Consider the following 46,152-nt stretch of genomic DNA (forward strand, 5'->3'; position numbering starts at 1 on the left):
ACATAGCGACCCAATTTAGGGTAGATAAGTCGGATGTAGTCAGACATATATACAAGTTGGCAGAAAGCATTTACTGAAATACAAAACATATGAGAATTACATACATTATTATTTTATTATTCTGTTCAATTTTACATTGTAAAGCACAGCAAATGAAAGATTCAGATATAGAAAAGGAATTAAATGATTTACATTTTAAAACCAATGCTGTTCGAGATTCTGTGAACAAATTAATGAAAGTCTGTCAAGGGGAAATTAAGAAAACGAGTGATTTAATAAAATTGGAAAATTTAACTATTTATGAAGATAGTTTATGGAATGTTGCAGATCGAAATGACATAGAAGAACTGAAAATAAATTTGAATTATGCTAAGCAACATCCTTCATCCCTTTATTGTTTAGAATTGGTAAAAGGACGGATTACAAGTCAAGCAGGAAAGAATTTTTATGATGATTTTGAAGCTGTTTACAACAATGCATCTGCTGATGTCAAACAAAGTGAAAGCGGTAAAGAAATGGCAGAGCAACTTTCCTATTTTAAGCAGAGTAAAACAGGAAGTATTGCTCCACTATTTTATGGAAAAGATATGGAAGGTAACGAAATATCGCTTGCAGATTACAAAGGCAAAAAATATGTGTTAATTGATTTTTGGGCGAGTTGGTGTGCTCCATGCCGTGGCGAATTACCATATATTAAAGTTTTATATTCGAAATACAAAGATTTGGGTTTTGAAATAGTAAGCATTTCCAGAGATATGAATTTAGAGAATTGGCGACAGGCAATTTTAAAAGACGGTATTCAAAATTGGGAACATTTCTCAGTAATTGAAAATAATAGCACCGTAGAAAAAGATTATTTTGTAATGGGAATTCCACATAAAGTTTTAATAGATACAAACGGAACAATTATCGGAAAATGGAAAGGTGGTGGAGAACTCAACAAAAAATCTTTAGAAAATCAATTAAAACAGATATTTAACCGATAACCATGCCATCTGCCAACACTTGCTACAATTGATTTGGGCAATTGGCTTAATGGGACAATGGTTTTGTATTTGGGATGTTTCGGTAAATCCGAAGATAAGGCTTAATTTAACGCCAAACCACTTGTAGCAAGAGAACGTTATGCCTTATTTTACAACAGAAACTCCAGAAGAAAGAAAGACAGAATGAAATTTAAATTATCAATATTGGCATTACTGATTTTGACTTCGTGTATGGTAATTAATCACAAGAAATATGTTATTAACCTAGACAAAGTTGGCGACAAGTTAAGACCAATAAGAACAGACGGATATTATTATCAAGAAAGAGAAGAAATGACATTTCCGTATTATAAAAACTCATACGGTGGTTTCAGCAAAGATAGCACAAAACCATATTTACAGAAACAAATTAGACCTTTGACACTTCATAAAGATGGCACTTTGCTGACATTTGGATTTTCAACAGGTTTCCAAGAAAACTACGTGTTTGACTACTCGGCTAATTGTGGACTGTTTGACCTTAACTCAATTGATAATGCTAAAAAGCATTTTGAATGTGACATAAGACATTACAAAGACAGATTCCCAATTTGGGGAAAAGGAGTTTTCAAAACAGAAAAGAATGAAATTATTATTCAGTATTATATAAATTGGATTGGAGCATATCATTTAGTTGAAAAGAAAGGCGTAATATTGAATGGCACTACTTTTGTTTTAAAGAAATTGTTTGATTATAAATTAAACGAAAGTAAAGACATTAACGAGCTATATAAATTTCAACATTTTGATATAAAACCTGACTCTACAAATTATATAATAGAACATAAACGAAAATTTAAAAACAAGGTATAACAGGCACTTCAACGGATTTCGACATTGGGTTTAATGGAAAGATGGTTTTGTATTTGCGATGATTTACTTCGTCTGTTCGCTATAGCTCGGGTGTTTCTTATTGATTTTCGTGGAGTGTCAGGAGCAATCGAACACTTAGTGCCAGTTTTGAAGTTTTTCGAAAATGTAAAGTGAAGTATTTGGTAAAGATGTAGCTGTTAGCGGCTGGCTTTTAGTGTTCATTTTTTTTATAGTAGTTATTCTTGAAAAGGATAATGTATAAAATTGATTCTTTCGACAAAATTCAAATATTTTTTTTAAAAAGAAATATTAACTTTAGTGATGCAAGTAAGTTTGCAGCAATTTATATTATGGAAGAATGATATAAACTAGTAGGCAGTAATGCAAAAAAACGACCTAAAATAAACTTAAATGAACGAAATAAAATTTGATTACAAAATGGATTATATTCTAGAGGACGAAACTTTACTTTTAAGACCTTTGAAATCAGACGACTTTGAATATCTTTTAAACTTCTCAATTAACGAACCCGAAATCTGGGAATTTAACATTGGCGGTGCAAATGGGCGAGAAAATTTATTGAAATATATAAACAACGCTATCAATCTAAGACGAAGCGAAAAACAATATCCATTCATTATTTTTGATAAAAGGATCAATAAATATGTTGGAAGCACGAGATTTTACAATATTGACTTGGAAACGAAAACTATTGAAGTTGGCTATACTTGGTATGGTAAAAAGTATCAAGGAACGGGAATAAACAAAAATTGCAAATACTTAATGTTCGACTTCGCATTTGATAAATTAGGAGTTGAAAGGATTGGACTTGGAGCTAACAGTAAAAATACACAAAGTATAAACGCAATGAAAGGAGTCGGTTGTACAGAAGAGGGAATTTTAAGAAGCCGAAGTTTTGACCAAAATGGAAAGAGAATTGACGCTATAATTTTGAGTATTTTGAAAAATGAATGGGACAAAATATGGAAAAAGAAACTTAAAAATAAAACTATATAATACAAAGCACTACCAGTGGTTTTTTACGTCAGATACCAAGTTTAAGACTTGGAGCAAGTGAAACAAAATAGTATAATACAGTACTTCTTACAACTTAAACATCTCAAGGTGTAAATCTTTATATGATATACTTGTATAATGAAAAAAGTTAATTAAAGAATTTGTGATAATTCAAAAAATATATTTGCGACTTATGAATTTAATAAATATTATGAATATCCGTTGTCTTGTATTTCTTTTGTTTTTTCTGCTGCCCATGCCTGCTTCTCCTCTTTTGACATTTCGAGGTCAAGGGCATATTTTTTATAATTCCATTGTAAAGATTCAGTAACTTCTTCAATTGTAAACTTTAAAGGCAGTATTTGAATTTTTTTGTCCTCAATATAGGTAACCTCACCAATTAATAATACAAAACCTCTAAAATTTAGTTTTTTTGCCCCCGATGGAGTTATGAAAATTTGAGGATTATGTGCCTTAAAACCACAACCCCAGCAATGAAATGGATTTCCAAACACATTATGATGACCTGGATTAAATAAAACATCTCCGTCGAAAATATCCTCATTGTAAATATTATTGCAAATATTTAATTCTGGTACATCATAGTCCTCCTTTAATTTCATTAAACGATATGCTTCTTTAAAGAATTCGTATATATGAAATTCATTGTTTATAAACTTTTCTTCGACTATTTTTTTCTCAGAATTTATTAATAAGGCTCTTACTTTATCCATGAAATAATTATTAAATTACGATAGATTTTTTTCTTTTGTGTTTACCGCTAACAAAAGCACAATCAAATAGTACTGAAAGTAATCGTGAGTATTTCTAAGAGTGTATTGTTACATAAAATTATGCAAATTATTTTTTTTAATCCAATTAAATTTTTATCTAAAACAATTGTTAGCTCCATCTAATATGAGCATCTCGCTCATGCAGCTACTTGCGCCAAATTATTTTATCATCTGTAATTTGTTATCTCTTTCATGTCTTTCCAGCGAAAATTCAATTATTTTAGAAATTAAATCTGGATATGAAATCCCTGTTTGCGCCCATAATTTAGGATACATACTAATTTCTGTAAAACCTGGTAATGTATTAATTTCGTTCAATACAAAAGTATTGTCGTCTCTTAAAAAAAAATCTACCCTAGCTATACCTTCACAGCAAACTGAGGTGAATGCTTTCAATGCCGTTTCGCGCAATTTTTCTGAAATTTGAACACTGATATCAGCTGGAATTTTCGTTTTAGCGCCATCAGCATCCTGGTATTTTGCATCATAGGAATAAAAATCCTTTGTCGGAATTATTTCGCCAATTACTGAGGATTTTGGCTCTTGGTTTCCTAAAATTGCACACTCCACTTCCTTGCCTACAATTGCTTCTTCAACTAATATTTTGTTGTCAAATTTAAACGCCTCCTTAATTGCAGCTTCAAAAGTTACTTTATCAATAACTTTATTTACGCCTACAGACGATCCAGCATTTGATGGTTTAACAAACATTGGTAATCCAAGTTTTTCTTTTATTGCTTCAAAGTCAATCCTAGCCGATTCAAATTTATTAAGTGTCACAAAATCAGCGATAGGAATATTGTTATCTCGTAGTAATCGTTTTGTGACATCTTTATCCATGCAAATTGCTGAACCCAATATATCGGGACCTACAAATGGTATATTTAAAGATTTAAAGAATCCTTGTAGAGTTCCGTCTTCACCAAATGTTCCATGAATAATTGAAAAAACAACATCAAAGGTTTCTAATACTTCAATGTTATTCTTATCTACTATCAATAATTTATCATCAACATTATCAATAAAAACAGGTATGGAGTTTTTGAAATAATCTTCTCTTGTTAAATTTACGTCCGCATTCTGATAATTAGTTTGAAATTTCCATCTACCTTTTTTATCAACTCCTAAAAGAATTACGTCAAATTTATCTTTATTGATTGCAGTAAAAATATTTGTTGCCGATTTTAAGGAAACTTCATGTTCGGTAGATTTTCCGCCAAAGACCAGTGCAATTTTAGTTTTCATATCTAGTAATTGTTTTTATTATAATTCACAAATGCTTTAATTTTAATCAAAAGTTAGTAAAATTAATACATAATGTAATAATTATTTTTTTACTAGAAACAAACATTAAGAATATTTTTAGCCAGATATTTATCTGGAGAAATTGATTCTATTAAAATATGAAGGCGGAATTTGACAATGAAAAGTAAAATTTATAACATAAAAATATTCTTTGCTTTTTTAATCTTTCTTCGAATTCGGTAATGTTTCAAATTAGGCCATGAAAATAAAATGTAATTTAATGGTAAATTGATTCTTTGAGTAAAATAAATCAAAGTCAGTTTAGAATTGTACTTCTTTCCTTTGTATCTTACCTATATCTGGAATCCTTTTTTTTTAAGCAACAAGGGTATAAGATAGTTCAATTATATATGCGGAGTAGATCTCTCATATTTGTTTCTATAGTCAATCAACCCATATTGGTATTGTAATTTTACTGTTCGTACTTATTTTCAGTTCCAAAGGAATGCCACAAAACTTAGAGTGGTGAAATATTCATATAAGTCTTAACTTTTTGTTGCAAAAAAGGTGTCCACTCCAATAGTCATTTAATATAATTTGACCACTAGTTTTAGAATGTGTTGACCACTGTTATTCAATTTAAAGTGATCATCATAATTTGGAATTAATTCTAGTATAAATTATTGTGAGTCAGACTCTATTTTATGATTCTCTTAATATGAAGTTTTATGAATAGACAATAAATTTAGGACCGAATTTAGGTGGTCATTTCATTTTAACATATAATGGTCAATTAAACTGATTTTTCCATTTAGGGTCAAAACGAGTTTCGACACTGAATAAATTATCCTCTTGCTTTGCAATGGTAAATCTGTAGGTTTTAGTAATGGGTGATGTTAGTCTGTATTTGTTACGCTCTAAATTTATACCTCCTACCACTTCGGTATTTTTCTCACTGTTTAGCTGAATGTCAAAGTAATTTGCAAATATTTTTTCCTGGGCATATGTGCTTGCTGCTGCTAAAAATACCAAGTATAATAAGAAGATTATTTTTTTTATTTTATTTAAGGACTAAATTTTATTGTTTATATAAAGACTTAATATATAAGATGATCTTTCATAGCATGTTTTATTTCAATCGACAGTGCTAGAATAGTTTTAATTTATTTGTAAAGTCATGTGATATGTAACTATTCTGATTTTAAATCATAATTTCTATTTAGATAATTTATTTTTTCAAAAAGATTTTAAATACATATACAGGAATTTCATTTTTAGATATATCTGGCACGTTTATCATTAAATCGCCGTTTTGCAAAGTCCATTTTATTTCTTGTCTGCTTCCTAATAATTGTATTTTATCAATGTTTTCAATTTGTCCTAAGACTTTACTGCTAATAATGTCTTGATCCCAACTGCGGGCAAAAACATAAATGTTGTCTCCTTTTTGGTTAAAATAAAGGTCCGAATTAATTTTTTTTGACGTAAAATCATTACTTGATTTACCCATTGCATCCGCTTTTAAATCTATTTCGTTTAGAGCATATTCGCTTACAGTAGAATAAGGTTTAGTGCCGTAAATAGCTTCATCGTTTATTTTCATCCACCTGCCAATTTCCATTAGATTTTGAGTGCTTTGCCCAGGGAATTCACCTAAATTATCTGGCCCAACATTTAAAAGCAGGTTGCCGCCTTTACAAATGATCTCTACCAAATGCCTTACTAATAATTCCGGTGTTTTCCAGTCCTTATCAAATTTACTAAAACCCCATTTTCCGCTCATAGTTATGCAGGATTCCCAAGGTGTTAATTCAACTCCTTTTACAATTTTCTGTTCTGATACGGCATAATCGCCAAATCCATTTCCGATTCGGCTATTTATAATACAATTAGGTTGTAGAGAAAGAATGAGTTCTCTCAGGCTTTTACTTTGAGCAGGCGTTGTTCCTTCAGGAGTATCAAACCAGATTACACCAATTGGTCCATATTGTGTCAGTAATTCTTTTAATTGCGGTTTTACCTTATTTTCAATGTATTTATTGTTGTCTTTAGTTTCTTCATTTGGAAAATCCCAGGTATTTCCAGCTTTGCTGCCTGTTTTTATCCAAGCTGCATCCGGACTAGCCCAATCTCTACCTAAAGAATAATAAAAACAAAGTTTAAGGTCGTATTTTTTACAGGCTGCTGCCAGATCTTTCATAGGATCGTGATGGTATGGTGTTGTTTTAAATATGTTGTAATTATCCCCGGGAGAGTCAAACATAGCAAAACCATCGTGATGTTTTGCTGTAATAACAATGTATTTCATTCCTGCATTTTTTGCAGTTTTCACCCACTTATCGGCATTAAAATTTACAGGATTAAATGTTTCGGCGATTTTGCCATATGCTTTCAAAGGAATTTTTTCTATAAACATAAAGTGTTCATTTCCTTTTTGAGGTTGTCCATTCCATTCCCCAATGGAGTATAACCCCCAATGTATAAAAAAACCAAATTTAGCATCTTTCCACCATTTGAGTTTATCGGTATTTTGTGAATAAGCGCTGTTAAGCGCTGTAACAAGAATTAAAAAGATTAAGAATATTTTTTTGTTCATATTGTAAGATTAAGTAATTTGAAATCTTTCACCGTTTATATCTTTCGCCAGTTTTATTATTGAATATTTTATAATACGAATTTAGACCTTGACTAAAAAAAAGCCTTTCAAATTCTATTACAAATCTTTCGAATTTGTGCAAAAAGACATTCCAAAAGGATTAAGTAATTTATAGAGAAAAGGAAAGAGAAGTAGGCTCTGAAGTCATTTCCGTAATTGCCTGTAATATTAGTTCTGCACAGGCGCCGGATTAAAAAAAGGTTAAAGATTTTTTTTGCATGTATTTTTTTTAAATAAGCACTATCTTTATTCTCCTTTAAGCAATTTAAAACGTGATTTGGAGTTTAAAAAAAAACGCATTTGGTACTTTAGATTGCTATTTGCTCGGTGGAGCTTTTATTTATTACTTAATGTAATTTTATTATGGCTTTAGAAAAACGTAATTCCCAGAGATATATTTTTTTAGCCGATGATGACAGCGATGACAGGGATTTCTTTGCTGATGCGATGATGGAAATCCAGCCTGATATCATTCTAAAACAGGCACGCGACGGGATGTACCTGATGGAGGATTTGCTTAAGCTTTCCGATACAGAGATACCTGAATTTATTTTTCTTGATATCAATATGCCCCGAAAATCAGGCCTGGAGTGTCTTGAAGAAATAAGAAGCCATGAGAATTTAAATCACGTGAGCATTATTATGCTCTCCACAAGCAGTAATCCTGAAAATATTGACAGGTCAATGGAACTCGGCGCTACTTTTTATGCGGTAAAGCCCAGTTCTTTTGAAAAACTCAAATCCTTACTTGAAGCAGTGCTGTCGGTGAATCTTGTTGGGAGTATTGAGGAAAAGAAAAAGTTTCTTTTGGTTTAGTTTGAGGCTGCTCATAAGAATTTTATAAAGATTCGCGATGACATTTTCGCTCTTATTCCCGGTAATCTGGCCTCGTTTGATATGGACATAAAAATCCTTCAGTTGCCACCAGGCACGGCATCTCTCAATCCACCGTTAAGATTGTTAATGCCGAAGTAGCAACTTTTTAGAAAGGTCTGCGTGCCAGTAATTTTTGCCCAGGGTATGCGGCCTGCTTCACTGGGTGGGAGCGTTTGTTCAAAATAGCGTTTTATTTCTTCGGGTGTCACAGGGCATATTACGCCAAAATCCCAGACATGTCATGGGTTAAGGCCAATTGTCCGTGTCCATTCATTCTTAAAAATCTTTTTACTTGTACTACTTCGGTATTTTACCTGCTGAATTTCTATATATTATCTTGATATTTATTGTAGAGCTATAAATATATGTAGTTGACAATTAAATATTAATCTCATAAAGTCGTTTTTTAAATCTTGATTTTTATCTGACATTTTTTTATTTTTTTATTTTTCATTTACTTTCGATTGGTCCTCATGGAAGACTTTACTAACTTAAAAACCACATTTATGAAAAAACAATTATTGCAACTTTTTACCAGGAGGGTGCATTATCATTTATAAGCTTTTTTGTAACCTCAATCTTCAACTCTCAATACTTTGATATTATAAAATAACAATAGACAAAATGAAACAGGGTAAGTATTATTTTCTAATTTTGAAAATACTCTTTATTTCAACTATGAATATAATTAATCTTGTTTTTCAAATAAATCTTATCTAAATCAAGCACCTGTTACTTTATGAAAAGAGGCTTTTTAATCTTACTTGTTATCGTGTTCCATAATACGTTTGCAAAAGATAAATTTAATGAAGTGCAAAAATTAGCTGTAACGGCTAAAATTTGGGGCTTTTTTAAATATTATCATCCTGCCGTTGCAAATGGTACAGTAAACTGGGACAATAAACTTTTTGCTTTACTGCCTATAATCGAAAAGACTCAAACACAGGAAGAGTTTTCTGAAGCAATTGAAAAATTGATTGCTGACTTAGGAGAAATTGAAGTTTATCAAGAAAAAAATAAGGCGAAAAATATCAAATATTTTGATAAAAATTTTAGTCTGAACTGGATTGATCAAAATGATATGATTTCGAAATCATTAGGCAAAAAACTAAGATTTATTGAAAAAAATAGATGGAGAGGCCAGCAATATTATTACAATTCTGATCCTTTTGTTAAAGTTACCAATGAAATAAAATATAATGAATTTGATTGGACAAATAAGCAGTTAAGATTATTAGCTCTTTTTAGATACTGGAATCAAATAGAATATTTTTTTCCTTATAAATATCAAATGGATCAAAAGTGGGATGACGTCCTAACTGAAATGCTTCCCCGATTTATGTATCCTACTTCTGAAAAGGATTTTGTGTTAGCAATGCGCGAGATCTCTATAAAATTAAATGATTCACATTCATCAACGCAGACGGGTAAATTTTATGATTATTTTGGAGATAAGTTTGCTCCATTTGATATAAAAATTATTGAAGAAAAAGCGGTGGTCATCAAACTTAAAAATGATTCTTTAGCAATACTCAACAATATACAGCTTGGTGATGTTATAATAAAAGTTAATGATAAAAGTATCAATGATATTATTAATGAAAATAGAAAATTTGTTGAAGGATCAAATGAAAATGCAGTCTTAAGAAATATTTACTGGACAATTTTTAATGGTAAAAGCGATTCCATAAAAATTCAATTTTTAAGAGATGATATAAAATCAGAGAAATTTATAAAACGTTATAATTATTATGATTTAAAAATTAAGTTTTCCGAAAAGAAAAAATGGAAATTATTGACTAATGATATTGGGTATATTGATATTGAGAAGCTAAAGGTTAGTGAAATTCCTGAAGTAATGCAAGAATTTAAAAATCTCAAAACAATCATTTTTGATGCAAGACGATACCCGCAAGAAGCCAATATTGAAGAAACATTAACAAATTATTTATACCCAGAGCCTAAAGCGTATGCAAAATTTATAGATCCGGATGTTACATATCCGGGGCGATTCATTTGGAGGAAAAATCAAGTAGGAGGGGAAAAAAGCCTGGGTTTATTCAAAGGTAAAATTGTAATACTGGAAAATGAATGGACGCAAAGCCACGGAGAACATGTTGTGATGTCTTTAAAAGGCGCTCCCAGGAGTACTATAGTAGGCAGTCAGACAGCTGGTGCAGATGGAGCTGTATGTAAATATGAGATAATAAAGGGATACTTTACACAATATACGGCTTATGGAGTTTTTTATCCAAACCAAAATGAAACACAGCGAACAGGTATAAAACCTGATATTTTTGTAGAGCCTACAATTAAGGGGATACAGGAAGGCAGAGATGAAATACTAGAAAATGCGCTGGATTATTTAAATAACAGGAAATAAAAAAAGATATGATTAAAAAGATAGTTTTAATAATTGCATTATATACGGGCATTAATGCATTTTCTCAAAGTATGGATTGTACAAAATTTAAAAATATTAAATTTTATGCGCCGGCTTTTCCATCACAGTATGCTATCAGGAAAGATTCTATTCAGGAAAGCTATAACAATGATAAACTGGAAGTTTCCTGGAAAGTAAAGTGGATGTCAGATTGTAAATTTGAAATTGAATGTTTAAAGAATACAGGAGATGAACAGGTAAAAGTTGGTGATAAATTTATTTATACAATTATAGAAATAGAAGATGAATGTTTTAAGGTTGCAATTTGGTACACTAACGATAAGTATCCTGCAGGTGACACATTTGAGAGAGTGTTGTGTATAAAAAAGGATTAAAAAAATTTAAAAAAAAACTTTTTGACATTCTCTCATCTAAAAATTAAAATTTCGAATTCCCTCTTGACCGTATTATCCTTTTCTGGTTCTATGGTCTGAAAGGTGTCGCTTTGAGCCTCATCGCTCCTCTATGTATTCATATCAGTTTCAAACCCCTCCCATGGGTCATTCTCTATAAGGTCCTTTTCTATGTCCTTCCCGGTTATGTCTTTGGGGCCGCTTTGGGGTTCCTTATAAGGGTTCTGCGGGTCATAGGGGCCGGGTGTTTTTGGCTGTCGTTTTTGGGGCTTTGTTTTGGTTTTGGGAATTGCGGTGGTGCTTGTGGTAATTTTTGGTTGTATGGGAAGTTGTAATTTTATTTTTTTGAATTGAATTATTGCTGTTGTTTTTTAAAAGATTCAGTTTTTAGATTTAATATTATTTTTTAGGAGCTATTCCCGCTATCCGTTCCAATCTTTTGTGCCGAACCCCGGCACAAAAGGATTTCCTCTGCTATCGGGGCTAGGGCTGCTGAGGAGCCTGGCTCTTTAGACTAATAAAAATAAGTGAGATTATAAAAAATGGCGCCAATTGTCTTCAATTGGCGCCATTTGGCTTGTTTGTGACAGGAACAGGACAAATTTCCATAAAATTTATGGACGATTTGAAGAGATTGGCTTACTATTGGTAGTGCCTGTCTTTCATTGGCTTTACGTTTTTGGTTTGGATATCCTGTTGGGGATTGATGTAAAAATGTATTAGTATATATGATTTGCACTAAAATGTCATTTGATAATTTTTACTTTATTTAAATTAAAAATTGACAGCCTTAATTTTTACAGGAAGATAGCCATCCTCTCAATTCTTAATTTTTGAATTAATCACGGATTGTTTTTCAGATCGCCTGTGCACAATTCCAGATGAAGATTTTTAGACTGTTTTGGTTGCAAATTGTAATTTGAAACAAGTTTGTTTTCTTCAAAGCAGAGTTAGAACTAAATATTGGTTAATTTAGAATTTAATCGAATTTACAGAATTTAAGCACATTTCATTTGAATTAATAATCTAAAATTACAAACCATGAAAAAGGGTGTAGTATTAATTTTCGCATGTTTATTATGTAATAATCTTATTGCGCAGCAAAATTACTTTAATCCAACTCAAAAAGTAAAGGATTATCTCGAGCCTGCAATTCCACATTCGGATCAGGATAAGGAAGCAAAAGGTAAATTAGCCAAACTTTCTAAAAAACCGAATATCCTGATAATTCTCGTTGATGATATGGGTTACGGAGATATTGGTGTTTATGGGGGAGGCTATGCCGTGGGAGCTCCGACACCTTATATGGATCAACTGGCACATGAAGGCTTACAACTTACCTCGACATATGCACAGCCTACTTGCACACCAACACGTGCTGCACTGATGACAGGCAGAATTCCGGCACGTTCCGGGCTGACCAGGCCTACCCTTACGGGAGAGAATCCAAAAGTGAATCCGTGGGCTTCTGAGAATACGACGGCCAAAATTCTTTCTCAAAATGGTTATATCACTTCTATCTCGGGCAAATGGCACCTTGGCGAAACAAAAGGAAGTCTGCCAAATGAGGTTGGATATGACGAGTGGCTTGGTTTTGCGGCAGTACAATCTGAATATGCGCAATTTGTTAATGAGTGGATTTATCCTGATCTAATCAATAAACCCGAACGCTTTGCAGCTATGAAAGCTTTAGTGAACCAAAACGTAATTAAAGGCAAAAAAGGGCAGGAAAATACGGTTGTGCAACCCATAGCAACTATAGCCGATCTTTCAAAAGTAGATCAGATTTTTGCTGATTACAGTGAAGATTTTATCACAAGGGCAGCAAAAGCGGACAAACCTTTTTATCTTATACATTCTTTTTCAAAAGTGCATAATGATAATTATGTCTCTGAAGGTTATAAAGGAAAAAGCCCTGCCGCAATACCGTACAAAGATGCTGTGGTAGAAGTTGATGATATTGTTGGTCGATTGATGAAACTATTGAAAGATTTAAAAATTGAGGAAAATACATTTGTTTTTCTTACCTCTGATAATGGCCCTAATGAAGATGTATGGCCCGATGGCGGTTATACTCCATTTAGAGGTGGAAAAGGAACTACCTGGGAAGGCGGGGTTCGTGTGCCGGGAATTGCCTACTGGAAAAATACAATTAAGCCCGGACGTATAAGCGACGGATTATTTGATCTTTGTGATCTTTTTAATACTTCTATCGCTTTGGGTGGCGCTTATGACAAAATTCCAAGTACCAATTATATCGATGGTGTTGATCAGACTTCCTTTCTGCTATCTGATAATGGACAGTCCAATAGAAATGCTGTTTTTATGTATTCCGAAACAAGCTTCATGGCCGTTAGATGGCAGGAATATAAACTTCATATGAAAGTATTTAATACATCAGCTCCAAGAAAAAACCTGGACCAAAGTGTTATTGAAAATGTCGGAATGAGCCCGTGGGTTTATAATTTATATAATTCTCCAAAAGAAGATTTAAGTTCCGGTCATCGTTATTTCGAATGGGGATTACCGGGTATGATGGGACTCATTAACGCCCATATGTCAACCTATCAAAAATATCCAATGAAAGACATTGGTTTGAAAAAACCTGGTTCTGAATAACAGTATAGTTAAGTTATTTAGACGGTAATTTCATTTGGTTATTTAATCTTTTTGAAAAACTAGTAACTTTTAATTAATAAAGACATAAAAAAGGCGCCAATTGTCTTCAATTGGCGCCTTTTGGCTGTGTAGTGACCTCGACGGGACAAATTTCTATAAATTTTATGGATGATTTGAAGAGATTGGCTTACTGGAAGTAGTGGCTGTCTTTATATGTCTTAAGGATTTTGGTTTGGATGTCCTGTTGGGGATCATGTTCAGTTTCCTAGGTAATCAGATTTTGGAGAATTTTAGATTAGAAGTTATGTAAGTGTTGACCTAATCATTAATAGGTTGCATTTTATAAAATGAAACCTAATTATGAAATAAAAAATGAACTTATAATAAATGAAAGAATAATTTTATAGTTACTCATAAAATAACAACAAACTAAATCAATACCCGATGAAAAAGAAATTAGTAAGAATATCTATTTTATTTCTACTGGTAGTAGGAATAGGAACTTCGTGCAAAAAAAAATCACAGGAAACTACCACTAGTTCGGAAACTGAGACTGACACAACAACAGTCGCCCAGGGATTAGAAATAAAAAATACAGAATCAGGCAATGAATTTTCTTTGGTGCTTCCAAAAAAAGAAAAAATGAGCCCTGAATATGCGCAAAAACTTGGTGAGTTTGCCTACGTTTGGGGATGGCCAATGGTAAATATGTTAAATCGTAGAGCTACTATTACAAAAGCACCAAAGCCTGCCTATTTAAATGGTGTGTTACCTGTGGCACCGCAAGGGCAATTAGCAATGCTTAATGACTATATCACTCCTGACGAAACATTTGTTACCTGTCCAAATCAGGATGTGGTATATGGACTGGGTTTCTTTGATTTAGACTCGCAGCCTGTTGTGATACAAGTTCCTGATTTTAAAGACCGTTTTTGGGTATATGCTTTATATGATCAAAGAACAAATCAATTTGGACAATTAGGTAAACCTTATGGAACAAAACCTGGTTTTTATTTACTTGTAGGTCCAAATTGGAAAGGAGAAAAACCAACAGGAATTACAGACGTTGTAAAATCTCCGACAACTTTGGCAAATTCTATTCCGAGAGTATTCCAAAATGATACAAAAGAAGATAAACAAGCTATTCAGCCTGTTATAAACCAAATTGTTGCTTATCCTCTTTCTGAATTTGATGGTAAGATGAAAACTATAGTTTATAAAAAATTACCTGTTATACAAGGTCCTGCCTCTGATGGTAAAGAAACCAAATGGGTAGTGCCTGAAAAGTTTTTTGATGAAAATCAATTGGGCAAGGTATTAGAAATTTTACCACCGCTAGAAGGGGAACAAGAGTTGTATGCTCAATTGAAAGAGTTGTTAGCCGCAGCTAAATCAGATCCTGCTATAAAAGAAGCTCTAGTTAAAACAGCTCAAAAAACGGAAGAAAATACAATTAAAAGTTTTTTTCTTTGGAAAAACAACGGAGTAGCAGCAGGGAACGGCTGGAATCGTTCGTTTTACAGTGCGGATTGGACAGGTTCTGGAAAATATGATTACTACAACAGAGCAGCAACTGCAAAATCGAACATGTTTGATAACAGACCTAACGAAACGCAATACTATTACACGGATCAGGCATCAGATAAATCGCAGTTGGAAGGTAAAAATAATTATAAAATTACTTTTGCTAGCGGTCAGGAACCTCCTGTAGACGGTTTTTGGTCTTTGACCTTATATAATGAGCATCATTTATTCTCTAAAAATAGCATAAACCGTTATTCACTAGGTACAAAAAACAAAGGCCTTAAGAAGAATAAAGACGGGTCGTTGACCATTATTGTGAGTTCAGTTTCTCCCGGAGCTGAGATGGAGAGCAACTGGCTGCCATCTCCAAAGGGTACATTTTCTTTATACATACGAGCTTATTGGGGCAAAGAGGGCGTTACAAAAGGCACTTGGACACCTCCTGTAATTATTAAGTATTGAATTTTTGATGATGATAATTTAGTGAGCCAAATGAAATGACAGAGTAATAAATGAATTTGTATGGATGATCTCTGGGTTGTAATGTATCCTTTTCATATGAACAGTAATAGTGCAAAGCCAAATACTGAAGGTACCATTACACTTAAATTTTAATGGAGGGCCAGATGCCATTAACAATATAAAGGTTCCTAAAAACTGGAATGCATTATTCAGATGTTATCTTCCTTCATCTGTAGAAGGTATTGTAGAATACAGAAAAGACTTTGTAAAAAATCATAAAGTGTTAGAAGTAAAATAAGATCAATAAATTTTTAAAATTTAGAATTATGAAAAACAAGTATTTAAGTTTATTCTTAATCGCAATATTGTTAGTTGTAAGCTGTAAAAAGGGTGAAGAAGTTAAAGGTGAAAAGAAGCAATCTGACTCAGATGATCGTTATTCCGTAATTGCAAATTCAGCATTCGATGATAATTATCCAACAAAAGAATCTTCACTGGCTTTAGACGATGAATTGTATTTTCAAAGGGCAGTGCAGGTTTATTTATGGTCTTTGCCTGCAGTGAATATGTACGCGATGAAGGAAGGTTTAGGAAAAACTTCTGGTGAAGGTTATAATGTGATTTCAGTTTATGAAAAACGCTTAAAACCAAGAACTATTATCACTACGCCTAATTCAGATGTCATTTATGCACTCGGATTTGCTGATTTAAGTAAAACAGGGCCACTGGTGCTGGACGTACCGCCCAATCTTCAGGGGATATTAGATGATTTTTGGCACAGACCGCTTGTCGGACCAAAAATCAATACTATACAATATTTGGGTGACATAGGTTTTCCGGGACCAGACAGAGGTAAAGGAGGTAAGTATTTGGTAATACCAGAAAACTACAAAGGACAGGTTGATACTAAAAATTATTTTGTTTATAAAAGCAAAACCAATGGAGTTTTTATATTCCAAAGGGGCTTTTTTAAATCAATTGATGACCTGACACCAGGGGTGAAAGCAGTTGAGGGAATTAAAGTATATCCGCTTAGTGGCGATAAAAAAGAAATGGTTTTCAAACATGTTTCTGATGTTGCTTCGAATGCCTTGTTTGCTCATGATCATACTTATTTTGAAATGCTCGACCGCTTGATACAAAGTGAACAGATCGATGATATTGACCCTTACATGCATGGAATGATGGCGGCTTTAGGAATTTCAAAAGGAGCTGATTTTAAGCTTTCAGAAAAAGATAAGGCAATGCTGGATAAAGCAGGAGAAACAGCATGGAAAATGGCCAAAAACGTTTCTGCTAATTTTGACAGAGAAAAAGACGGCTTATGGTGGAAGGACCGCAAATGGGTAGCCCATGCCCATACCAAATATGATGATTTTATGCATACGTTATTGGATGAAGAATTCAGGGACCGCGCTACAGGCTATACTGATGTAGATGCAAAAGCACATATGTATGTAAACCATTATTCAATAAGTACAGGTATGATGTCTTCAATACCTGGATTAGGGGCAAAATATGGAAATGCATATAAAGACAGTGATGGCGATTATATAAGAGGAGAGAATAGTTATAAAATAACTTTTCCGGCAAATCCACCGGCAGGGCTTTTTTGGTCGTTTACTATTTATGATGCTGAAACGGCAGCTGGAGTAGATGCTAAAGATCAGGTATATTCATCTTTAAATTCAATGAATAATTTAGTTAAGAACAGTGATGGTTCTTTCACAATTTATATTGCTCCTGAAAAACCAAAAGGGAATGTAAACTGGATAAAAAGTGTTCCTAAAAGAGGCTGGTTTGCTTTGTTTAGATTCTATGGGCCAAAACAAGAGTTTTTTGACAGAAAATATAAAGTGGGAGATATCGAAAAAGTTAAATAAATAAAAATGTAACTATGAAAAAGTCAATAATTTTTACAACAGTTTTTACTCTGGTATTCACATTACAAAGCTGTAAGGACAAAAAAAGTACTGAAGCTGCAACAGAAACAACAGAAACAACAGAACCCGTGAAAGATTCTACAGTAAGTGTAACCAAAGATAATTTTGCCTATGCCATGACCGATATGGCCATGCAGAAGGAGTTTGAGCAAGGCGGTGATAATAAATTCAATCACCACAGAAAACCAATGCCGCTTGACGAACAGCCGGCACCTCTTATGAACCGCGATACCAATTATTCTTTTGCCATTCTGGACGGAAAAGGAGATGTGGCTATTACGCTTCCTAAAAATGACGGCCGTTATATGTCACTTCATATTATGAACCACGAACATATTACTTACAAAGTATATTATGGACCGGGAAGATATGTAATTCCGGCCTCTAAGACTACCGATTTCTTTTATGCCAATGTCAGAATACAGATAAACCCTAAAGATCCTGCTGATATTAAAAAAGTAAATGATTATCAGGATCAGCTTAAAATTGAATTCCTTAATGGTTATAAACCAAGGTCTTTTAAGGCAACCAACTGGAATATGAAGGAATTCGATGAGGTGCGTAAGGGTTATGTAGAAGCAGCTCAAAAAGAAGGGGTTCAGGGAACTATGGGAACAGAAGACAAACCTGTTTCTCTTGAGGCCAGAAACAGAGGTGTTGCAATTGCAACAGGACTTTTGCCTGATAAAGAGGCTATTTATTTAACTGCAAAACATGAAGCAGAAAAAGGCAAAAGCTATAAAGCAGTTTATAAAGTGCCTGAATTGCGTGACCCAAAACTTGGTTTTTATTCCATTACCGTTTATGGTGATGATCAGTACCTGAAAACCGACCAAGGATCAATTATAAGTAATAAAGATGTTAAACTGAATCCTGACGGTAAAACTTTTGACCTTTATTTTGTGCCTGAAGCAGAGTTTGGAAAAGGCAAACACGCCAACGAGGTCATTATACCAACTCAACCGTTCTGGACTTGTACAAGAGTATATATGCCTGGGGAATCTGTAACAAATGGCAGTTATAAATTACCAGTCCTGACTAAGATCTAAAAAATAGTTTAGTTCACCAATCTGATACTTATGAAAGGTTATTTTTTAGCAACCCTCTTTTTCTTTATTATTTCATGTGGTTATTCACAAGTAGAAGATTCTAAGTTGTCTCTTGATGAAATGAATAAGAAAAGGCAAAATCCGGTTGAAGGACTCAGGAGTATTTATGGACAGGCTATATTAGTTCCCGACACGGGAGAAGGTACAGCCCAGTCGTATAGTATTCAGCCCGTTTGGCCTTTTAAAATTAGCAGCAAAATAAAATTGATTACTTACACTATAATCCCAATCCAGCATATTCCGGCATTTGATAAAAATGGCGAATCGACAACCGGGTTGGGCAATATTCTTTTTAACGGATATTTTACCCCAATAGAAAAAAAAGGAAGGCTTATTTGGGGGGCTGGCCCCGCTGTACAATTCCCTACAAGAACAGATGCTGCTCTGGGATCCAACAAAGTAAGTATGGGACCATCGGGTCTGTTGTATTTCGCGGGCGAGAAATTCTCGGGCGGAATAGTGGCTCAGAACTATTGGTCATTAGGAGGGACGGGTGTTAATAAAGTAGATGAATTCAGCCTGCAGTATATTGCATACTATAACTTTAAACAGGGATGGTTTGCCATAAGTAATGCTACAATTGTAGCAAACTGGCTTGCGGCAGATAATCAAAAATGGCTGGTACCAGTAGGTGGGGGACCAGGCAAAACCTTTCAGATAGGGAAGGGCAAGTTATTTTATTGCGGTACAGCCCAGCTTTTCTATAATGCTGTTAAACCGGATTATCTTGGGAATTGGGAAGTAATATTTCAATTGCAGGTTATTTTGTAAAAGAGTAGTGGCCCCCTTGTAATACGAAGATAAAGGAGAAAGGAAAATTTTGGTTAATTGTCTTTTTTTGAGTTTAAAAAGTAATGAATATTTAAAATAAAAAATTATGAAATTTTCAAGATATATTCCAGTCAAATTACTCTGCTTTACGTTTTTTTTTCTTTTAAACTATACTGTTTTTAGTCAGGAGCAGGAGAAAGCAGGAGCAAGTGCTCAGGAACTGGCAGATAAACTGGCCAATCCCGTTGCGAGCCTGATTAGTGTTCCGCTTCAAAATAATCTTAATTATGGTATCGGACCTTATAATGGCATAAAATACACGGTCAATATACAGCCTGTAATTCCTTTTAAATTAAGTGATAATCTGGATTTGATTACACGATATATTTTGCCGGTGGTGGACCAGCAGGATATTACTGGCGAAGACACCCATGAATTTGGCTTAAGTGATGCAACTGTAACGGCTTTTTTTGCTCCTAAAACTAAAGGAATTATTTTGGGGATTGGCCCTGCTTTTTTAGTGCCAACAGCAACCGACAAGTTACTAGGAACAGAAAAATTTGGAGTCGGGCCAAGTATCTTGGTCATGCATCAGAAAAATGGGCTTTCGTTGGGTTTTCTCGCTAATCAAATCTGGTCTGTAGCCGGAAATAATGATCGTAACGATGTTAATAGTTTTTACACCCAAATGTTTATGTCGTATAGTTATAAAAGTGGTGCCAGTTTAGGGGTGAATGCCGAAGTAACCCAGAATTGGGAAGGCAATACAACCATGATTTCCTTAAATCCATCTGTTGGAGGCATAACCAAATTTGGAAGTCAGATTGTACAGTTTAGTGTCCAGCCTTTAATACCAATTGTAGGTCCTCATGAAAGTAAACCAGATTGGGGGCTAAGAGCTGTAGTAGCTTTTGTATTTCCTGGTTCATAGAGAGATTTTCGGAATTCATACCAATAATTTGTCAGCTGCTTTTTTTTAACTATTAGAAGAGATTGCTTGTAATGAGAGAATCGTATGAACCCAAATTAATAAACTATGTCTATTCCTGAAGAGTTATACAGTGGAAAATTTGTAGAATATATAGAAACTATAAAAATCTTATATTTATGTGATGACAAATTTAAAAATTTATGCGACCAGTATTGCGGGGCTGCAAAAAAATCTAAGAAGTATCAAAAAAAGTTTGAGCATTTTTTTCATTCGAAGTTAAAGTCGGATAATTTATCAAAGGAATTAGAGGAAGAGATCTTATTTTATATGATACGCAATATGCATTATGAAAAAAACGATTAATGGATTGGTTTAGAATATAGAGATAAGACCTTGAGTAATTTGTGATTAATACTATTTCTATTAGGTATGATAAAAAATGTAATAAAATGTAAGATGTTTAATTAATTATTTTATAATTAAAAATTTTAAATTTCTTGTTTTTGGTTAGTTATTAGTTCGGAGAAACCTGCTCTTTGGCAGGTTTTTTTTCATAAATGTTGACGAACTTTTGAATCTAATGCTAAGAAATACAATTTTTACATATGGAATGCCTGCATCATTAAAGAAATGATGTTTCACTTTATAAAATGCAACATAACCAAGGCAACAATAATCGGTTATAATAAAAAAGTAGTTTAAATTTAATTAATGTTACTATAATCAATTACTTAAATATTTATATTATGAGAAAATTATCGTTTTGCCTCTGTGTCTTAATTGTGTCTATGACTTCATGTAAAAAGGAAACTGTAGTGAATGAAACTTCTGTTACTGCTCAAGATTCAACAAATGCTTCCATTGATTCAAGTAAAGTTAATCTTAAAGGAAGTTTTGCCGGAACAACATTTTCTAAGGAATATGTTCGTGCTATTGGTCAGTTTGCCTACGTATGGGGATGGCCTATTGTAAATAGTTTTAACAGACGTGTTGCACTTACATCAGTATCTGAACCTGGCTTGCGAGGAGGTGTTTTACCTAATGCTCCTGTGGGGCATATTGCAATGCTTACAGATTACATAGCACCAGACCAACGCTTTGTAGCCTGTCCCAATCAGGATGTTACTTATGGCATGGGTTATGGCTCTCTGGATGATATGCCCGTGGTAATGCAGGTACCGGATTTTGGCGATCGCTTTTGGGTGTATGCTGCATGGGATGCCAGAACAGATGAATTTTCAAAACTTGGTAAACAATATGGAACCAAACCCGGTTTTTATTTAATGGTTGGTCCGAACTGGAAAGGAAAAGTACCTGCTGGTATTTCTGGGGTTTTTCGATCTTCCACAGAACTGGCTGCTTTTTGTCCGAGAGTGTTTCTAAATGATACAGACGAAGACAGAAAAGCAATTCAGCCTGTTTTGAACCAAATAATGGCTTACCCGCTTACTGAATTTGACGGAAAAATGAAAACTATCGACTGGAAAAAAGTGCCTCATTTCCCTGTGCCTGGCAAAAGCAGTGATGAAGAAATTCAATGGGTGCCGGCAGCTACCTTTTTCGATCAGTTGCCAGATATCATGAAAAAAGTTCCTCCTTTAAAGGGAGAGGAAAGTATTTACGCTACCATTAATGCTGTGCTGGATGCTGCCAAAAAAGACCCGTCCTTGATGGCTGTTTTAAAAGAGGTTGCTCTAACTGCCGATAAAGAAATGATCCAGCCTTTAAAACAATGGAAATACAATGGCGTTCCGGCTGGTAATGGTTGGTTTTCTGATAAAAATAATGCGGATTTTGGAGTAGATTACTTTGTGCGTACCGCTACATCAAAATCAAATATGTATGAGAATGTGTATACAGAAACCAAATATATTTATACTGATTTTGACAGCTCAGGAAAAGAACTCGATGGCAACAACTCTTATAAAGTAACTTTCAAAGCTGGACAAGAACCACCTGTTGAAGGATTTTGGTCTTTGACCCTGTATAATGATCATCATTTCTTTCATCCAAATCCTTTAAAACGATATTCGCTAGGAACAAAAAATAAAAACCTCAAAAGGAATGCAGATGGCTCGCTTACTTTATATGCCGGGGCGAAATCGCCTGGGGCTGATAAAGAAAGTAACTGGCTTCCGGCACCTAAGGGACATTTTTCTGTTTATCTGCGTTCCTATGGACCTAAACAGTCTGTAATAGACGGCACCTGGATGCCTCCAATAGTGGAGAAATACTAATTTTTTTTTAAAAAAAAATAATTTATTAAAACACATACTATGAAAACTAAAAAGATTATCAGATTTATGTTGGTCTTGTTCGGTACTTTGTTTTTTACAAGTCTACAAGCACAAAATACAGGCGAAAAACTCCCGTATGACGACCCTGCATTTAAAGGTAAAATAGAGCGTACCTATGATAAGTCCAAACAGGCTTGGCCTGAGCTTCCTTCACTTCCCAAAGGCGCACCAAATGTTGTGGTAATTTTATTAGATGATGTTGGTTTTGGCATGGCTGGAACCTTCGGAGGTCCTGTTCCAATGCCTTATTTAGATAAATTAGCAGACAAAGGGATTAAATACAATCGTTTTCACACTACTGCTATATGCAGCGCCTCAAGGGCTGCATTACTTACCGGTAGAAATCACCATGTGGCAGGCAGCGGTTTTTTGGTTGAATGGGCAACAGGTTTTCCAAGTTATGACATGATGATACCAAGAAAAACAGCAACTTTTGCCGCAGCTTTAAAATACAATGGTATGAATACAGCATGGTTTGGTAAAAACCATAATACTCCCGATTGGGAAACTTCGGCTGTAGGTCCTTTCGACAGATGGCCAACTGGAATGGGCTTTGATTATTTCTACGGATTTAATAATGGTGAAACAGATCAGTATCATCCTATTATTTTTGAAAACACAACTCCGGTGGAACAACCTAAAACGCCTAAAGAAGGCTATCATTTTATGACTGACATGACTGATAAAGCCATCTCATGGTTACAACTTCAAAAATCTATTGCTCCGGACAAACCGGTATTTATGTATTTTGCTCCAGGAGCTGTTCATGCACCTCACCAGGTATTTAAAGAATGGAAAGATAAATTTAAAGGTAAATTTGATCAGGGCTGGGACAAACAAAGAGAAATTACTTTTAAACGTCAAAAAGAAATGGGTATTATTCCTGCAGATGCGAAACTTCCTGCACGTAATCCTGATATTCAGGAATGGGACAAGCTCAATGCAGACGAAAAGAAATTATACCTTGCAATGATGGAAAATTATGCAGGTTATATGGCTTTTGCTGATAGTGAAACAGGGCGTTTACTTTCCGCTATCGATAAACTTCCTGATGCTGATAATACGCTTGTTTTTTACATTGTAGGAGATAATGGAGCCAGTGCTGAAGGTGGTTTAGAAGGTACATTGAACGAGATAAAAGCCTTAAACGGCATTCAAAGTTCGCTTAAAGAAAATTTAAAAGAAGTTGATAAATTAGGCGAATATGGTACTACACCTCATATTCCCGTAGGATGGGCTATGGCAGTAAACACACCATTTCAGTGGTGCAAACAAGTTGCTTCACACTTTGGAGGTACCAGAAATCCTTTAGTTGTATCATGGCCTAAAGTAATCAAACCAGACGGAATTGTTCGTGATCAGTTTCTACATATTATAGATATTGCTCCAACTATAATGGAAGCTACAGGAACTACTTTTCCTGATTATGTTGATGGAGTCAAGCAAGTTCCTTTGGAAGGAAAATCATTTATGTCGACTTTTACAAATGCAAAAGCGCCAGAATTGAGAACGCAGCAATACTTTGAAATTTTTGATAATAAAGCGATGTATAAAGATGGATGGATAGCTGCTCACCAGCATACTAAGCCTTGGAGGCAAGATGTAGCACCGGGTTTTGAAAATGAAGTCTGGCAGCTGTACAACATCAACGAAGATTTTACCGAAGCTACAGATTTATCAAAAAAATATCCTGAAAAATTAGCTGAACTAAAAAAGGTTTGGGAAGAAGACGCAATCAAATACAAAGTATTTCCTTTAGATGACAGGGGCGCTGCCCGACTTTCAGTTCCAAAACCTTCTCCATTAGGAGATCGAAAATCCTTTACTTTTTATGAAGGAGCGATTCGTATTCCTGAAACTGCAGCTCCAAATACTAAAAACAAGTCCTGGAATATGGAAGCCATGGTTAATACTGTAGACGGCAAAAAAGATGGCGTAATCAATGCATTAGGAGGCATGGATGCCGGATATGTATTATATGTGAAAGACGGCTATCCGACTTTTGTATATAATTATTTTGGCACAGAAACGAAAATTACTTCTACTCAAAAACTACCAAACGGAGAAGCGTCGGTAAAATTAGACTTTGATTACCCTGGTGGCGGAGCAGGAAAACCCTCAAAAGTTAAAATTTCTATAAACAACAAAGAAGTAGGTAATGGGGACATTCCTGCTACAATTCCGGGAAGATTTGGCTTAGATACTTTTGGAATAGGAGAAGATACTGGTTCGCCTGTTACTAGAAATTATCAAGTGCCTTTTAAATTTCAAGGAAAAATTGAAGAAGTAAATATTAATCTTTTATAGTCTTAGGAGAGTAAAAAACTCTGGGTATCTTACCTAGAGTTTTTTGGTTCAATAGTAAGGTTTTTGTTTGTACAAATTAAAAGATATTGATAATCCAGTAATTATTAAATAAATTTTACGTTAAAGGGATTAGTATAATACTCATCCCTTTAATTTTTAAGGGTTAAAACACTTTAAAATGACTTATGTATCTTAAATCTTTTAAACGTGAGAAAAGCGCTGTCAATGAAGGTGATGGAGATTTAAAATAGTTTTATAGAAATTGACTCAGTAGAGATTCAAATGCGTTAATGCATCTATAATGGGCTACCTTGATTTGATATAAATTTCGAATTATACATCACAATAGAAATCATTTCAATAGGAAAGAATGCGATGAGTTAAAAATCTAAGGCATATGCAGTCATAATTAAATATCCTATGAGAAAAATGCTCATTAAGGAGATAATAACTGTTAGAGCTGTCAATAATCCGGTAGAATAAAAGTATTCTCCCTTTTGTAACTGTTTATATGTTTTTTTGTATTTAAAATAGGATAATAATATAACTAGAGTGCCTGTTAAAACGAAACCAATACCCATAAAATTAGTAAAGCTGTTTCTTGTGACATTGGCTTTTTGAAAAAAACTTGCAGGCAATTGGTTGACAAATAATGAGAATTTTACAATAACAAATCCAAAGACCATAATTCCGATACCTGTTCGAACCCATGCCAGAAATGTTCTTTCATTTGCCATATGTTCGCTTATCACTTGTTTAGTCTCTTTAACCATTTTTTAAAATATTATGAAAATTAAAAAGTTAGATGTTTTTTATTTCTAAAATTATAACATTTAGTGTCGATTTTCAATTACAAGTCCAATAAATTTTCAGCGTTGTTAGTTGATTATGATTTATTTATCTTAAAAACTGTAGCTGTTTTGCAAGAATGGTTCTTGTTGAATAAATGTACATTTTAGCAACCAAGTTAATATCTAAGCTAAAATTATTGTAATCTAATAGGACCTAAATCTGTCATTTTATCAAAAGAAGCGTGACTGGAATAATTACTGTACGCAGCTCTGTGGCTTGGTGCCAAACGTTCTATAATATCTACTGCTGCAGTCGCAATTGCGGGATTTATGAAATGTTCTTCTAATGTGATGATTTTCATTTTATTTGTTTATTTGTTAATTAATAAAGTTTTAAATCTTCCATTATTTAAGAAATTAAGAAGCAACTACTTTAAGTAAAGCATCAGGATAACGTTCGCCTTTAAAAGCCCCAATGCTAAAAGTTTCGTTTAGTAAATTGTTTTCTTCGGAAGTTAATTGAATAGATTCTACAAGATGGATGTTTTTATCGACTCTTTTTGCACTACTCATTCCAACAATAGGAATAATATCATCGCCTTGGTGCAATGCCCAGGCAAGCGCTAAATCACCGGCAGAAACTCCTTTTTGAGAAGCTATGCCTTGTAGTTTTTCTACTAATTTGAGATTGTATTGAAGATTTTCTCCCTGAAATCTGGGAAACATATTTTTGTAATCTTCTTTAGGAAGCGGAGCTGATAAATTACCAGTCAGTAAACCATAACTCAATACAGAATACGGAATAAGACTAGCGCCAATTTTACGAACTTCAGGAAGTATTTCTTTTTCAATAAAACGGGTTGCAAGCGAATATTCAATCTCAACAGCAGTTACAGAATGTACAGCATTTGCTCTTCTAATCTGATCGGCATTCACTTCTGAAAGACCCAAACAACGCACTTTTCCTTCCTGAATTAAATCTTTTATAGCCCCAACTGATTCTTCAATAGGAACATTTGGGTCGACTCTTGCAATTTGGTAAAGATCAATTTCATTGACTCCGAGCCGGGTTAGGGAATAAGCACAAAAGTTTTTAATTGCATTTGGTCTTCCGTCAAAACCAAGAAAGTGGCCCTGATAATTTCTAAGTGCGCCGGTCTTAACACTTATGAATGCTTTTTCACGGCGATTTTTTATTGCCTCACCAATGATTAATTCGTTCATTCCCATTCCGTAAAAATCAGCGGTATTGATAAAATTAATCCCTGAATCTATAGCATACTGAATAGTTTCGATAGTTTGTTGTTTGCTTTTTTCGCTTACTTCTCTAGTACCAATTGCAATTGGGGAAATATCAATTCCTGAATTGCCTAATTTTCTTGTATTCATAATATTTTGAATTGCTTTTTAAAGTTTTTTGAAAATCCAGTTATTTGCTTCATTGTATAATTTTTCTCAACAAGATATAAATTGCTTTTTAATATTGGTATTTCTTAGAATCCCTTTCAAAACAAGTAAAATTTCTAAATATTAATCAATTTGAGGCTATTAAAAAGCTTCTCCAATTCTAAAGTATATTCCCCAATCGCCTTTGCCTACCGCAGCATCCAGACCAATATTAAATTTTACGGTTTTAAAAGCTCGATAACGATAGCCTACGCCACCGCCCGGATACATTTTCCAGTCAAAGCTTTCGGTATCTGAACCATAAATTGTTGCTAAACCAGCAAAGCCAACGAGTCCCATTTTTTTACCAAAATTATATCGGTATTCTCCCTGAATATCCATAAGTCCATCTCCTCGATATTTACTTTCAGTATATCCTCTTATATCTTTACCGCTTATAGTTACCTGTTGTTCAAACGCAATGGCTCCAAGACCAAACTTTCCTGCAAAACGGGTTGCAAGTACGTCTTTATTATTACGAAAAGGAAAGTATTGATTGTACTCGGTTAAAATCTTATTGGCTTTGACATCATTTCCAAGCCATTCTCCATAATTAATCCAGCGCAAATTTGACTTAATTCCTTTCGTGGGATAATAAACAGCATTACGGGTATCGTACAGTAAATTAAGCTCTGCTCCGTTTGTAACTGTAGTCGATTCTGGCTGAACATCATCTTCATAGTTAGTTTTGTAATGTGCATAGGTATAAGTAACTCCCCCATAAAACCCTTTTAAAATCTTTTTTTGAATACCAGCACTCACAACGGATACTTTTGTACCGTAATCATAAAAACCAGGTATCTCTTCGCCATCATCCATAAAAAACTGTGAATTATAATCGCCATTAAGCACAAAAAATTTGCCTCGCCATTTGTCTTCTTTGAAATAAAATCTGTTAAAAAAAGCAATGAAATAGGATTTATTGGTGGTATAAACTGCTGAAAGTCCTGATAATGATTTTGGTGATATAGTATCGTTTTGGTCAAATTTATACATCGCCATAGGTATTGCTCCAAACATTATTTTAAGATTACGGTTATAACTAAAAAAAGGCATGACTGTAAAATCGATTTTCTTTTCTTTTACAACATCAGAGTCTTTCTGAATCTCCTTTTTTTCATCCTGAGCCAATACAGATACACAATAAAAAAAAATACTGATAATGAGTAAATGTTTTTTCATCTTTTTAAATAATTATGTTATTGCTTTTGATTTTTTACCCCCGAATTTTAAAATATTCAGGTTAACAGAAAAGATGTACGTGAATGTGCTTTGTTAAATACCTTAGCTAAAGATAAGAAATATAATCATAATCAGATAAGTATCTGTTGTTTAAGTTTTTAATTGAATTTTTGACTGAAAAGACAATGTTCTTTCTTAAGGATTTAAAAAAAGTTAAAAGAATTTCTTTATCCGTCATTTTTAGTACATGACAAAAAGCAAAACGGATTGAAGGAAACAATAATTAAAACTCCATTTTTCCTTTCTATCAATTGTTTTAGACCCTGAAAGATATCATCTTTGGTCATGCAACTCCACAATTTGCATCGGGAAAGTAACAGGACAAAATAAAGCAAATTAACAACAAGCAAATTAGATTAAACACTGATAATCAATGGTATAGCTGGTTTTTCTTTACTTTTTATCTTGGATGTTATGTGATGTTTTGATTAAATTTGCACCATATTTGTACCTCGAAAATGTGAGGTACAAATAATATTTTTTTTGCCAAATTATGGCACGCGTAGACACACATAGTCACAGCGGGACATTTAAAGTCACATTTCTATGAGTTCAAAAATTAAGATTACCAGAGTCTGTCAACTCTGCTAAAATGAGTTTACAGCACAAACAACAAAGACGCAGTACTGCTCGCTAAAATGCAGCAACCGGGCTTTTGGCAATTTCTTTAAAAACTGAAATTATTGTATGCTTAGTTAAAACCTGAGCGAAACTTCAACGGGCTCTGGCTGGTTTTACTCTTGAAAAGTTTGCTAAAAGATTGTGAATGCTCGAAACCTAAATCATAAGCAATTTCACTAATTGAAAGATTGGTTGTGGAGAGTTTTTCTTTGGCTTTTTCTATCAGTTTATTATGGATGTGCTGCTGGGTACTTTGCCCGGTAAGAACTTTGAGTAGCGTAGACAAATATTTTTGTGAGATGTTCAGTTGCCCTGCAATATCATGAACAGTGGGCAGTCCTTTTAAAATCAGGCTATCATTTTGAAAATGATTATTTAATAATCCCTCCAGATTTTTTAGTATCTGATGATTTGACTTTTCTCTGGTGATAAATTGGCGATTGTAAAATCTTTCAGAGTATCCGAGTAAGGTCTCTATCTGTGAAATAATGATTTGCTTACTGAATTTGTCAATATTTGCCTGATACTCCTGCCTAATGTTTTCAATAATTCCGTTGACTGTTTTTTCCTCTTTGGCCGATAAAAATAAGGCTTCGTTTATCGAATAGCCAAAATATTCGTACTCCTTGATTGTTTTTGCCAGTGTTGTATTCCATAAAAAGTCAGGATGAACCAAAAGCATCCATCCAGATCGTTTTTGGGCCGGATTTGCTTCATGATCAATCTTGAAAACCTGGTTGGGAGCAATGAAGCCCATTACACCACTTTCAAAATCATATTTCTGCTGGCCATATTTCATATTAAAATCGATCCCTTTTTTCAAGGAAATCTGATAGAAACCAAAGACCCAGCTATTCTCTCCAATATTTACAGAGCGCGAAACCTTGCCAAAATCTATGACACTAATCAGGGGATGTTCCGGCAGAGGCAAACCTCGTGAACTATGAAATTCGCTGATGCTTTCCAATCTGATAGGCTGCTTGTTTTCCATCTTGTAAATTTAAGGATTGTTTTCCAATAGTTTATCTTTCCTCAACTGCATTCGTACGCACATAAGTTGAGGATAAAACTTTCGCCATTTCGATACGGTCGAAATGGCGAAAGGAAATTTTTAATTTCAATTCCAGTGATAAAAATCAGAAATAATTTTCCTGCATATCTTCCAGTAGGCCGATGTGCTCAGGTTTCCAGCCTAATTGATTCTGCGTCTTTGTTGAAACAGCCGCACCTTCAAATGCAATAAAACGGCCCATCCAGTCAAAATGGTTTGCAATCTCTTCTCCCGAAACAGATTGTACAGGCAGATTTAGTTTATCTCCAATTAATTCTGCAATTTTTTTCGTTTGAATAGCATTGTCTCCTACAACATTATAAACTGCTCCTTTTTCTGCTTTTTCCAAAGCTAGCCTGAATGCTTTTGCCGCATCAAGGCGATGTACCGCAGACCAGCAGTTTTGTCCTTGCTCAGGATAAGCTGAAATGCCATTTTTGCGTGCCTGACCAATAATAAAGGGTATAAAACCTTTATCACCTTTACCATGAACAGATGGCGGTAAACGGACAACAGAAGCATGAATTCCTTTACCTGCCAGTGCCAAAGCAGTGGACTCAGAAGTACGTGGGGCGTTTTCTGCAGAGCTTTCTTCGGTAATAAAACCATCGATTGGAGGCAATGCCAAAATTCCAGAAGTAACAACAAGGGGCTTATTTGTTCCTTTTAATTCTTCCCCTATTGTATTAATGGCAGACTTGTCAACATCCCCAGCTTTGAGATACTGGGTAAAATCGTGGATAAAAGCGGTGTGGATAACCCCATCAGCAAGAGACGCCCCTAGTTTTAGAACTTCCAGATCTTCAAGGGTTCCCAATAATACTTCTGCACCGGTATCGCTGATTTTTTTTGCGGATTCTTCCGAACGTGCCAAGCCAATAACCGCATGTCCTGCGCCAATTAATTCTTGGACAACTGCAGAGCCTATGAAGCCTGATGCTCCTGTTACAAATACTTTCATTTTATTGTTTTTAAATTAGTATTGCAAAATTCTGCAGAATATAAAAAAATAATGTAGTCGAATGTTAGGTTGTTGTAGCCGAAAGGGCTGAATTTTTTTGTTTATTTATTTTATTTTTTGATTTTCAATGGTTTAATAAATTTATTAATGATCTAAATAAACATGCACACCGTTTTACTACAAACCTCAAAGCAGCAATATGAGATGAAAATATCTAATAGCTTTGGTCTGAAAAAAGCATAGAGATTTTGAGATAAAGACTCTATATTTAGAATCTTAAAGTTTAGTGATAATTGTTTTACTGATGGAGAAAGTATTTTTGAAATAATGGTATTAACTGCAACTATCTAAATTAAAAAAAACGCCATCGTGTTTTACAATGGCGCTACTTATATTTTGCAAAACTACCTAATTTTCATTTTGTTAATTAGAAATTATGAAAAATTGCTGATTTTTTAATGGTAAATTATGGAATAAGTACAGCACGGCCCTTAATTTTTCCCTGGCGCATTTTATCATAAACTTCGTTTGCCTGCTCCAAATCAAATTTTTCAATTTCAATATGGATTTTTCCCTGTCTGGCTAATCCTATAACTTCCATAAGTTCTGTACGGGATCCCCAATATGGATTGGTCATTGTAACGCCAAAAGGCAGTCCATTCATGCTGCCATATTGATAATAGCCCCCTCCCAGGCCTACTATTGTCAAATCACCATCCATACCTACAACTTTAGTTCCCAGCTCTATTGTAGAAGTTGCTCCCACAAAATCCAAAACTACTTTAGCTTTTTTTATTCCGATGATTTTTAAAATCTGTTCTGCTGCATCTGAGTCTTTAGAATTAACCGTATGGGCAGCACCCAGTTCTTTGGCAAATTCTAGTTTATCTTCTGTAACATCACATGCAATTATCTCCGAACCGGATATTTCCCTTAAAATTTGTATGGCAACATGACCAAGCCCGCCGACTCCGATAACAACCACATATTCATCAGGCATAAGTTTAGTCAGTGACCTCTTAATGGCTGAATAAGGTGTTAGTGCCGCATCAGTTAATGGTGCTGCAACTACAGGATCCAGGTCATAAATAGGCACTAATAATCTAGAAGATGGCACAAGCATATATTCAGCCATACCTCCATTAAGACCAAGTCCTCCACCGTAACCGAGTTCACTTTGGTGGTCACAGTAATTCTCTTTTGACTGCTGGCATGGCTTGCAATGCCCACATCCCCAGGGTCCGTAGACCAGCACGGCATCTCCTTTTTTATAACCTTTTACCGTTTCCCCAACAGCTTCAACCCATCCGGCATTTTCATGGCCAAGGGTAAATACAGCATCTCCGGCGATTCCACCGTCAATAATATGCAGATCCGAATGGCAGACTCCCGCTCCTCCAATCTTTAAGAGAACTTCGTCCCCTTTAGGAACTGGCTTTTCCAAATCATTGACTACCCTTACCTCTTTATGTCCAAAATAACGTACTGCTTTCATAAATTTAAGAATTTATATTATTACTTTATTAAGTAAGCAATTTACAAAAAAAAAGAATATAAAATATTGATTTGTAGGTTTTTAAAGACGTATAGACGCTCCATTGTTTTCGATGAATCAGTTAGATTTTAAGGCCACTAGATTAAGGAAGTCTTGTTTTAATATGGATGATGCTTTTCGGAAATTCCTTAAAAAAGGTGCACTTAGGAAAATGTTTTCTAAAAGTTTCCAATCTAAACTTCTTAGAGCTTATTTTTCTGAGGTTCTATCTTTCAAAAATATCAAGTGTCACGATTTTACCACAAATCTTAGATTGCTAATTGTTATAATAGTTTTTGAGGTTAGTAATCATTCGAACTTACGCGTTTAAGTGTTTGCTTGACAGTGTTGTAGTTCGTTTCTTGAAACTAGATGCACCGATTCTGCACCTAAATTCAAGTTAATACTCTATTAATATTTTATCTTCCATAAGTTTTCTAAAAGTTTCGAAACTAAGTTTGGGAGACCTTGATTTTGGTGCTTTTCATTTTAAAAAACGCTGTATGTCAAGATTCTGCCACAAAACTTGGAATACTTTACTTTTTTAAGATTATATATAAAATTGGTTTGTTTCTAGGGCTCTAATTTACTTTTCAATTTCTATTTTGGTTGCACCTGGAATCATTTTGCCTTGCTTGATGATCAAAATTTGATTTATGGAAAGGTAATTCAAAATTTTACTTTTATAATTCTAGTGGATTGTAAAAGCTGGACTTTTTTTATGTCTTTTTACACTATTTAAATTAGAATGGAGGAAATATAAGCACAGGCGGTTATTGGATGGTAAAAGCTTCATTCAATCCTACTTTGTTTCAAAAAGGCTTGGTATAGAGATGGCTTTTTCTAACGGCTTGGCAATGCGAAAAGAATCGCGTCACAAATGTCTTAATTTGGTTTTGCCTGATAAATTATAGTTTACATAAGCAGGTTGTTTCCAGGGTCCAATAAAAAAAACGTTAGGAATAACGGTTTTTTTATTGGTATAAAATCTTCAGTATATTAAAATTTTCGCTGACAGGGTTTAGTATTGTCCAATGCCTCATTACCTGACGCGTCCCTTGTGCGTTCATCTTCCTGAAGCTGCTCACTTCCAAACTGCCCAATTTCGAATTCCCTCCGGGCGTGATTATCCTGATCCGGTTCAATGGTCTCAGAGGAATCTTTTTCATCCTCATTGCTCTTTTTACTGTCAATATCCGTTTGAGACCCCTTTAAAGGGTCATTCTCTATAAGGTCCATTTCGATGTTCTTGTAGGTTATGTCTTTGGGGCCGCTTTGGGGTTTCTTATAAGGGTTCTGCGGGTCATAGGGGCTGGGTGTTTTTGGCTGCGTGTTTTGGGTCTTTGATTTGGTTTTGGGAATTACGGTCTTCATGATCGTAATTTTTTGTTGTATGGGAAGTTGTTATTTTTTTTTTGATTAAGTTATTGCTGTTGTTTTCTTAAAGGAGAGTATGGGGCAGGTTGGGCGGTATGGGCGTGCTTGCTTATTTGTTTTTTGTGTTTTTTAGTTTGTGCTTTGTCAATTGCCCTTTGTCCTTTATTCTTTTGTATTTAGTCCTTTGTCTTTTTCTTTGTCAAATGTAAAAAAGATAACAGCACATTTTTTTACAGGATAATGGTTTGTATTTAAAAAATGGCTATCAGGCAATCAGCCTTGTAGGTTACATTATTTTTTAGGATTTATATTCTTTTTTATGTTTAATGTTTTTTTTGGGAGCTTTTCCCGCTATCCGTTGCAATCTTTTGTGCCGAACACCGGCACAAAAGGATTTCCACTACTATCGGGGCTAGGGCTCCAGGAGAGCCCTATTTTGCATTGGATAACTGCGCATTCAAACTTGATAATTTTTAATTTACTTTAAATCAATTAATATTTTTTTTTAAGATCTAACGGTGGTTATTTTATTGATGAGTGCTGTTAATAGCTCTTAAGATCCTTTAAACATGTTTCATATTATAATTTGGAACATGTTATTTTATTTTAAAATGCTATATCAGGCTGTTAATCTTTAATTTAGAATGCCAAAAGGTTTATTTGCATCACCCAATTTTTATACTGATGTCTAAATTCTTAAATTAATATTCCATGGAACTCAAAGAAACATTTAAAATCTTCAGCCGGATTATGGCACTAGTAATTATATTTTTTGCCAGCGCAATTCTCTCCCCGAAGGCCGAAGCCCAAACGGGTAAGAAACCAAACATTTTAATCATATTCGGCGATGATATCGGGCAGTCTTATCTTTTGTATCTCCCGGCTCATAATACTATTTTAAATTTTTAATAATTATAAAGTTAATGTATGAAATCAAAAATTTTATCACTGGTAATTATTGCGCTTTTAGCGGCCTGCACTAATTTCAAGAACAAAAATGAAACGGCAGCTGAAACCAATAGTGCACAAGCTGCATCTCAGGTCAAAATGGATGGCGAGCTTCCCTCCAAGGAATCTCTTCCATTACTGTTTGACGAAATGGATTTGCAGCAGGCGACTCAATGTTATCTCTGGGGACTTCCCCTTGTATCTTCTGCCCAGTGGCAGCATATCCAATACGATACATTCAAGGCGACAAGCAACGATCTTATTTTTTATAATTCCTATAATGACCGATTGGGCATTCTGACTGGCAATGCAACGACGCCCTATATAATATCATTTATCGACCTTGCTAAAAATGGACCCACCGTAATTGAGATGCCAGCCGGACATACTGCCGGAGGCTTAGGTGATGCCTGGCAGCGCGAACAGGCTGTAATAGGAGAAATGGGACCAGATAAAGGCAAAGGCGGAAAATATATTTTAGTGCCTCCAACGATGAAAGACTTTAAGCCGGCAGGATACTTTATTGTTCCATGTACGACGGTCAATATGTTTTTTGGTTTCAGGGCTTTGGATCCCGATCCAAAGACAACTGAAATTTTGGTCAAACAAGTTAGAATATACCCCTATGCAGATCGTGCCAATCCGACACCAACCAGGGTTATCTCGCCGCCCGCGGGCAAAAAATGGTATGGAATCCAGCCGACGGGAATTGCATACTGGCAGCGCCTGCATGCCGTCTTGCAAAATGAACCGGTCCAGGACCGTGATCGTTTTTTTATGGCGTGGCTCAAAAATTTGGGAATTGAAAAAGGCAAGCCCTTTAATGCTGATGAGCGTCAGAGAAAGATTTTAATTTCCGCGGCCCAAAAAGGCCAGCAGATGGCCATGGCCAATTCATTTGCAAAACGTTTTAAAGATGTAAAGCACTGGCCGGACAAAAAATGGGATTATGTAATGGTTATGAAAGACCCTTCACAGCGAGCGGATAACTATGATGAGTTTTTTGAACGCAGCTCTTATTTTTATGAGGCCATTACGTATTCCAAGGCAATGATTACCAAAATTCCAAATGTCGGACAGGCGTATCTGGGTTCTTATTTTGACAGCACGGGAAACTGGCTTGATGGAGGGAAAAATTATACTTTAAATATACCGGCAAACCCGCCGGCAGTTAACTTCTGGTCGATAACAGTGTATGATATCGCAACGAGATGCCTTATAGACAATGCTCAAAAAAATGCGGATTTATCCTCCCGCAAGGACTTAGTCAAAAATGCTGACGGTTCTGTCGATTTGTATTTTGGTCCGAAAGCCCCGGCTGGCAAAGAGAAAAACTGGGTGCAGACCCTGCCTGGAAAACATTGGTTTACCTATATGCGTTTTTATGGGCCGACCGAGGCTTATTTTGATAAAAGCTGGAAAATGGATGATATAAAAGAAGTTAAATAATATTAAATTTTTAAAGAGATAATATGAAAAAGATTTTTATTACTGTTATAGTTTTTTGCGTAATGCTCTCTTGCAAAAAGCAGGAGAAGATCAACAGCGAATCAACAAAAGAAATTACGATCACTAAATCAGCTGATTCGGCGCGGGCAATTGCAAAAGAAGCTTGGATTTATGCTTTTCCGATGGCCATGAATTATAGGACAATGCACCTTTATGCACTGGATAAAACCTACCCTGATTATGCGGGAGGCTTTAATAAATTCAAGCACTATGATAAAATTTTTACAGCTGCAGATACAGCTGTTGTAACGCCAAACAATGATACCCCATATTCCTGGGCCATTCTTGATCTGACCGATGAGCCAATTGTCCTGGAAGTGCCTGAAGTAAAGAACCGTTATTATTCTTTTCAGTTTATAGATTTATACACCTTTAATTTTGCCTATGTAGGCAGCCGCGCCACTGGCGATAAAGCAGGGAAGTACTTAATTGCAGGACCTGCATGGAAAGGGGACAAGCCTGATAATATTGATAAGGTAATACAATCCGAAACAAATCTGGTGACTTTACTGGGAAGGACAGAATTAAAAATGACTGCCGGGGATATTGAAAATGTAAAAAAGATACAGGCAGGGTACAAGCTGACTCCCTTTCATGAATTTACAAAAACTACTGCACCTGATCATGCAGATTATTCCCTGTCATTCCCTTCATTCAAACAGTCTGATCTGGGTTCAGCATCATTTATTGGTCTAACCAGTAATTTACTTCAGTATGCCCCGGTAAATACGGCGGAAACGGAATTAAGGTCAAAATTTGCAAAAATCGGGATTGCCCCAGGGAAAAAGTTCGATCCTAAAAACTACTCGCCCGAAGTATTGAAAGCCATCAACCAAGGAGTGCTGCAGGCGGAGAAAGAATTGAAGGAAGGTACCGATAAGCTGGAGAATGCAACTGATTTATTTGGAACACGTGAAATGATAAATGGCGATTATAACAAAAGGGCTTTAGGTGCAGCCGCAGGTTTGTTTGGAAACACAAAAGAGGAAGCGGTTTACATTGGAACCAGATCTGATAAAGACAATAATTTTATGTCTGGCAAAAATAAATATATTATTCGGTTTCCAAAAGGACAGACACCCCCTGATAAATATTTTTGGAGCATCACCTTGTACGAACTGCCAAGCCGGTATTTGGTAAATAATGCAATAAACCGATATTCAATAGGGGACAGGACAACAGGCCTGAAATATGAGCCCAATGGTGATCTTATAATTTACATTCAGCATGAAGCCCCTAAGGGTAAAGAATCCAACTGGCTTCCGGCTCCTGAGGGTGCTTTTTATTATCTGATCAGAATTTATGGGCCCCAGGAGTCAATATTAAATGGAACATGGAAAGCTCCCCAGCCCGAGCTGGTGAAATAAATAAGGTGGTTCTTGAAAGTGTATACAAGCATCTTGCAGCTTAACCTTAAAATATTATACCACAGATAGACGGCAAAGTTTTCTTGCCCTATACACCGAAATTGGATGCTTCTTACTTACCCGCCCGTTGTCTCTTTGAAGATAACGGGCTTTTTTTGTTTAGGGTTCTATGCTCTGTAACATGTCATTGTCTAAATAATTGTCGCGAACCCAAAATTTTTGCCCCGCGTTTCTTATGTATTTCTTAGGCAGTAGTACATGTTCAAAATAGCGTTTTTATTTCTTGAGACTCATGGAGCAGAATTACCCTTAACATCCAGAATGTCCGAGGGTTGCGCTAATCCCCTAAACTAAATTTTACCTGTTTTGCAAACACTTTTTCAAGTATTGCGCCACTCATAGAATTGCCTTTGGCGATTAGCGTTTTTTTGTTCTAATTATCTGTTGCGCCCTGTACCTGCGGTGCCATTACTCAAGTTCATCATGTAGCTGGCCGCATTTCTTTCCTAATACTGTTTATCCACAGTATCCCAATTGCTTCCCTTTTTCTTTTTATCCAAGACCCTGTATGCTTTTGTTTTATTTCCCGAGCAAGGGTAGTCCGTGTCCATAAGCCAAAGCAAGGCCGGGCCTTTCAGGTCTTGGCAAAAATCTCCACCCATGCTCTATAAGGTTCTTCTCTATGTCCTTCCCGGTTATGTCTTTGGGGCCGCTTTGGGTTTCCTTATAAGGGTTCTGCGGGTCATAGGGGCTGGGTGTTTTTGGCTGCGGTTTTTGGGTTTTGATCGGGTTTTGGGAATTACGGTGGTTCTTGTGGTAATTTTTGGTTGTATCTTTTTGGGTTTGATATTTTTTTTTTGGAGCTTTTTCCCGCTATCCGTTGCAATCTTTTGTGCCGAACCCCGGCACAAAAGGATTTCCACTGCACACGAGCGAAGCGAACTGGCGAAGCAATCGGGGCTAGGGCAGGACTATACTATTTCGTAAATATAAGATGTACCTAAGGCGGAGCTGATTTTAAAAGTTTATTCAGCTTGATTTTCGCTTTTAGTTTCCTGTAAATATAAAAGTCTATAATTTCAGAAAATTAAAACCCAATTTTTCGAGCCACTAAAAAGCCTGAGAAATACAATTTCTCAGGCTTTAACGGTGCGAATCAATCAAAATATTTAACCAATTTATTGAAGATTGTTATGCGATTAGCAAACGTGTCTTAAATTTAATATTGCAGAAAACTGATTTAAAACAAAGTTCAAATCCCATAGCAGCTGTAACAAAAAGATGAAAATGGATGTTTTTTCGTTTTTTTTACTGTTCGAAAATTTTCCTGAAATTTTTTATTTTAACGTGTTTGCAAATAAAATTGCGCGATCTAAAATTTCATCTTTGCCTTGTTGGATTCCTAGAATGCTAGGTTTTACTTCAATATCAGGAACTATACCAATTCGCTGGGTTTCTTTTTTATCGGGATAAAAAACACCGTAAGTTGTAAATGAGGTCCAAATGCCTTTTAAAATTTCGAACCGGTAGCTTCTCCCATCCGAACCTGCTGTCTGACTTCCAATTACAGTGGCTTTTGGGGCCACTTGTAGTGTCATGGCGGTAAATTCAGAATGACTGATGGATTTTTCGTTCACTAAAAGAATAACATTTCCTTTATAATAATCTGGATTAATCTTTCCGCAAGTTCCATCGTCTTTTCTCCAGATATAGCGCCCTGGAGAACTCAAGTCAGCATCAATGGATTTTACAAAATCCTTTGGCTGTGGATTTAGATATTCTGCAATTGCGAAATTAGTGCCTTGCGGGTAATTTCGGATGTCAAAAATAATGGCTTTGCAATTTTTAAACTGCTCCATCATAGCCGGAACATCATCTGGAGTCAGCACAGCCAAATTTGCATAACCTGTATTGTTTTCTAAAAATTTATATTTCTTGCTGTTATTTTCATAATTGATTTTTAGATCATTATAGAGGTATTTATGTATTGTTTTTGTCTCGGTTTTGTTATTTCTTGTAAATTCAATTGCAGAGGTATCTGTATTTCCGAAGAAAATTGGATAATCTATCTTATTTAAAATCGCATCATAATTAGATCCTTCAATGTATTTTTGATTTTCTTTTATGAGATCCTCAATTGATCTTCCTTCTATTTTAGTAATAACATCTCCTATCCTGATATCATCTATTTTGGATAAAGATTCATTTTTAAACCCCACAACAACTGCTTTATTATCAATAATTTTAAAATCAAAAGGAATGCCATGTCGTCCAAAAAAATCGAATAGCTTATTTGCTCCAAACAAAGCATGAGAATCATTTAGTTTGGCACTCAATTCCTTTAATGACAGATAATAATCTGTTTCAGAAACAGGATTAATTGTTCTGGGCAAGAACTCGATCAAAGTCAAATCCCAGTTTTGATCCATTTGATATTTGTATGGAAAAAAATATTCCACATAATTCCAGAAACGAAACAAAAGTAAAAGACGGAAGTTTTTATCTTTATCATCGAATTCGGTGTATTCTACTTCATTTCTAAATTCTACTCCCTCTTCCACATAATATTGTTTCCCCTGAATTTTATTTTGCTCAATAAATTTAAGTTTTTGAGAAAGGCTCTTAGAAAAGAACGCTGTATTTTGTGTCCAGGAAAGATCGAAGTTTTTGTCAAAATAATCAACTTCTTCATTTGAAATTTCGGCTTTATAGGCCTTAACTTTTCCCAGGGAAGTAATCCATTTTTCTATAGCATTTGAGAATTCTATATCCGTTTTTGCTTCTTCTACTTTGGGTAATATTTTAAATAGCTCTTCGTCCCAATTAAAATTTCCATTTGCAACATTTGGATGGTAATATTTTAAGAAACCCCAAACTTTGCAGGTTGCAGCAAGTTTTTGATTTTCAGTTACCTTCAGGTTTGCAAATCCCGTTTGAAACAGAGAAAGAAGAAATACAATTAATAATTTTTTTTTCATTGTGGTCTTTTAGTGGTTATATGGTTACTATTTCAAATATATCATATTTTCACAACTAAAAAATAGAATTCTAACTCTAAAATTAAAGCTCTCAACAAGGATTATGATTGCCCGGTGCACCGCCCGTTTCATCCCTTGTGCTTTCATCATCTTTAAGCTCCTCATTGCCCAGCTGCCCAATTTCGAATTCCCTCTGCACCGGATTATCCTTTTCGGGGGCTATGTCTCAAAGCTTGCGCTTTCCATCTAATCGCCCTTGTGAATATCAATATCCGTTTGGGATCCCTTTAAGGGTCATTCTCTATAACGCCTTTTCTATGTCCTTGCCGGTTATGTCTTTGGGGCCGCTTTGGGGTTCCTTTTAAGGGTTCTGCGGGTCATAGGGGCTGGGTGTTTTTGGCTGCGGTTTTTGGGTTTTGATTTGGTTTTGGGAATTACGGTGGGCCTTGTGGCAATTTTTGGTTGGATGGGAATCTTTTATTTCAGGCGGGTAGGTGCGATATTGGATACAATAGCCTTGCTGCTCACTGAGTTTTTTAGGTTTTAGTTTTTTGGGAGCTTTTTCCCGCTATCCGTTACAATCTTTTGCGCCGAACCCCGGCACAAAAGGATTTCCACTGCTATCGGGGCTAATGGACAGGCCTATATCTATTACTTTTCTGTTGGATAATAGATAGTCATTGAAATGAATTATACAGTATCTCGTTGTCCAATTTAAGGTTCGAAGTCCTCGTCGATCACGAAAATAGACAATAAAATAGAGAGGATAAGAACTTCGAACCTTCAAGCTAGAATGATTAAAATCTTTAAATATTATTATAGGATTCAAATTCTGTACAGTCAAGATCGCAAAATCAATGATAATAGGCATGTCTAAAGCGTTCAAAATTATAATTACAGGATCATGACAACCACATTGAAATACTGTCGTGATTAATAATACCAGTAAATAACTAAATCAATTTACAAATTTAATTTCGAAAATGCATGGCCAAAATTTTCCTGTTATATAAAATGTATCTTTTTTATCATTGTATGCAATCCCATTCATTTCTAAAGATTCCGAATATCTATTTTTTACATCTTGATAAAGTGGCGTTAGATCCATTGTCTTCACAATATTTCCAGTTTTAGTGTCTATTTTAATAATTTTGTTTGTAGTATAAATATTTGCATAAATAAAACCATTAACATATTCTAATTCATTTAAATTGGAAACAGACATTTTATTATCAAAAATTTCTAACCGTTTTATTACCTTTAAAGTCTTTGGATTCAAGAAGGTTAAAATATTTGTACCATCGCTCATTATTAACGATTCATCTTTAATATTAGTTAATCCCCATCCTTCTATATTTTCAAATTGGAAAGAGCCTATATTTTTATAATTTTTAGCATCATAAATAAATCCTATTTTATTTTTGTAAGTTAACTGATATATTTTATTATCACACATAGCAATTCCTTCTCCAAAAAAAATATTTCGATCTAATTCCGATTTTACATTTATAGATCCCGATTTTAAATCTAAAATTCCAAACACAGATTTTGTATTTGGAAGATCAATAGGAGAACCAGTACTTTCGTAAATAATGTCATTACTAATAAACAATCCTTCAGTAAATGAATTCATATCATGAGCGTAGGTATTAATTAGGATATATTGCATTTCATCACCTTCATTTTTCTCTTTTAGATTGGATTCATTCTTTTTACAAGAATTAAAAAAAAATATAAATAAAAAGAATAATAAAATTTTACATCTAAAAATCATTGAAATTATAGATTAAATTATTTAATGATACGAAAGTAGATTTAGTTTGATTGTTTTCCTAATGATTTTCTTTCACTTTATGTCACAGGAATAAGCTATTGATGGCTTTAACTAAAATAATTAATTAAAACTTATCACACTGAAATGATTTTAAAAATAAAGTAAATTTTAAAATCTCCCAATTGATGCACCTATAAGAGATACATATTATTTCTCATATTTATTTCCATTTCAATAACGGGATATTAAGAATATAATCTTTTATTAGAAAAATAATTTTAATAAATTAAGCTAACTTCAGGGAAAACAAACCATTAATATTTATAAAACAAAACATTCGAGATGATTTAAAAATGATATTAAAAACATAGTTAAGTCTAAGTATTTTTTTTAATATTTCATGACCTTTCAGCAATTCAAACCTTATTAATAAGTGTCCTTTAAAATACCTACATCAAAACGGTTTATTAACTCTCTAATATCTTACTTAATTTCCTCACAAAGTTAGGGAATCGCTCGCGGGCGCTAGCAAAAAATTCCCCCATAAATGCAGGAAAAAATTCCTGCTTTATTGCGTTGCTTTTTGCGCTTGCTGAGCGATTCCCGATGAATGTTCCATAATTAATTTAAAATATAGAAACTATGGAAACTTTAAATCAAAACTGGCAGACTGTATCTGAAATTGAACTGATCTACAAAACGAAAGTAAAAAACTCTGAAAGACCACAAATCAAATCTTCAAAAGATGCATATAAACTAATGCTTTCAGCTTGGGATTATAATAAAATTGAATTCTTCGAGCAGTTCAAAGTATTGCTTTTGAATCACGCTCATAAAGCACTTGGTATTTACGAAATTTCTTCTGGAGGAATTGCGGGAACTGTTGTAGATCTTAGATTAATATTCTCAGCAGCCCTTAAGGCAAATGCCACATCCTTGATGATGATCCACAATCACCCTTCAGGCAACCTAACAGCCTCTGAAGCCGATAAACAGATAACTCGAAAAGTAAAAGAAGCCGGCAGACTTCTTGATATCACATTACTGGATTCATTAATTATAACTACCGAATCCTATTTCTCCTTTGCTGATGAAGGCGCTTTATAAGCGCCTTTATAACTATTATTATCTCGAAAAGATTTTCAAAAAAGTCAAAGATTTTTCGATATATATTTTAAGATGCAAGTGCAATAATCAAATAATAATCATCAATAAAGTGATTAGATATTTGAATGCTTCCCGCTACAAGTATAAAGCTTTAGAGAAATCTGGAGCTTTTTTTATTTAGACTACTCGACAACTTTGTGTTCAGGAGCGTGACGCTTGCGCCAGGATGATTAGTTGTCAAATATTTCAATAATCATGTTTTTGATTGCTGCTGTGTTTTCTACACTGCTGCCTATCCATCTGCCGATAATAATACCATTTTTATCGATTAAGATTTTTGTTGGAATTGCCGTTACAGCATAGGTGTCTTCAATTGTGCTTTTATTTTCTTTGATTGAAAAATGTTTCCATTTTTCAACATTTTCTTTTTGTATTGCTGCTCGCCATAAATCTAGTTTTTCATCCCTTGTAACACCAACAATTTCAAAGCCTTTGTCTTTATATTTAGAGTACATTTCTTTTAGAAAAGGAAAATCTTCTCTGCAAGGACCACACCAACTAGCCCAAAAATCAAGAAGTACATATTTGTTATTTTTAAATGAGCTAATTTGCAGTAAGTTACCACCTATATCATTCCCTTTAAAATCAGGTGCTAGGCTTCCAATTCTACTATTTTCAAAATCAATTAATTTTTCAGCCAATTGTTTTCCGCCATAAGATTTCTTTACTTCCGATGCTAATTTGTTGTATAAATTTTTAATTGTATCATATGGAATTTGCTCATCTTCTTCTATTAATAGGTCATCTAATAAGTCCGGCGCTATAAATGAATTTGGATTTTTTTTTATAAATTCAAAACCTGATTTTCTATTTATTTTTATATTTTGATCCACAAATTGATCCAACTGTTGATCAAGCGAATCTAAACTTTTTTGAAATTGAATTTTTAAAGCATTATCAATTGTTGTACTCATTTTAACAGAATAAAATTTACTAAGTTCTCTGATAGAATCAATTTTTTTGTGAATTTTTTCATTTTCCGTTGTATTTTGTAATGCATAAAACTCCTCGTTCGTTTTAGAACCATTTATAGCTATAGTATTCAAATTATTAAAATCGAGTTTAGCATTCATTATACACGGCTCTAAATAAAATATCTTTGAATTTAAATTTGTCATATAAAAATTAGGGTCAGTACAAATAATTGCTTTAACAGGAAAATCAATTTCTCCTTTAAATACAAATTTATTGCTAGAAATCTCTGAAGATTTGGTAATCCTTTTGCCGTTGACCTGATATGTCAAATAAATTATTTTTTTGTTAGCATTTTTCGAGCATGTACCATTTAACACAAAGTTGTGCTGTGCTACCATAATAAATGGAAGAACTAAAAAGAAAATTAAAAATTTTAATTTCATATGTATTTATTTAATAAAAAACAAGAAATCTTACTTTAATAGATTTGCTGTCTTTAAGCTTAATTTATTTCAGAAGAAGTATTAAAAATGTATTGTATAACAGCTATTATTAATATTATAGCAGTGCGTACATTTTCAAGTAGAATTATCGCTAAGTGCCAAATTGTACTTTAACTTTTATTGAAACGAATATAAGAATTGTTTTCGGTAAATTAATTAATAGTTTTGATTTAATTAAACAGAGTCTTATACAATTCAAAATATTGAAAAAAAAATAAACATCCCCTTGAAGAAACTAAAATTTCATTAAAATGAAAAAAAAATGGTTAGATAATTCGATACTTACCGCTAATAAGACAAAGTCTCATAGAAACCGGGAGTTTGTTGTTTCACGTATATTATCTTGATTATTCGTTTGCTATTTCATCACACAACCTACATCGTTGGATCACTGTATATTAAAATTTTTGCTGGGAAGGTTTATGATAGCCCGGTGCACCATAACGCGACGCGTCCCTGGTAAGTTCATCTTCTTTTAGCTCTTCATTGCCCAATTGCCCGATTTCGAATTTCCTCTTGACTGGATTATCCTGATCCGGTTCTATGGTCTCAAAGAAATGATTTATTACCTCATTGCTATTTTGGGTATTCCTATCCGTTTCAAATCCCTTTGAAGGGTCATTCTCTATAAGGTCCTTTTCTATGTCCTTCCCGGTTATGTCTTTGGGGCCGCTTTGGGGTTCCTTATAAGGGTGCTGCGGGTCATAGGGGCTTGCTGTTTTTGGCTGCGTGTTTTGGTGCTTTGATCGGGTTTTGGGAATTACGGTGGTGCTTGTGGTAATT

35 protein-coding genes are annotated in these 46,152 nt (G+C 34.4%); 20 read left to right on the plus strand and 15 right to left on the minus strand.

What is annotated here, in order from left to right:
* Positions 1-152: 152 nt before the first annotated feature.
* From B0A65_RS18655 to B0A65_RS18665, 3 genes are all read left to right on the plus strand, one after another.
* Complete coding sequence (locus B0A65_RS18655; RefSeq protein ID WP_074664008.1) at positions 153-986, plus strand: TlpA family protein disulfide reductase; 834 nt, start codon at positions 153-155, stop codon at positions 984-986.
* A gap of 183 nt (positions 987-1,169) precedes the next feature.
* Positions 1,170-1,838 carry a hypothetical protein gene (locus tag B0A65_RS18660; RefSeq protein ID WP_074664010.1) on the plus strand — a complete coding sequence of 223 codons (669 nt, stop codon included), beginning with the start codon at positions 1,170-1,172 and terminating at the stop codon, positions 1,836-1,838.
* A gap of 411 nt (positions 1,839-2,249) precedes the next feature.
* Positions 2,250-2,855: a GNAT family N-acetyltransferase gene (locus B0A65_RS18665; protein ID WP_074664013.1), complete on the plus strand. Its 606-nt coding sequence runs from the start codon at positions 2,250-2,252 to the stop codon at positions 2,853-2,855.
* 209 nt (positions 2,856-3,064) lie between these two features.
* Here the strand turns inward: B0A65_RS18665 and B0A65_RS18670 are convergent, their stop codons facing one another.
* The 3 genes from B0A65_RS18670 to B0A65_RS18685 all read right to left on the minus strand — a co-directional run bounded on the left by B0A65_RS18670 (position 3,065) and on the right by B0A65_RS18685 (position 7,490).
* Positions 3,065-3,589 carry a hypothetical protein gene (locus tag B0A65_RS18670; RefSeq protein WP_074664015.1) on the minus strand — a complete coding sequence of 175 codons (525 nt, stop codon included), beginning with the start codon at positions 3,587-3,589 and terminating at the stop codon, positions 3,065-3,067.
* Between the two features lie 219 nt (positions 3,590-3,808).
* Complete coding sequence (gene ddlA, locus B0A65_RS18675; RefSeq protein ID WP_074664018.1) at positions 3,809-4,894, minus strand: D-alanine--D-alanine ligase; 1,086 nt, start codon at positions 4,892-4,894, stop codon at positions 3,809-3,811.
* A 1,228-nt stretch (positions 4,895-6,122) separates the two neighbouring features.
* Positions 6,123-7,490, minus strand: coding sequence for an alpha-L-fucosidase (locus B0A65_RS18685; protein WP_074664024.1), 1,368 nt, complete (start codon positions 7,488-7,490; stop codon positions 6,123-6,125).
* Positions 7,491-7,913: 423 nt separating this feature from the next.
* Between B0A65_RS18685 and B0A65_RS18690 the strand changes: the two genes are divergently transcribed.
* The 13 genes from B0A65_RS18690 to B0A65_RS18750 all read left to right on the plus strand — a co-directional run bounded on the left by B0A65_RS18690 (position 7,914) and on the right by B0A65_RS18750 (position 25,185).
* Positions 7,914-8,366 carry a response regulator gene (locus B0A65_RS18690; RefSeq protein WP_074664027.1) on the plus strand — a complete coding sequence of 151 codons (453 nt, stop codon included), beginning with the start codon at positions 7,914-7,916 and terminating at the stop codon, positions 8,364-8,366.
* Positions 8,367-9,165: 799 nt separating this feature from the next.
* A complete protein-coding gene (locus B0A65_RS18695) occupies positions 9,166-10,809 on the plus strand; it encodes a S41 family peptidase (RefSeq protein ID WP_074664029.1) in 1,644 nt (547 codons plus the stop codon).
* An 8-nt stretch (positions 10,810-10,817) separates the two neighbouring features.
* Positions 10,818-11,204 (plus strand): hypothetical protein, encoded by a 387-nt coding sequence (locus B0A65_RS18700; RefSeq protein ID WP_074664032.1) that lies wholly within the window; start codon positions 10,818-10,820, stop codon positions 11,202-11,204.
* 1,059 nt (positions 11,205-12,263) lie between these two features.
* Positions 12,264-13,841 carry a sulfatase-like hydrolase/transferase gene (locus B0A65_RS18705; RefSeq protein WP_074664034.1) on the plus strand — a complete coding sequence of 526 codons (1,578 nt, stop codon included), beginning with the start codon at positions 12,264-12,266 and terminating at the stop codon, positions 13,839-13,841.
* Between the two features lie 444 nt (positions 13,842-14,285).
* A complete protein-coding gene (locus B0A65_RS18710; RefSeq protein ID WP_089069651.1) occupies positions 14,286-15,827 on the plus strand; it encodes a DUF1254 domain-containing protein in 1,542 nt (513 codons plus the stop codon).
* A 109-nt stretch (positions 15,828-15,936) separates the two neighbouring features.
* Positions 15,937-16,125: a hypothetical protein gene (locus tag B0A65_RS18715; protein ID WP_074664037.1), complete on the plus strand. Its 189-nt coding sequence runs from the start codon at positions 15,937-15,939 to the stop codon at positions 16,123-16,125.
* Between the two features lie 28 nt (positions 16,126-16,153).
* A complete protein-coding gene (locus tag B0A65_RS18720) occupies positions 16,154-17,710 on the plus strand; it encodes a DUF1254 domain-containing protein (protein ID WP_074664039.1) in 1,557 nt (518 codons plus the stop codon).
* Positions 17,711-17,724: 14 nt separating this feature from the next.
* Positions 17,725-18,819, plus strand: a complete 1,095-nt coding sequence (locus B0A65_RS18725) for a DUF1254 domain-containing protein (protein ID WP_074664041.1) — start codon at positions 17,725-17,727, stop codon at positions 18,817-18,819.
* Between the two features lie 120 nt (positions 18,820-18,939).
* Positions 18,940-19,650 (plus strand): hypothetical protein, encoded by a 711-nt coding sequence (locus B0A65_RS18730; RefSeq protein ID WP_123890375.1) that lies wholly within the window; start codon positions 18,940-18,942, stop codon positions 19,648-19,650.
* A gap of 106 nt (positions 19,651-19,756) precedes the next feature.
* Complete coding sequence (locus B0A65_RS18735; RefSeq protein ID WP_074664045.1) at positions 19,757-20,581, plus strand: hypothetical protein; 825 nt, start codon at positions 19,757-19,759, stop codon at positions 20,579-20,581.
* 105 nt (positions 20,582-20,686) lie between these two features.
* Positions 20,687-20,944: a hypothetical protein gene (locus tag B0A65_RS18740; RefSeq protein WP_074664047.1), complete on the plus strand. Its 258-nt coding sequence runs from the start codon at positions 20,687-20,689 to the stop codon at positions 20,942-20,944.
* Between the two features lie 425 nt (positions 20,945-21,369).
* On the plus strand, positions 21,370-22,818 hold the full coding sequence (locus B0A65_RS18745; RefSeq protein ID WP_074664049.1) for a DUF1254 domain-containing protein: 1,449 nt from the start codon (positions 21,370-21,372) through the stop codon (positions 22,816-22,818).
* A gap of 39 nt (positions 22,819-22,857) precedes the next feature.
* A complete protein-coding gene (locus B0A65_RS18750; RefSeq protein ID WP_074664051.1) occupies positions 22,858-25,185 on the plus strand; it encodes an arylsulfatase in 2,328 nt (775 codons plus the stop codon).
* A gap of 380 nt (positions 25,186-25,565) precedes the next feature.
* Here B0A65_RS18750 and B0A65_RS18755 read toward each other — a convergent pair whose 3' ends face one another.
* From B0A65_RS18755 to B0A65_RS23160, 8 genes are all read right to left on the minus strand, one after another.
* On the minus strand, positions 25,566-25,958 hold the full coding sequence (locus B0A65_RS18755) for a YidH family protein (protein WP_074664054.1): 393 nt from the start codon (positions 25,956-25,958) through the stop codon (positions 25,566-25,568).
* A gap of 212 nt (positions 25,959-26,170) precedes the next feature.
* Positions 26,171-26,338: a hypothetical protein gene (locus tag B0A65_RS23330; RefSeq protein ID WP_207556458.1), complete on the minus strand. Its 168-nt coding sequence runs from the start codon at positions 26,336-26,338 to the stop codon at positions 26,171-26,173.
* 55 nt (positions 26,339-26,393) lie between these two features.
* Positions 26,394-27,365, minus strand: coding sequence for an aldo/keto reductase (locus tag B0A65_RS18760; RefSeq protein ID WP_074664057.1), 972 nt, complete (start codon positions 27,363-27,365; stop codon positions 26,394-26,396).
* A gap of 159 nt (positions 27,366-27,524) precedes the next feature.
* Positions 27,525-28,604, minus strand: coding sequence for a BamA/TamA family outer membrane protein (locus B0A65_RS18765; protein ID WP_074664059.1), 1,080 nt, complete (start codon positions 28,602-28,604; stop codon positions 27,525-27,527).
* 751 nt (positions 28,605-29,355) lie between these two features.
* Entirely contained in the window at positions 29,356-30,276 is a 921-nt protein-coding gene (locus tag B0A65_RS18775; protein WP_074664062.1) for a helix-turn-helix domain-containing protein, read from the minus strand.
* A gap of 145 nt (positions 30,277-30,421) precedes the next feature.
* Entirely contained in the window at positions 30,422-31,297 is an 876-nt protein-coding gene (locus B0A65_RS18780) for an SDR family oxidoreductase (RefSeq protein WP_074664064.1), read from the minus strand.
* Between the two features lie 466 nt (positions 31,298-31,763).
* Positions 31,764-32,792 carry an NAD(P)-dependent alcohol dehydrogenase gene (locus tag B0A65_RS18785; protein WP_074664066.1) on the minus strand — a complete coding sequence of 343 codons (1,029 nt, stop codon included), beginning with the start codon at positions 32,790-32,792 and terminating at the stop codon, positions 31,764-31,766.
* A gap of 1,038 nt (positions 32,793-33,830) precedes the next feature.
* Positions 33,831-34,070: a hypothetical protein gene (locus B0A65_RS23160; protein WP_123890377.1), complete on the minus strand. Its 240-nt coding sequence runs from the start codon at positions 34,068-34,070 to the stop codon at positions 33,831-33,833.
* A gap of 849 nt (positions 34,071-34,919) precedes the next feature.
* On the opposite strand from B0A65_RS23160, the gene B0A65_RS18800 reads away from it, so the two are divergent.
* The 3 genes from B0A65_RS18800 to B0A65_RS18810 are packed head-to-tail and all read left to right on the plus strand — an operon-like array spanning position 34,920 to position 38,032.
* Positions 34,920-35,117 (plus strand): hypothetical protein, encoded by a 198-nt coding sequence (locus B0A65_RS18800; RefSeq protein ID WP_074664072.1) that lies wholly within the window; start codon positions 34,920-34,922, stop codon positions 35,115-35,117.
* A gap of 18 nt (positions 35,118-35,135) precedes the next feature.
* A complete protein-coding gene (locus tag B0A65_RS18805) occupies positions 35,136-36,605 on the plus strand; it encodes a DUF1254 domain-containing protein (RefSeq protein WP_083370545.1) in 1,470 nt (489 codons plus the stop codon).
* A 23-nt stretch (positions 36,606-36,628) separates the two neighbouring features.
* On the plus strand, positions 36,629-38,032 hold the full coding sequence (locus B0A65_RS18810) for a DUF1254 domain-containing protein (protein WP_074664074.1): 1,404 nt from the start codon (positions 36,629-36,631) through the stop codon (positions 38,030-38,032).
* Between the two features lie 1,337 nt (positions 38,033-39,369).
* Here the strand turns inward: B0A65_RS18810 and B0A65_RS18820 are convergent.
* Positions 39,370-41,010 (minus strand): S41 family peptidase, encoded by a 1,641-nt coding sequence (locus B0A65_RS18820; RefSeq protein WP_074664078.1) that lies wholly within the window; start codon positions 41,008-41,010, stop codon positions 39,370-39,372.
* Between the two features lie 958 nt (positions 41,011-41,968).
* Complete coding sequence (locus tag B0A65_RS18825) at positions 41,969-42,784, minus strand: glutaminyl-peptide cyclotransferase (protein ID WP_074664080.1); 816 nt, start codon at positions 42,782-42,784, stop codon at positions 41,969-41,971.
* Positions 42,785-43,426: 642 nt separating this feature from the next.
* Here B0A65_RS18825 and B0A65_RS18830 point away from each other — a divergent pair.
* Positions 43,427-43,891 carry a JAB domain-containing protein gene (locus B0A65_RS18830; RefSeq protein ID WP_074664082.1) on the plus strand — a complete coding sequence of 155 codons (465 nt, stop codon included), beginning with the start codon at positions 43,427-43,429 and terminating at the stop codon, positions 43,889-43,891.
* Between the two features lie 230 nt (positions 43,892-44,121).
* Here the strand turns inward: B0A65_RS18830 and B0A65_RS18835 are convergent, their stop codons facing one another.
* Positions 44,122-45,309, minus strand: coding sequence for a TlpA disulfide reductase family protein (locus tag B0A65_RS18835; RefSeq protein ID WP_074664084.1), 1,188 nt, complete (start codon positions 45,307-45,309; stop codon positions 44,122-44,124).
* 458 nt (positions 45,310-45,767) lie between these two features.
* The coding region (locus B0A65_RS23335) for a hypothetical protein (RefSeq protein ID WP_207556459.1) at positions 45,768-46,152 on the minus strand (385 nt) is incomplete at its 5' end.

It is taken from the genome of Flavobacterium frigidimaris, assembly GCF_002217275.1.
Classification (GTDB): domain Bacteria; phylum Bacteroidota; class Bacteroidia; order Flavobacteriales; family Flavobacteriaceae; genus Flavobacterium; species Flavobacterium aquidurense.

Bases quoted from the DNA above. Each gene is read 5' to 3' on its own strand.
- B0A65_RS18735 (WP_074664045.1), top strand. From the start codon at position 19,757: ATGAAATTTTCAAGATATATTCCAGTCAAATTACTCTGCTTTACGTTT.
- B0A65_RS18780 (WP_074664064.1), bottom strand. From the start codon at position 31,297: ATGAAAGTATTTGTAACAGGAGCATCAGGCTTCATAGGCTCTGCAGTT.
- ddlA (WP_074664018.1), bottom strand. From the start codon at position 4,894: ATGAAAACTAAAATTGCACTGGTCTTTGGCGGAAAATCTACCGAACAT.
- B0A65_RS18705 (WP_074664034.1), top strand. From the start codon at position 12,264: ATGAAAAAGGGTGTAGTATTAATTTTCGCATGTTTATTATGTAATAAT.
- B0A65_RS23160 (WP_123890377.1), bottom strand. From the start codon at position 34,070: ATGGACCTTATAGAGAATGACCCTTTAAAGGGGTCTCAAACGGATATT.
- B0A65_RS18710 (WP_089069651.1), top strand. From the start codon at position 14,286: ATGAAAAAGAAATTAGTAAGAATATCTATTTTATTTCTACTGGTAGTA.
- B0A65_RS18655 (WP_074664008.1), top strand. From the start codon at position 153: ATGAAAGATTCAGATATAGAAAAGGAATTAAATGATTTACATTTTAAA.
- B0A65_RS23330 (WP_207556458.1), bottom strand. From the start codon at position 26,338: ATGAAAATCATCACATTAGAAGAACATTTCATAAATCCCGCAATTGCG.
- B0A65_RS18690 (WP_074664027.1), top strand. From the start codon at position 7,914: ATGGCTTTAGAAAAACGTAATTCCCAGAGATATATTTTTTTAGCCGAT.
- B0A65_RS18685 (WP_074664024.1), bottom strand. From the start codon at position 7,490: ATGAACAAAAAAATATTCTTAATCTTTTTAATTCTTGTTACAGCGCTT.
- B0A65_RS18700 (WP_074664032.1), top strand. From the start codon at position 10,818: ATGATTAAAAAGATAGTTTTAATAATTGCATTATATACGGGCATTAAT.
- B0A65_RS18775 (WP_074664062.1), bottom strand. From the start codon at position 30,276: ATGGAAAACAAGCAGCCTATCAGATTGGAAAGCATCAGCGAATTTCAT.
- B0A65_RS18670 (WP_074664015.1), bottom strand. From the start codon at position 3,589: ATGGATAAAGTAAGAGCCTTATTAATAAATTCTGAGAAAAAAATAGTC.
- B0A65_RS18830 (WP_074664082.1), top strand. From the start codon at position 43,427: ATGGAAACTTTAAATCAAAACTGGCAGACTGTATCTGAAATTGAACTG.
- B0A65_RS18820 (WP_074664078.1), bottom strand. From the start codon at position 41,010: ATGAAAAAAAAATTATTAATTGTATTTCTTCTTTCTCTGTTTCAAACG.
- B0A65_RS18725 (WP_074664041.1), top strand. From the start codon at position 17,725: ATGAAAAAGTCAATAATTTTTACAACAGTTTTTACTCTGGTATTCACA.
- B0A65_RS18800 (WP_074664072.1), top strand. From the start codon at position 34,920: ATGGAACTCAAAGAAACATTTAAAATCTTCAGCCGGATTATGGCACTA.
- B0A65_RS18695 (WP_074664029.1), top strand. From the start codon at position 9,166: ATGAAAAGAGGCTTTTTAATCTTACTTGTTATCGTGTTCCATAATACG.
- B0A65_RS18660 (WP_074664010.1), top strand. From the start codon at position 1,170: ATGAAATTTAAATTATCAATATTGGCATTACTGATTTTGACTTCGTGT.
- B0A65_RS18665 (WP_074664013.1), top strand. From the start codon at position 2,250: ATGAACGAAATAAAATTTGATTACAAAATGGATTATATTCTAGAGGAC.
- B0A65_RS18810 (WP_074664074.1), top strand. From the start codon at position 36,629: ATGAAAAAGATTTTTATTACTGTTATAGTTTTTTGCGTAATGCTCTCT.
- B0A65_RS18825 (WP_074664080.1), bottom strand. From the start codon at position 42,784: ATGATTTTTAGATGTAAAATTTTATTATTCTTTTTATTTATATTTTTT.
- B0A65_RS18755 (WP_074664054.1), bottom strand. From the start codon at position 25,958: ATGGTTAAAGAGACTAAACAAGTGATAAGCGAACATATGGCAAATGAA.
- B0A65_RS18760 (WP_074664057.1), bottom strand. From the start codon at position 27,365: ATGAATACAAGAAAATTAGGCAATTCAGGAATTGATATTTCCCCAATT.
- B0A65_RS18785 (WP_074664066.1), bottom strand. From the start codon at position 32,792: ATGAAAGCAGTACGTTATTTTGGACATAAAGAGGTAAGGGTAGTCAAT.
- B0A65_RS18835 (WP_074664084.1), bottom strand. From the start codon at position 45,309: ATGAAATTAAAATTTTTAATTTTCTTTTTAGTTCTTCCATTTATTATG.
- B0A65_RS18765 (WP_074664059.1), bottom strand. From the start codon at position 28,604: ATGAAAAAACATTTACTCATTATCAGTATTTTTTTTTATTGTGTATCT.
- B0A65_RS18745 (WP_074664049.1), top strand. From the start codon at position 21,370: ATGACTTCATGTAAAAAGGAAACTGTAGTGAATGAAACTTCTGTTACT.
- B0A65_RS18720 (WP_074664039.1), top strand. From the start codon at position 16,154: ATGAAAAACAAGTATTTAAGTTTATTCTTAATCGCAATATTGTTAGTT.
- B0A65_RS18750 (WP_074664051.1), top strand. From the start codon at position 22,858: ATGAAAACTAAAAAGATTATCAGATTTATGTTGGTCTTGTTCGGTACT.
- B0A65_RS18805 (WP_083370545.1), top strand. From the start codon at position 35,136: ATGAAATCAAAAATTTTATCACTGGTAATTATTGCGCTTTTAGCGGCC.
- B0A65_RS18740 (WP_074664047.1), top strand. From the start codon at position 20,687: ATGTCTATTCCTGAAGAGTTATACAGTGGAAAATTTGTAGAATATATA.
- B0A65_RS18730 (WP_123890375.1), top strand. From the start codon at position 18,940: ATGAATAAGAAAAGGCAAAATCCGGTTGAAGGACTCAGGAGTATTTAT.